Raw genomic sequence first — 50273 nt, 5'->3', positions numbered from 1 at the left:
ACGCTGATCATCGTGGACCAGTTCGAGGAGGTCTTCACGCTCTGCCGCGATCCCGGCGAGCGGGCGCGCTTCATCGACCTGCTGGTCGGCGCCGCCGACGGGCATCGGGTGGTGATCGGCGTGCGCGCCGACTTCTACGGTCACTGCCTGGCCGAGCCCCGGCTGCTGGAGGTGCTGCGCCGCGCGCACGTCCCGATCGGGCCGATGCTCGTGGAAGAACTGCGCCAGGCCGTCGTACGGCCGGCCGCCGACGCCGGCTGCCTGGTCGAGGGGGCGCTGGCCGCCCGGATCGTCGCCGACGCCGCCGGCCAGAACGGCGTGCTGCCCCTCGTCTCCCACGTGCTGCTGGAGACCTGGCGCCGGCGCAGAGGGCTCACGCTCACCCTGGCCGCCTACGAGGCCGCCGGTGGCATCGACGGCGCGATCGCCCAGAGCGCCGAGCGTGTCTACACCCAGCTTCCGCCCGACCGGCGCCGGCTGGCCCGCCGGCTGTTCCTGCGCCTGACGGTGCTCGGCGAGGGCGCCCAGGACACCAAACGCCGGGTGCGGCGGCGGCGCCTCGGCGAGGACGCGGCCACGGCCGAGGTGCTGGAGCAGCTGGTCGCCGCCCGCCTGCTGGTGCTCGACCACGACAGCGTCGAGATCGGGCACGAGGCGCTGCTGCGCTCCTGGCCGCGCCTGCGCGACTGGCTGGCCGCCGACCGCGAGGGCCTGCGCACCCACCAGCGGCTGAGCGAGGCGGCCGAGACCTGGCAGTCGCTGGGCCGCGACCCCGGCGCGCTCTACCGGGGCGTCCGGCTGGACGTGGCGCGCGAGTGGGCCGAGCGCCAGGCGCCCGCGCTGAGCCCGCCGGAGGAGGAGTTCCTGGCGGCCAGCCTGGCCGCGCGTGAGCGCGAGGAGCGCCAGGCCCGCCGCCGCGTGCTCGCCGCCCGCTCGCTCATCGCCGTTTTAACCGCCATGGTGGTGATCGCCGGGGCCGCCACCGGGTACGCGCGCAGCCAGCAGGAGGCCGCCACCGGCCAGCGCAACACGGCCCTGTCCCAACGTGTGGCCGAGCGCGCCATCCAGTTGCGTACGGCCAACGCGCCGCTGGCCGCCCAGCTCAGCCTCGCCGCCTTCCGGCTCACCCCGACGCTGGAGGCGCGCGGCAGCCTGCTGAGCGCGTTCACCACTCCGCTCGGCGACCGCCTTGCGCACGAGATGAACACGCTGGCCTTCAGCCCGGACGGCAGGGTCCTGGCGGGCGGCGGCGACGACCGTACGATCCGGCTCTGGCGCGTCCACGACGACGGCCCGCCGGACAAGCTCGCCGAGCTGACGGGGGTGAGCGACGACATCGAGTCGCTGCGCTTCACGCCCGACGGCCGCCTGCTGGTGGCGAGCCTGTATGACGGCACCGTCCAGGTGTGGTGGGCCGCGGCGGCGGGGCCGTCCAAGCCGCTGGCCGCCTTCACCGCCCACACCGGGCCCGTGTACGCCGTCGCGGTGAGCGGCGGCGGCACGATCTTGGCCACGGCGGGCGGCGACGGCCGGTTGCGGCTCTGGGACATCGCGAACGCGAGCGACCCCCGCCTGCTGTCCACGCGCGCCGCGCACCGCTCCACGATGACCGCCCTCGCCTTCCACCCCACGACCGCCACGCTCGTCACCGCCGGGGACGACGGCAACGCCGCCCTCTGGGACGTCGCCGACCCGCGCCGCCCGCGCCTGCTGCGCCGCCTGAGCGGCTACGGGGAGAAGGTCACCGCCGTCGCGTTCAGCCCGGACGGGCGCCTGCTGGCGACGGCGGGCTGGGACCACCGGGTCCGCCTGTGGGAGGTGGCCGAGCCGAGCCGGCCCGTCGTGCTGAGCGGGCACAGCGGGCCGTTGCAGGCGCTCGCGTTCAGCCCGGACGGGCGTCAGCTCGCCAGCGGCGGCTGGGACCACACGATCCGCCTGTGGAACGTCGCCGAGCCGCGCGCCCCCGCCACGGTGCTGACCGCGCACACCGACGTCGTCTGGGCGCTGGCCTACCGGCCCGGCGGCGGCATGCTCGCCTCGGCCGCCTTCGACGGCACCACGCTGCTGACCCGCCTGCCCGGCCCCCTCCTGGGCGGCAACCCGGCGGCGCTGTCGGCGGTGGCCTTCAGTCCCGACGGCCGCACCCTGCTGAGCGGCAGCGAGGACTTCACCGCGGGGTTGTGGGACGTCGCCGACCCCTACCGGCCCGCCCCGCTGCCGCGGCTGCGCGGCCACACCGGCCAGGTCGAGTCGGTCACCTTCCACCCGTCCGGCGCGCTGGCCGCGACCGGCGGTGTCGACGGGGCCGTGCGGCTGTGGCGGGTCGCCGATCGGGGCCGGCCGTCGCCGTCGGCGGTGATCGGCGCCGCCCACGATGGGGGTGTGCGCGTGGTGGCCTTCGCCCCCCGCGGCGACCTGCTGGCCAGCGCGGGTGCGGGCGACCCCGTCGTACGGCTGTGGGACCTGACCGAGCCGGCGCGCCCGCGCGCGGCGGGCTCGGTGCGCGAGGGCGGCAACGGCGGGACGGGTCTGGCCTTCAGCCCCGACGGCCATCTGCTGGCGACGCTGAACGGCGTCGTGATCGTCCTGTGGGACGTGAGCGACCCCCAGCGGCCGGTACGGCTGGCCACCAGCCCCCAGCAGCCGGAGACCATGCAGGCGATCGCCTTCTCGCCCGACGGCCGGATGCTGGCCACCGCCTCCCTGGATCGCACCGCCCGCCTGTGGGACGTGGCCGATCGCGCGGGGATTCGCCCGTTGTCGCAGCTCGTCGGTCATACCGACGCCCTGCAGGGCATCGCCTTCTCGCCCGACGGCCGCACGCTCGCCACCGCCTCGCTCGATCGCACCGTCGGCCTGTGGGACGTGCGCGACCCCCGGCGCCCGCGCCCCGCGGGCACGCTCACCGGGCACACCGACCGTGTCTACGCGGTGGCCTTCAGCCCCGACGGCCGGTACGTGGCCAGCGCGAGCGAGGACCACACCGTGCGGCTGTGGCCGGTCGACCCCGCGACGGCGGCGGCCCGCGTCTGCGCGCGGGCCAGGCCCGCGCTCACCCCGGCCGACTGGAGCCAGGCGTTTCCCGGCCTGCCTTTCCGCCGGACCTGCCCATGATCGCCGCCAGGTTTCCCAAGATTGCGGACACGCGCCGGCCGCGCCCGGCCCCGGGAGGTCAGGATGGGGGCATGGCAACCGAGAAGACCATCGCGTTCGTGCTCTACCCCGGATGTACCATCCTGGACCTGGTCGGCCCGCTGCAGGTGCTGTCCACTCTCGCGGCGATGCGCCCGGAGTTCCGGGTCGTCGTGGCCGGGGAACGGCTGGAGACCTGGGAGACCGACACGCCCTTGCTGGTGCGCGCGGGCCACACCTTCGAGGAGGTGCCCGGCCCCGACGTGATCGTGGTCCCCGGCGGCGGCGCGCCGACCCTGCGCGCGATGGCCGACGAGACCCTGCTCGCCTACGTGCGCGGCGCCACCGGGCTGACGACCTCGGTGTGCACCGGCTCGCTGATCCTGGGCGCGGCGGGGCTGCTCGACGGCCGCCGCGCCACCTCGCACTGGTCGATGCTCGACGTCCTGCCCGAGTTCGGGGCGATCCCGGTCCGTGAGCGCTGGGTGGCCGACGGCCCGGTGCTGACCGCCGCGGGCGTCTCGGCCGGGATCGACATGGCCCTGCACCTGACCGCCGAACTGGCCGGCCTCGACGTCGCGCGGGCCGTGCAGTACGCGCTGGAGTACGATCCGCGCCCGCCGCACGGCAGGCCGGACTGGGAGCGGGCGCCGAAGGAGCTGTACACCGCCGTCACCGAGCAGTGGGTGCGGGAGGGCCTCGGCGACCACCCCCTCGCCGGCCGTCTCAGCGCCCGGCTGAAGACCGTCAGCTGAACGGCTTCGCGGCCCAGACCACCTTTCCGCCCACCATGGTCAGCAGGACGTCGGTCCGGGAGATGTCGTCCGGCGCGACCTTGGTGATGTTCTGGTTCAGGACGATGAGGTCGGCCAGCTTGCCGGTCTCCAGCGAGCCGGTGACCTCGTCCTGGTGCATCTGGTAGGCGCCGTTGATCGTGACGGCCCTGATCGCCTCGCGTCTGGACAGTCCCGGCAGGGCGTTGACCTTCCCGGCGTACTGCGGGAAGTCCTTGCCCCAGTCGGCCTCACGCAGGATCGAGGCCTCCAGCCCGAACCACTGGTCGAACGGGTCCAGGCAGCAGTCGCTGCCCAGCGAGACCTTGCCGCCCGCGCGGGTGATCGGTTTGGTGGGCTCGTACAGGTCGAACCGCGCGCCCAGGTACGGCTTGACCGCGTCGGTCGAGTCGGGCGCCGGTTTGGCCCACTGCAGTCCCATCGACGCGGTCACGTCGAGGGTGCCGAAGCGCCGGTAGTCGGCGGGGTCGACCACCTCGGCGTGCGCGATGGTCTGGTGGGCCCTGATGCCGGGGTTGGCCTTGCGCGCCGCCTCGAAGGCGTCGAGGGCGGTCCTGACCGCGCGGTCGCCGATGGCGTGGATGTGGGACTGGTAGCCGAGCCGCTCCAGTTCGGCGACGACGGGGTTGAGGAGCTTGGCGCCGATGTAGAGCTCGCCGCGGGCCGACTTGTCCTTGCGCGGCTTGCCCTTGGCGTCCAGGTACGGCTTGAGCAGGGCCGCGGTCTGGCCCGGGTACTGCACGATGCCGTCGAGGAGGATCTTGACGCCGTCGACGGAGACCGCGGGCTCGGCCACCAGGCGCGGGCCCTCCTGCTTGCCAGGACGCCAGGCGCGGACCGGCAGGGAGATCTGGCCGGGGCGTTCCAGCTCCTTGCGGATCTTGGCGAGGGCGGCGTACAGCTTCTTGGGTTCACGCAGGTCGCCGATGCGGGTGGAGATGGCGAAGTGGGCGCGGGCGGTCAGGCCGCCGGCCGTACGCAGGTTCTGGAAGGTCGTGACAGTGGCGGCGTCGCTGCCGGGCACGAAGAAGCTGGTGATGCCCTCCTGGCTGAAGTCGCGCATCCGCAGGCCGGCCAGTTCGGCGGCGCGCTCGGGGGAGAGGGGAGGCGGGGGCGGGATGAGCTTGGTGACCAGGCGGGCGGCGGCGTCTTCGAGCAGGCCGTTCGGCTCGCCGTTCTTGTCGTGGTTGATCCGGCCGGCGTCGGGGTCGGGGGTGTTCTTCGTGATTCCGGCCAGGTCGAGGGCCTTCTGGTTGACCAGTGTGGTGTGGCCGGTGACCGCGGCGGAGACGATGATCGGGCGGGTGGTGCCGAGCCCGTCGAGCATCCGCTTGTGCGGGGTGGTCCCGGCGGGGCGCAGGAACTGCATGTAGAGGTTCGTCACGTTCAGGAAGTCGTCCGGCTCCGCGCCCAGTTCCGGATCGGCCAGGCAGGCCTTGACCCGGCCGCGGAACTGCGCGACCGTGAGCGGCTCCGCCTTGAGGTCGCAGGTCTTGCGGTCCTCGCGGGTGATGTCGTGGATGTGTCCCTCGTGCAGGCCGGGCATCACCATGCGGCCCTTGAGGTCGATGACCTTGGTCTTGGTGCCGATGTGACGTCGCGCGCCCGCGTCGCCGCCGACATAGATGATCTTCCCGTTGTCGATCGCCACCGCCTGGGCCACGCTGTCGCGAGCGTCGACCGTGTAGACGAACCCGTGCCTCAGCACCGTGTCCGCGCCCGCCTGCGCGGGAACCACCGCGCCGGCGGCCAGCGGAAGCAGCGCTGCCAGTAACCGCCTCATGGACTCCTCCGATCCTAAACTTGAATCAAATTTAAGTTGGTACGGCTGCGCGTCAAGGGGGAGGATCGACCTCATGTCAGAACTGACCGAACCGAGGGGCAGAACTCAGGAGCGCGGCAGGCTGGCCCGCAGGCGCGTCCTCGAAGCGGCGCTGGAGGTCATCGCCGAGCAGCCGGTCAGTGAGATCCAGGTCCAGCAGATCGCCGAGCGCGCCGGGATGAGCCCGGCGCGGGTCCTGTACTACTTCCAGTCACGCGACCAGATTCTGGCCGAGACGTTCCGGTGGAGCGAGCGCGACCTCGCCGAGCGGCGGGCGAGCGAACTGGCCGCCGTCACCGCCCCGGCCGCGCGGCTGGCCGCCTACATCCGGCTCTACCTGCCCGAGGGCCGCCACGACGCCTCCTGGAAGTTGTGGCTGGAGGCGTGGCTGCGCTCGACCTCGGCCAGCGAGATGAGCAGGACGGCCGACGCGATCGACAGCGGGTGGACCCGCGACCTGACCGCGATCATCGCCGACGGGGTGGCCGACGGCACCTTCCGCGCGGTGCGTGCGGAGGAGTTCCTGCCCGCGTTCAACGCGCTGCTCGACGGGCTGGCCGTGCACGTCCTGATCGGCCGGCTGGGCAAGGCGCAGGCCGTACGGGCGGCGCTGGCGGAGGCCGCCGAGAAACTCGGCGGCCTCGACCCCCGGTAACCGGCCCCGGACCCCGCAAAGCCCGATAGCCGCAGAGCCCGGCTCCCGGGAAAGCTCGGCTCCCGCAAGGCCCGGCTCCGGCAAAGCGCGGTGCCCGGTAGGCGCGGCGCCCGGTCCCGGTGCCCGGAAGGCTCGGCTCCCGGGAAAGCCCTGGGGGCTGCTCGTGGTCAGCGCTCGCGCTTGGCCGGGAGCATCATGGGCAGGCCCGTCAGCGGGTCGGGGAACACCGAGCAGTCCAGGGCGAAGACGTCGGAGATCAGCTGGGCGGTGACGATCTCCGACGGGTTTCCGCAGGCCACGACGCGGCCCTCGTGCATGACCACGAGGTCGGTGGCGTAGCGGATGGCCTGGTTGATGTCGTGCAGCACGGCGACCATCGTGCGGCCGGCGTGCTGCAGGTCGGTGAACAGTTCCATCAGCTCGACCTGGTGGGCCACGTCGAGGTAGGTCGTGGGCTCGTCGAGTAGCATGATCGGGGTCTGCTGGGCCAGCGCCACCGCCACCCACACGCGCTGCTGCTGCCCGCCGGACAGGGCGTTGACCCGCTGGGCGCTCAGGTCGAGGGTGCCGGTGGCGGTGAGGGCGTCGTGGATGGCCCGTTCGTCGGCCTCCGTCCACTGCTGGAAGAGCCCCTGGTGGGGGAAGCGGCCGCGGGCGACCAGGTTGGCGACGGTGATGCCGTCGGGGGCGATCGAGCTCTGCGCCAGCACGCTGATCTCGCGCGCCGCCTCCTTGGGCGCCAGCTTGTGCAGGTCGCGCCCGCCGAGCAGGACCCGGCCCGCGCGCGGGGGCAGCAGCCGGCCGAGCCCGCGCAGGAGCGTGGACTTGCCGCAGCCGTTGGGCCCGATGACGACCGTGAACGAGCCGGGCCTGATCTCCAGGTGGAGCCCGTCGATGATCAGGCCGGAGCCGTAGCCGAGTGACAGGCCCTCGGCGACGAGCGGCGCGGCGCTCCCGCTCACGTCCGGGCCCGTGGGAACGGCGGGGGTCTGCGGTGCGGTGGGTGCCGGGGTGGATTTCGGGTGGGCGATGGTCACAGGCGTCTCGCTTCGCGTACCAGGAGCCAGATCAGGTAGAGGCCGCCCAGGCTGGTGGTGACGACGCCCACCGGAAGCTGGACGGGCAGGAACGCCACCCGCGCGACCGTGTCGCCGAGCAGCAGCAGGAGGGCGCCGGTCAGCCCGGCGCCGATGGGGGACCAGCCGCCGCGGCCGGTCAGCCTGGCGGCGATCTGCGGCGCGACCAGCGCGATGAAGCTGATCGGCCCGGCCACCGCCGTGGCGATCGCGACCAGGCCGACGCCGGCGCCGGTCACGGCCACCTGGGTGTTCCGGGAGCGGACACCGAGGGCGTCGGCGGCGTTCTGGCCGAGTTCGAGTGCGCGGATGCGGGAGCCGTACAGGAGGGCGAGGGCGGAGAAGAGCGCGATGCCGCCGGCGGCGACCGGCAGCGCGTCGGGGGCGACGGAGTTGAGGCTGCCCGCCCCCCAGATCGCGGCCGACATCGCGACCTGGAGCTGCGCCTTGGCCATGATCCAGGTGTTGAGGGCGCTCAGGACGGCGCTGACGCCGATGCCGACCACGATCAGCCGGAATCCGCGGAAGCCGCCCCGGTAGGACAGCGCCAGCACGATCGCGGCCACCGCCAGGCCCGAGGCCAGCGCGCCGAAGGAGATGACGGCGGTGGGGGCGTGGAAGAGGGCGATGAGCACGATGGCGCCGGTGTAGGAGCCGGTGCTGAAGCCGATGACGTCGGGACTGCCCAGCGGGTTGCGGGTGAGCGACTGGAAGAGGGCGCCGCTGACGGCCAGGCCGAAGCCGAGCAGCAGCGCCAGCAGCACCCGGGTCAGGCGCCACTGCTGCACGACGACGGTGTCGGCCCGGGAGGCGCCGCCGTAGAAGGTGGCCAGGACGTCGGGCAGGGACACGAAGATGTCGCCGACGCCCAGCGAGACCAGCGCGGTCACGACGATGACGGCGGCCAGCGCGAGGTTCACCACGAGGGTGCGGCGGTCCAGGCGGGCCGAGAGCAGGCGGGTGCGGAGCGCCCACTCGGGCCGGCCGGTGTCGAGCTTGACGCGCGTGCTCACAGGCCGCTCGCCTCCTTGCGCCGGGCCAGCACGATGAGGAACGGCGCGCCCACGAACGCGGTGACGATTCCGGCGGGCAGTTCGCCCGGCCACAGCAGGAGGCGCCCGGCGACGTCGGCCACGAGCAGGAGCACCGCGCCCAGCACGGCGCTGTAGGCGGCGATCCACCGCTGGTCCACCCCGAACAGCCAGCGTACGACGTGCGGGATCATGAGCCCGGCGAAGCCGATGGGCCCGGCCAGCGCCGTCGTCGCGCCGCAGAGCAGGCTGACGGCGGCGACCACGCCGGTGCGCACCGGGCCGAGCCGTACCCCGAGGGCCTTGGCGGGCCCGTCGCCCAGGGCGACGGCGTTGAGCGAGGGGGCGACGACGAAGGCGATGGCGAGCCCGAGCAGGATCAGGGGCAGGACCTGCGCCACCATGGCCAGCGTGCGGTCGTTGAGCGCGCCGGTGTCCCAGTGGCGCATCAGCGTGAACGCCTTCGGGCGCACGAGCGTGATCGCCCCGGCCAGGCCCTGCAGGACGGCGCCGAAGGCGAGGCCGACCAGCACGAGCGTGACCGGGCCCGCGGTGCGGGCGCGGTTCATGGAGCCGATCAGGTAGACCACGGCGGCGGCGACGGCGGCTCCGGTGAGCGCGGCGCCGATACGGCCGGGCACCCCGGACACGCCGAAGAAGGCGACGGCGATCACGACCGCGAAGCCGGCGCCGGCGTTCACGCCGAGGATCCCGGGGTCGGCCAGGGGGTTGCGGGTGAGCGCCTGGATGAGCGCGCCGGCCACCGCGAGCGCGCCGCCCGCGACCACAGCGAGGACCGTGCGCGGCACCCGCAGCTCGATGACGGTGCGCGCCTCCACCGAGTGGGCCTCGCCGAGCAGCGCGGCCAGGACGGTCTGCGGCGAGATGGCGGCGGAGCCGACCATCAGGCTGAGCAGCACGGCCGCGAACAGGAGCACGACGCAGCCGAGCAGCCAGGCGAAGAGCGGGACGGGCGAGCGCGCGAGGCGCCCGCCGCCCGGCTCAGAGGCCGAGACGCTCAAGCTCGGCCTCGTAGTCGTCGCGCAGGTCCTCCTCGTCGCGGGCGGTGTCCTGCCAGATCGCGTCCAGCCGGCGCTGGTCGTCGGCGGGCAGCGTGCGGAAGCGCTCGGCCCAGGCCTCGCCGTTCGGCGTCCAGTAGCCGATGACCTTGTACCGCTCGGCGGGCAGGCCGCGTTCCTTGCGCAGGTAGCGGCGGACCGCGCGCAGCGTGTCCGTGGCTCCGGCGACCCAGACGTAGCCGCCGTCGAGCGGGCGGGACAGCGGTACGGCGGCGCGGACGGCCTCGTCGAGCCGGCTCGGCCCTGTGCCGTTGCCGCCGTGCAGCCAGGTGATCTCGACGTTGGGCCGCTGCGGCAGGTCGAGTCTGGAGTCGTCGCCGGGGATCTCGGCGATCACCTTGGTGGTGACGTTCGCGGGCACGCCGGTGATCAGGCGGGCCATTGCGGGCAGGCCGGTGAGGTCGCACGCGAGCACCTGCCAGCGCAGATCGGCGGGCGGGTCGTACAGGCCGGTGGGGGAGTTCAGGCCGAGGACGTCGCCCGGCCGCGCGTCCAGGGCCCAGCGGGCGGCGATCCCGCCGTCGTGCACGACGAAGTCGACGTCCAGTTCCCGGGGGCGGACCGCGCGGACGGTGTAGGTCCGCATCGGCGCCTCGGGGGCGCCCTCCGGGGTGCGCCAGTAGTCGCCGTGCGGCTCGGGCAGGGAGACCTCGCGCCGGTCGTCGCCGTGCGGGAAGAACAGGCGTACGTACTCGTCGCCGACGCCCGTGGTCGGGAAGTCCTCGGCCAGGGCCAGCGTGACCCGGATCATCGTGGCGCTCAGGCGGCTGACGGCGTTCACCTCGGCGCGGAAGATACGCATCGCCGCCTCACCCGGCCAGGTTCGGGTTGGCGGTGAGGTCTTTGCGTACCTGCTCCACGAAGGCCTGCTGGCCGCTCGGCGAGCCGTACGCGATCTCCATGTTGTAGGTGTAGATGCGCTTGTTCTTCACAAACGGCAGCGCCCGCCAGGCCGGGCTCTGGCCCAGGGTGCCGAGCATGGTGGCGAGTTCCTTCTTGCCCTCCTCGCCCACGCCGACCGAGACCCAGACGACGTCGATGCCGGCGAGCTTGCCCATCTGCTCGGGGCTGATGCTGAGCTTGTCGTCGTCGCTGAGCGGGGTGCGCTTCAGGCCGAGGTCGTCGAAGGCCTTGCAGGCCACGCCGGCGTAACAGGCGATGTTGCCGTTGCCCTCCCAGTAGCCGAAGGTCGCCACGGTGAGGTCGGAGTTGCCGGCCTTGGCGATGTCGGCCTTGGCCTGGGCGACCTGCTTGTCGTAGGCGCCCTTCCAGGCGTCGTACCGGTCGGTGCGCCCGAGGTCCTGCGCGGTGCGCTTGAAGTGGACCTCCCAGTTCTTGCCGTCGAAGGCGTCGACGGTGTAGGTCGGCGCGATCTGGCCGAGGCGGGGGTGCACCTTGTCGTCGTAGCCGAGGCCGTTGAGGATGAAGTCCGGTTCGGCCTTGAGGGTCTGCTCGTAGTTGTACTCGGGGTAGTTGGCGAACGGCTTGACGCCCTTGAGCGGTTCCTGCGGGAAGTAGTCGGGGAAGGTGGTGAAGCCGCTGTCGCCGCGGATGGGCTGGCTCTTGGCGAGCGGGATGCCGAGCGTGATCAGGATGTCGACGTCGGTGGTGTAGAAGCCGAGGGCGGCCTTCGGCTGTGCGGGCATGGCCACGGCGTGGCCCTTGGGGTCCTTGATCGTGGTGACCGCGGCGGCGGCGGATTCGCCGGAGCCCGATCCGCATCCGGTGGCGAGGAGGGCGAGGACGGCCAGGGGGACGAGACGCTTGTACGGCATGGGGTCTCCGGTGGTGAGACGATATCGCCCCGGGAACTTAGCATAGGCTTACCTAACTTACACCGGACACCCCGCCCTCGATCAAGCTCCCGTGTTCAGGTTAGCCTTGCCTAATCTTTGTCGAGACTTGCGGGAGTGCCAGGTGCAGTCAGGTCGGGACGTCCTCTCGGGGGCGATCAGAGGTCAGCGGAGCAGGCTGATCGCGGGTTCGTTGCTGGGAGCGGGGCATCAGGCGGGCGAAGCCCTGGTGCCGGTGCTCGTCGGACTGGCCATCGACCAGGCCGTGGCGGGGGCGAGCTGGAGCCGCCTGCTGGTGTGGCTGGCCGTCCTGGCCGTGGTCTACGTCGGGTTGTCGTTCAGCTACCGCTTCGGCGCCCGCGCCGGCGAGCGGGCCGCCACCGAGGCGGCACACGACCTGCGCTCGGCCATCGTCGCCCGCGTGCTGCACCCCGGCGGAGGCGCCGACCGGGACCGGCTGCCGGGCGAGCTGACCGGGATCGCCACCGAGGACGCGCGCCGGGTCGGCATGGTGCTGCTGGCGGTCCTGACCGGCGTCGCCGGGTTCACCGGCCTGGCCGTGGCCAGCGTGGTGCTGCTCACCACGTCCGTGCAGCTCGGGCTGATCGTCTTGGTGGGCACGCCGGCGCTGCTGTGGCTGGGCCACCTGCTCAGCAAGCCGCTGGAGCGCCGCAGCGCGGTCGAGCAGGAAAGCGCCGCGCACGCCTCGGGCGTGGCCGCCGACCTGGTGAGCGGGCTGAGGGTGCTGAAAGGCCTCGGGGCCGAGCAGGCCGCGGTCGAGCGCTACCGGCACACCAGCCGGACCTCGCTGGCCGCCACCCTGCGCGCCGCCCGCGCCGAAGCGCTGCAGAACGGCGTCGTGATCGCGCTCACCGGCGCGTTCATCGCGCTGCTCGCCCTGGCCGGCGGCACACTCGCCGCCAACGGCACGATCACCCTGGGACAGCTCGTCTCCGCGGTCGGGCTCGCGCTGTTCCTGCAGGGCCCGTTGTACATGCTCGCCTGGGTCAACGCCGAGCTCGCCCAGGGCCGCGCCTCCGCCACCCGCGTGGCGGCGCTGCTGTCGGCGCCGCCCGCCGTCACGGGCACGGGCACCGAGCTGCCCGCGCAGATCAAGGGCGCGCTCCGGCTGCGCGGTGTCACCCACGGCGGCCTGCGCGAGCTGGACCTGGACATCGTCGCCGGCGAACTGGTCGGCGTGGCCGCCACCGACCCGGCCGCCGCCACCGCCCTGCTGCACTGCCTCGGCCGCCACGGCGACCCCGAATCGGGCACGATCGAGCTCGACGGCGTACCCCTGCGCGAGGTCGACCCCGCCCTGCTGCGCCAGGCGGTGCTCGTCGCCGAGCACGACGCCGTCCTGTTCGAGGGAACCGTCGCCGACAACGGCGGCACCCCGGAGGCCCTGGCCGCCGCCGGCGCGGCCGATGTGCCGCCCGGCACCCCGGTCGGCGAGCGCGGCGGCGCCCTGTCCGGCGGCCAGCGCCAGCGCGTCGCCCTGGCCAGGGCGCTGGACGCCCGTCGCCCCGTCCTCGTCCTGCACGACCCCACCAGCGCCGTCGACGCCGTCACCGAGGCGCAGATCGCCGAATCCGTCCGGCGGCTGCGCCACGGGCAGACCACCGTCGTGGTGACCACCAGCCCCGCCCTGCTGGCCGCCGCCGACCGCGTCCTGCTGCTGGACGGCGGCCGCGTCGCCGACGACGCCTCCCACGCCGACCTGCTGCAGCGCAACGCCGGCTACCGCAAGGCGGTGCTGGCGTGAAGGACCTGCTGCCCACCGCCACCCCGGCCCGCACCCGCGCCGCCGTCCGGGCGATCGTCCGCCCGCACCGCGCCGTCGCCGCCGCGGGCTTCGGCCTGCTCATCGTCGCCACCTCCGTCGGCCTGCTCGTCCAGCCCCTTCTCGGGTACGTCGTGGACCTCGTGGCCGGGCGCCAGCCCGCCACCCTCCTGACCACCCCGGTGGCCCTGCTGGTGCTGGTCGGCGTGGTCCAGGGCCTGCTGACCTCCTGGGGACTCGTCCTGGTGGCCAGGTTCGGCGAGACCGCGCTGGCCGAACTGCGCGAACGTTTCGTCGAACGCGCCCTGGCCCTGCCGCTGGAACGGGTCGAACGGGCCGGCTCCGGTGACCTCACCTCCCGCGTGACCGGCGACGTCGCCCGCGTCGCCGAGGCCGTGCGCTCCGCGCTGCCCGCGCTGGCCCGCTCGCTGCTGTCGATCGTCCTGACCCTGGGGGCGATGGCGCTGCTGGACTGGCGGTTCATGGTCGCCGCCCTGCTGGCCATCCCGGTCCAGCTGCACACCGGCCGCTGGTACGTGCGCAACGCCGTACCCCTTTATGCCGCGCAGCGCGTCGCGACCGGCGAGCAGCAGCAGCAACTCCTCGACACGCTCGCCGGCGCCTCCACCGTGCGGTCGCTGCGCGCCGAGGCCGACCACCTGGCGCGCGTCGACGGCCGCTCGCGCGCCGCGGTGGAGCTGACGATGCGCGGCGTGCACCTGATGCTGCGCTTCTACAGCCGCCTGCACATCGGCGAGTACATCGGGCTGGCCGCGGTGCTGGCCGCGGGCGTGCTGCTGGTGGGCGAGGGCGCGGTCACCGTCGGTACGGCCACCGCCGCCGCCCTGTACTTCCTCAACCTGTTCGGGCCGATCAACACCGCGCTGGCCCTGCTGGACGACGCGCAGGCGGCGACCGCGAGCCTCGCCCGGCTGATCGGCGTGGCCGACGTCGCCGCCGAGGCCCCGAGGCAGGCCCACGGCGAGGGCGTCAGCGTGCGCGGCCTGGGCCACGCCTACGAGCCGGGCCGCCCGGTGCTGCACGGCGTCGACCTGGACATCGAGCCGGGCAGGCGGGTCGCCCTGGTCGGGCCGAGCGGCGCGGGCAAGACCACGCTGGCCAAGATCGTCGCCGGGGTGCACGAGCCGACCACCGGCACGGTACGCGCCCCGGCCGGGATCGCCATGGTCACCCAGGAGGTCCACGTCTTCGCCGGACCCCTCGCCGACGACCTGCGCCTGGCCCGCCCGCACGCCACCGACGACGACCTGCGCGCCGCGCTGGCCACGGTCGAGGCGCTGGAGTGGGCCGAGGCGCTGCCCGACGGCCTGGCGACCGTCGTCGGCCAGGGCGGGCACCGGCTCACCGGGGCCCAGCGCCAGCAGCTCGCCCTGGCCCGCCTGGTCCTGACCGACCCCGCCCTGGCCGTGCTCGACGAGGCCACGGCGGAGGCCGGCAGCACCGGCGCGCGTACCCTGGAGCGGGCCGTCGAGCAGGCGATCGACGGCAGGACCGCGCTCATCGTGGCGCACCGCCTCACCCAGGCCGCCGGCGCCGACCGCGTCGTGGTCATGGACGGCGGGCGGGTCGTGGAGGACGGCTCGCACGACGACCTCAGGCAGGCGGGCGGCCGCTACGCCGGCCACTGGGCCGCGTGGACCCGCCACCACGCCCACGACGGCGATCAGTGATGCCGGCGGGCTTCCTGGTGGCCGCCAGGTAGACGACCGCGGCCGTGAAGACCAGCAGGGCCGTCCAGTCGTTGAGCCGCAGCCCGGCGAGGTGGTAGCTACGGTCGATGCGCAACCACTCGATCCAGGCGCGGCCGGCGGCGTAGGCCGCGGCGTAGAGGGCGAACGTCCGGCCGCGGTCCAGGCGGAAGCGCCGCTCGGCCCAGATGACGAAGCCGGCCACGCCCAGGTTCCACAGCGACTCGTAGAGGAACGCCGGATGGTAGGTGGGCGTGGACTCCAGGCCGGGCGGCCGGTGGGCGGGGTCGATCTCCAGAGCCCAGGGCAGGGTGGTCGGCCCGCCGTACAGCTCCTGGTTGAACCAGTTGCCCCAGCGGGCGATCGCCTGCCCGATCGCGATCCCCGGAGCGAGGGCGTCGGCGAAGTCGCGCAACGGGATGCCGCGCCGGCGGCAGGCCAGCCACACGCCCAGAGCGCCGCCGGCGAGGGCGCCGAAGATGCTGATGCCGCCCTCCCAGATCGCGAAGACCCGCAGCGGATCCCGGCCGGGGCCGAAGTACGGCTGCCAGTCGGTGGCCACGTGGTAGATCCGGGCGCCGACCAGGCCGAACGGCACCGCCCACGTGGCGATGTCGCCCACCGCGCCGGGATCGCCGCCGCGCGCGGCCCAGCGGCGCCGGGTCACCCAGGCGCCGGCGAGGATGGCGAGCACCATCAGGAGGGCGTAGGCGCGGATCGGGATCGGGCCCAGATGCCAGACGGCCTGGGACGGGCTGGGGATGGCTGTCACGCCGTCGAGTCTGGTTCCGGCACGGCCGCGCCCGCATCGAGCGGTACGCCGATTGTGCGATCAGTCGACTGGTTGATGCGCATCCGGCGGACGACTGAATATCGTCGGCGGTGTGGAGTCCTGGGAGCGGTCGCGGCGCCGGTGGCAGCACGCCTTTTTCGTCTCGTGGCTGGTGCTGACCTCCGCGGGACCCGTGATCGAGGGAGGACAGGTCCTCCCGGTGGTGCTGGTGGCCGGGCTGGCCGCCTGGTACGCGGTGTGGTTCGTGCTGCGCACGCCGCACACGGGTGACGTGCCGCTGCCGTACGTGCTGGGCGGCGGGCTGATCTGGCTGGGGCTGTTCGCCGTCGACTCCTCCTTCCTGGTGGTCGGGCTGAGCGTGCTCGCGCCGTACTGCATGGACGCCGTGCGGGTCGGGCTGGTCGCGGTGGTGTCGTGCGCCGGGGGCTGGCTGTGGCACCGCTATCACGCGACCGGGTCGATCACCTGGACCGAGATCGTCATCAGCGCGCTGGTCGCGATCAGCACGGGCGCCGCGGTCGGATACTTCCATTCCGTGGCCCAGCAGAGCGCCGAGCGCAAGCGGCTCATCGACGAGCTGCAGGCGGCGCAGGAGGCGCGGGCGGCGGCGGAACGGCAGGCGGGCGTGGCGGCCGAGCGGCAGCGGCTGGCCAGGGACATCCACGACAGCCTCACCCAGGGGTTCGCCAGCGTGGTGATGTTGCTGGAGGCGGCGCAGGCGACCCTCCCCGACAACAAACACCTCACCCAGGCCTTGCGGGTGACCAGGGAGAACCTCGCGGAGAGCCGCCGCGTGGTGGGGGCGCTGCGGCCCGGCGACCTCGACGAGTGCGGCCTGCCGGAGGCCCTGCGGCGGCTGTCGGCCCGGCTGTGCGACGAGACCGGCGTCCGGGCGCACACCGTGATCACCGGAATGCTCCGGCCGCTGGAGGCCCACGTCCAGGCCGAACTGCTGCGCGTGGCCCAGGAGGCGGTCGCCAACGCACGCCGCCACGCCGGCGCCGGACAGGTCACGCTGACCCTGTCGTACATGGAGGACCTGGTGGTGCTGGACGTCCACGACGACGGCGGCGGGTTCGATCCCGAGCGGGCCGCCTCGGGACACGGCCTGTCGATCATGCGGGAGCGGATGGAGCAGCTCGGCGGCACCCTGCTCGTCGAAAGTGCTCCCGGCGCGGGCGCCACGGTCGTGGCCGGCGTCCCGGTCGCGGTGCTGAGCGGGGCGCGATGACCGTCCGCGTCCTGATCGCCGACGACCACCCGGTGGTACGCGACGGCATCCGGGCCATGCTCGGCACCCAACACGACCTGGAGGTCGTCGGCGAGGCCGTGTCGGGCGCCGACGCGGTACGGCTGGCAGGCGACCTGCGCCCCGACGTGACCCTGATGGATCTGCAGATGCCCGAGATCGACGGCGCGACGGCGATCACCCGGATCCGCGAGCACGACCCCGGCGCCAAGGTGATCGTCCTGACCACCTACGACACCGACAGCGACATCTCGCGCGCCATCGACGCGGGAGCCATCGGCTACCTGCTCAAGGACACCCGCCGCGAGCAGCTGTTCGACGCGATCCGGGCGGCGGCGCGCGGAGAGAGCGCGCTGTCGCCGGCGATCGCCACCCGGGTGCTGTCGTGGGCGCGCGCCGACGCGCCCGGCGCCCTCAGCGGCCGCGAGATCGAGGTCCTGGGCGCCGTCGCCCGGGGGATGAGCAACAAGGCCATCGCCGCCCACCTGTGCATCAGCGAGGCCACGGTCAAGACCCACCTCCTGCACATCTTCGCCAAGCTCGGCGTCGGCGACCGCACCGCCGCCGTGACCGTCGCCGCCTCGCGCGGGATCATCCGCCTCAGCGGCCGGACCTCATGACCGCGTCGATCGCCTCCTCCCGCCGCAGGCCCGCGCCCCGCTCGTAGGCGCTGGCATAGCCGGTACGGCCGAGCCGGTCCGCCAGCCCGGCCACGAGCGCGCCCAGTTCCCGGTCACCGCGGTCGAAGGTGCCCCGGATGACCTCGCTCATCCCGAGCGCGGTGGCCGCGCCCGCCGGATCGCCCTCCAGCGACAGCAGCCGGGCCAGAAGCTCGGCGGCCGGCGCGAGGTCCATGTTCGCCTTCGCCGCCCGGACCGCCGATGGCAGCATCGCGCGCGCCCGCACGGTGTCACCCGCGGTGAGCAGGTTCGCCATTCTGGCGGGCAGCAGCAGGCTCTGGCTCGCCTCGGCGGGCAGCGACCACTCGCGGGCGACCCGCTCCAGCCGGTCGAGTTCCCGATCGGCCCGGCCGGGCTCGCCCCGGCGGCGGTACAACTCCGCCGCGCAGGCGTGAACCTGGATCTCCAGCATCGGCCGGCCCCGGTCCCCGGCCGCCTGCCACGCGGAGTCGAGGTCCTCGCCGGCGCCCTTCAGATCCCCGGCGCGCATCCGCTGCGTGGCGAGCCCGAGCCGGGAGGAGATCTCCTCCTGCCACGCGAAGCCGCCGCTGATCGAGATGCCCCGCTCGAAGTCGGCGACCGCGTCGGCGTGCCGGCCCTCGATCCCGTGGATCTGGGCCGTGCCGTTCAGCATCATCGCGGTCCACCACCGGTCGCCCGCCCGTTCGAACGCGCGCAACGCCCGCGCCGCCGCGCTCGCGCCGCCCGCCCAGTCCCCGCGGGTACGGCCGCGCAGCGCCTCGACCAGGTGGGTGTGCGCGACGGCCCAGTCGTCGGAGCCCTCCCTGACCCGGGCCGTCTCCCGATCGACCAGGTCGTCGAGCCCGGCCATGAAGGCCGCCGTCAGCGTCATCGTCAGCAGCATCGGATAGCGTCGCAGCGCGCCCGTCCTGGCGCAGTCCTCGACCGCGGCCCGCACCTGACCGGCGTCCGCTTCACCGGCCAGCAGGTGGATCGTGGCGAACGCGGCCCTGGCCGCCCGGGGCAGCGCGTCGCCGAACTCCAGCACCCTGGCCACGTAGACGTCGGCCCGGCCGTCATAGCGCTGCAGGTCCCAGTACCAGTACAGCGGGCCGAGGATCCGGGCCGCGGCCTCGGCGTCGCCGTCCTCGATGGCGCTCTGGAGGGCGTAGACGAGGTTGTCGTGCTCGAACTCGAACAACCGCAGCGACTCCGCCTGCCCGTGCGCGCGCAGCAGCGGCTCGTGCCGCCCGGCCAGGCCGGCGTAGTGGTGCGTGAGCCTTCGCCGTACGGCTTCGCGCTCCTCGGCGCAGCGCAGTTCCCCGGCGGCGTAGGCCCGGATGGTCTCCAGCATCCGGTAGCCGTCACCGGCCCGCTCCACGATCGACTTGTCGACCAGCGAGTCCAGCAGATACGCCGCGTCTCCCCCGCACACCGCCTCGATCTGCCCGAGACCGGCCTTGGCCGGAAATATCGACATCCGGCGGGCGAGGGTCCGCTCGTCGTCGGTGAGCAGGTCCCAGCTCCAGTCGATGACCGCGCGCAGCGTGCGCTGCCGCGGCTGCGCCGTCCTGTTGCCGGTGCCGAGCAGCCGGAAACGATCATCCAGGCGGCGGGCGAGCTCGCCGGCGTCCATCGTGCGCAGCCGCGCCGCGGCCAGTTCCAGGGCGAGCGGCAGGCCGTCCAGCCGGCGCACGATGTCCACGACCGGGCCCGCCGTCGCCTCCTCCAGCGCGAAGCCGGGCCGTACCGCGGCCGCCCGATCGAGGAACAGCCGCACCGCGCTCGCCCGCGCGGCGCGGACCGGATCGGCGTGGGCCGGGGGCAGGGCGAGCGGGGCCAGCCGGCACAGCGCCTCACCCATGACCTCCAGCGGTTCGCGGCTCGTGGCCAGGATGGTCAGGTTCGGCAGGCGTTCGAGCAGCTGCCCGGCGAAGCCGGCCACCGCCTCGGAGATCTGCTCGCAGTTGTCCAGCACCAGCACGCCCTCGCCGCCGGACAGCAGGGTGACCGATCGATCCAGCGGCGTGCCCGGCGGCAGCGCCTCCGCCGCGGTCACCGCGCCCAGCACCGCCTCGGGCAGCCCGGCCGGCGTGTCCACCCCGGCCAGGGGGACGAGCCAGACGCGGCCGCGCCGATGGGCCCGATGCCGGCTCACCGCCTCCACCGCCAGCCGGGTCTTGCCCACCCCTCCGGGACCGACGACCGTGACCAGCCGCGAGCCGTCCAGCAGCCCGGCCAGCAGCTTCAGCTCCTCGTCGCGGCCGACGAAGCCGGTCAGCGGTGCCGGCAGCCGGCCCGGCGTCGCCCGCGAGCGGCGCGCCGGTCCGCTCTCGCCGCGCAACACCGCCAGATGCGCCGCGCGCAGCTCCTCGGAGGGGTCGACGCCCAGTTCGTCCGCGAGCGTGCGGCGCACCTCCTCATACAGTGCCAGCGCCTCGAACTGGCGGCCCGCCGCGTGCAAAGCCCGCATGCGCAGGACGGCCAGCCGTTCGCGCAGCGGATACGCCGCGGCCGCCGCCTCCATCTCGGCCAGGACGTCGCCGTGGTTGCCCAGCAGCAGCTCCGCCTCGAACCGGTCCTCGGTGGCCGTGGCACGCAGTTCCTCCAGGCGGGCGGCTGCCGTACCGGCGAAAGGGAGGTCGAGCACGTCGGCCAGCGCGTCGCCCCGCCACAGCGCCAGCGCCGCACCCAGCAGCGCGGCGGCCCTGCCCCCGGCGCCGGCGGCCAGCTCGCCGCGGCCCTGCCTGGCCAGCTCCTCGAACCGGCTGGCGTCGACGTCCTCGGCGCGTACGCGCAGACGGTACCCGCCGGAGGCCAGCTCGACGGCGTCACCGTCGCCCAGCGCCCGCCGCAGCCGGTACACCAGCGCGTGCAGCGCCCTGACGCTCTCGCGCGGCGGGAGATCGCCCCACAACCCGTCGATGAGCGAATCGACCGGCACCACCTCGCCACCCGCCAGCGTCAGCCTGGCCAGCAGCGCCCGCACCCTGGTCCCGCCGACGTCGATCGGCGCCCCGCCGTCGCCGTAGGCCCGGACCGGCCCCAGCACCTCAATCCGCATGGTCACCAGCCTAGGAGGACCCTCGCGTACCGCGACCGCGCTCATCGAGAGAGCCACGGCATAGGGGCGGGCCCGGTGGGGAAGGTGCGGGGAAGGACGCTTGACCTTGACACAGTGACAAGGTCTTCACTGGTGCCGAGGAGGTGGTCCCGATGACCATGCAGAACCAGGACACGGATGCGATGCGCGCCTTCCACGCTCTGGACGACGGCAGCTCGTCCGTGCGGCTGCGGGCGGCGATGGCGGTCGGTACGACCCCCGACCCGCGCTTCGTCGGCAAGCTCATCGAAAGGTCCGCGGTCGAGCCCGAGTTCTACGTGCGCGACATGCTGACATGGGCGCTCACCCGCCACCCGGCGTCCCTGACGGTCCCGGAGCTGGTCGGCGAACTCCGCTCGGAGCGTACGCAGGCACGCAGCCAGGCGCTGCACACCCTGTCCAAGATCGGGGACCGGCGGGCGTGGCCGGCGATCACCCGGGCGCTGTTGACCGACGCCGACGACGAGGTGGCGCGCAGCGCGTGGCGGGCCGCGGTCGTGCTCGTGCCGGCGGGTGAGGAGCCCGAGCTGGCCGCGGTGCTGGCGACCCAGCTCGGCCGCGGCGAACGGGAGACGCAGCTCAGCCTCAGCCGGGCCCTCGTCGCGCTCGGCGAGGCGATGCTGCCCACGCTGCGCGCCGCCTCGACCGACCCCGACCCGCGTGTACGCGCGCACGCGATCGCCACGGAACGGCTGCTGCGCGACCCGGACGCCGGGTTCGTGTTCGCGATCGAGGAGGCCAAGCGCGTCGTGGCCCTCGGCGGCGCCGGCAGGCAGGAGTGACGGGCCGTGCTGATCGGTGACGTGGCACGACGGTCCGGGGTCAGCGCCCGCATGCTCAGGCACTACGACGCGCTGGGCCTGGTACGGCCGACCGGCCGTAGCGGCGCGGGCTACCGGGAGTACTCCAGCCGGGACATCCAGCGGATCTTCCACATCGAGAGCCTGCGCTCCCTGGGGCTGTCGCTGCGCGAGGTCAGGCGGGCGCTCGAAGATCCCGGCTTCACGCCCGCCGAACTCGTCGCCGACCTCATCCGCCAGACGCGCGAACGCATCGCGGCCGAGACGGAACTGCTCACGCGCCTGCGCCGGATCGACGCCGTGGAACCCAGCGCCTGGGAGGACGTCTTCCAGATCGTCGCGCTCCTGCAGGCGCTGGGCTCGAAGAGCGCGGGCAAGCGCCAGAGCGCGGCCCTGTCCTCGGTCGAAGAGGTCGCGCTGCCGGTGGAAGCCCTGGTCGAGGCGGCGCTGAGCGAGACGGACCCGAACGTCGCCGGTGCCCTTCGCTGGGCTCTGGCGCAGTCGGGCGAGGACGGGCTGGCCCTGCTGGCGGAGGGCCTCGGCTCACCGGCGGCCGAGGTGCGCGAACGCGCCGTCCAGTCGATCGCCGAGCTGACGAACGACGCGGCGACCACGCTGCTGAGGCAGGCCCTCACCAACCCCGACCTCGTGGTACGCAGGCACGCGGCCCTGGCGCTCGGCGCACGGGGTGTGGCCGACGCCGTCCCGACGCTCGTCGACATGGTCGTCGAGGGGACGAACGACGTCGGCGCCGCCGACGCCCTGAGCGCGCTGGCGAGCCGTCCGGCGTCGGCGAAACGGATCGCCACCAGGCTCGTGGACCGCCTCGCCCACGAGGGCGCAGAACCGGCGGCCCGCCGGCGGCTGACGCAGGCGCTCGCCGACATCCCGGGAACCACCGCGTCACAGGCCCTCGCGGAGCTGTCCCACGACGAGGACCGTGCCGTCGCGCTGACCGCGACCTACATCCTCGGGATACGCGACGAGCGATGACCGGTGCCTTGCGCGCGGAGCAGTGCGGTCAGGGAGCGGAGCCGGAGCCGGCGGGAGGGTGCCGGAGGCCCGCGAGCGCGCCGGTTCGAGCGCGTCGCAGGGTGACGGCGAGTGCGGTGATCCAGGCCCACGCGGTGATGATCGCCGCCCGCTGGAACAGGCCCGCCAGGTCGGCCAGCGACGGGTTCTGGTCGAAGCCCAGCCCGGCCAGGATCCAGAGGGCGGGGAACGCCACCGCCGTGACGAGCGAGTAGATCGTCCACGCGGGCCCGAAGCGGCGGGCCAGGACGAGGCAGGCGGGCGGCAGGGCCAGGAGGGTGGGGACGGCGAACAGGTCGTGCAGCAGGCCGGTGGTGGTGTACTCGGTCAGCGGGGGAGTGCCGGGCGGGTAGCCGCCGACCGGGTCGGTGACGAAGACCCCGGCGCCGACCAGGCTGAGCCCCCAGACGCCGATCAGCAGGCGCCCCCACAGGCCGTGCAGCGCGACGGCGAAGGCGACCACGAGCAGGCCGCACCCGATGAAGGTGGCGGACTGCACCCATCCGGCCGGCCCCAGCGCGAGCGAGCTGACCGGGTGCCGGAGCGGGTCGTAGCCGGCCAGTAACGCGCCCCGGAGCAGGAACGAGACGACGAACACCGGGCCCGCCACGATGCCGCAGCCCAGCAGCGCCCTGGTGGTCACGCCGTCTCGCCGGCGCCGCGCCGTACCCCGTCATAGGTCACCCCGTGCCCGGCCAGCACGGCCGCCAGCGGCGGGGACACCCCCAGCCGGAGGAGCGCGAGCAGCAGGTGCGGGGTGCCGATCTCGCGCGCGCCCAGCGCCCTGGCCTCGCGCAGGCTGACCTCCAGGACCTTCTTGGCCTGCGGGCTGTACGGCCCGCCGACGCGGCCGGGCTTGCGCGAGGGCGGCGAGTCCGGCTGGTCGAGGGAGCCCGGCCCGAAGGTCTCCTCGATGCGGCGGAAGACCTGTTCGACGTCGATGCCGACCGCGGCGAGGGCGTCGGCCTCGTCGTCGGTGAGCCCGGCGCGCAGCCGGGGGCCACGGGCGGCCGTGGCCAGGTCGTCGGCGGTGACGCCGTGGCCGCTCAGTATGTCGGCGCCCGCCCCGCCCGCCCGGGACAGGGCGAGCAGCAGGTGGTCGGGCTCGGCCTTGGCGGCGCCCGACTCGGCGGCCATGCTCGCCGCGGCCAGCACGCTCTGGCGCGCGTCGGGAGTGAACCTTTCGAACATCGTGCGGCTCCTAGTCCTGTGTCCGCTGGGCGAGCTTCTGGTGTACGGCCTGCCGGGTGACGCCCAGCGCGTCGGCGATCGCCTGCCAGGACCATCCGCGCTGCCTGGCGTTGCGCACGTGGAGCGCTTCCAGATGGTCGGCGAGCTTGCGCAGGGCCACCACGGCCTTCAGCCCCACCGCGGGATCGTCGTTCATGCTGTCAAGATATATTGACACTGCGACACTGTCAATATGTCTTGACAGTGTGATCCTTAACGGTGCCTCAACGGACGCTCATGGCGCGATGAAGGGGCCCCTTGGGAGCCCGCGCAGCCGCTAGCTTGACACCACCCCCAAAAAGGAGTGGATATGTCGAGTAAAACCATGCTCGCCAGTACCACCGTCGCGGCGCTCTGCTTAGCGGGCCTGGCCACCGCCGCCCACGCGGATCCGCCGTCCCCCGCCCCCGAGCAGGCGCCCCCGGCCATGGTCGACGCCATGGAGCGGGACCTCAGTCTCACCGAACAGCAGGTGCACACCCGCCTCGCCAACGAGCGGCGCGCCGCCGCCGCCGAGGCCAGGCTCTCCGCCCAGCTCGGCGCCTCGTACGCGGGCGCCTGGCTGAACGCCGACGCCTCCAAGCTCAACGTCGCCACCACCGACCAGGCCGCCACCGCGTCGATCGAGGCCCAGGGCGCCCAGCCCGTCGTCGTCTCCCGCACCCTGGCCCAGCTGAACGCCGCCAAGGACCAGCTCGACCGCGCCGCCTCCGGACGGGCGAGCCTCTGGTACGTCGACGTCACCACCAACACCGTCGTCGTCGCCGCCCCCACCCGCCGGGCCGCCGACGCGTTCGTCACCAGCGCCGGCATCGACAGGAACGCCGTCCAGATCACCACCTCGGCGGAAACCCCCCGGCCGTTCATCAACATCGTCGGCGGCGCCGCGTACTACATCGGCTCCGGCACCCGCTGCTCGATCGGCTTCTCCGTCACCCGCGGCTCCACCCCCGGCTTCGTGACCGCCGGCCACTGCGGCCGTACCGGCGCGCGGACCACCCAGCCGACCGGCACCTTCCAGGGCTCCTCGTTCCCCGGCAACGACTACGCCTGGGTCGCCGCCCCCGGCAACACCGTCCGTCCGTGGGTACGCGGCTCCGGCGGCCAGAACGTCATCGTCCGCGGCTCCATCCAGGCCTCCGTCGGAGCCTCGATCTGCCGCTCCGGCTCCACCACCGGGTGGCGCTGTGGCACCATCCAGCAGCACAACGCCTCCGTCCGCTACCCCGAAGGCACCATCACCGGCCTGACCCGTACCAGCGCGTGCGCCCAGCCCGGTGACTCCGGCGGCTCGTTCATCTCCGGCAGCCAGGCCCAGGGCGTCACCTCCGGCGGCTCGGGCAACTGCTCCAGCGGAGGGACGACGTACCACCAGCCCGTCAACGAGATCCTGCAGACCTACGGCCTGACGCTCGTCACCGGATAGGCCACCTCCCGGCCTGGGCAGTCTCACCCCCCACTGACCCGGGCCACCCGCGTGCCCGGCGCCGCACTGCGCCGGGCACGCCCGGGTGATCAGGGAAGGTCGCGCAGCGCGGCCCGGGCGGCGGCCATGGCCTGCTCGTCGCTCGCGCCGGCCCGGCGGGCGGTGGCGGCGAACTCCCGCGCGGCGGCCTCCAGCCGCAGGCGCAGCTGGTCGGTGGTGCCCGAGATGACCGCGGTTCGGCCCCGGCGCAGCTCCACCAGCCCTTCGTCGCGGAGTTGCTGGTAACCGCGCAGCACGGTGTGCAGGTTGATGCCGAGGCTGGCGGCGACGTTCCTGGCCGAGGGCAGCCGGTCGCCCGGCGCCGCCGTACCGTCGGCCAGGGCGGTACGCACCGCGCCCGCGACCTGGTCCGACAGCGGCTGGGCCGAGGCGAAGTCCACGGTGATCAGCACGAGCCCGCCCGGAGCCGGTGCAGCCAGCCGTTGACCAGCGCGGCCGCGGTGCCGGCCTGGCTCGTGGAGTAGACGAGGTGGCGGTCGTCGGACAGCGACACCACCAGCACCGGGCCCTTCCCGGCCAGCGCGCCCCATCCCCAGCTGCCGTCGTCCAGCCTGTAGCGGCCGATGGGCGGCTCGCTCATCACGTCGGCGTGCCGGACGCGGGTCCACGGCACCGTGCGCCGCAGTCCGAGCCACGGCAGCGTCACGCTGAGGCCGCCGGCGTCGATCTGCAGCCGGGTACGCGCCTGCGCGGCCTCGAACACCGCCCACGCCAGCAGCGGCCAGAAGCCGGCCCACACCGTCAGGCCCACGAGCATCGCACCGCTCAGGAGCCTGCGCGCCGACCATTCCCAGGTCACGAACATCACCCGCTGCGCCGCCCCGATCGGCATGGCCCGCAACCCCGGCGGCGGAACGACGTCCGTCTCCGGATGGCGCGGCAGCGGCCCCGCCACCACCCAGCCCAGCGCGAAGGCGGCCACCATGCCCGCGACCTGCGCGGCCATCGGCCAGCCCGGCCGCACCTCGCCGCCCAGCGACGAGGTCAGCCCCAGGACCCACAGCCCGTACGCCACCGGGATGAGCAGGCCGACCGTCCAGCCGAGCGCCACCACGAGGCGCTGGCCCAGCGGCACGTACCAGTACGACAGGAACGCCACGGCCAGCAGTGCCTGCGCCCACAGCATCATCCCGAAGACCGGCTGCGCCGACCACTCCTGCCAGGTGAAGCCGATCCGGGTGCCGAACGACCAGGAGTGCACGGTGACCCGCTCGGGCAGGCGCTCGCCCAGCGTGGCGACCAGCAGCATCGGCACGAGCACCACCAGCGGCGGGCCGAGAGCGGCGAGAACCAGGCGGCGCCGGCGTCCCTGGGCGGCATAGTCGGACATGGCCACCTCCAACTGTTTGCCTGTGACTATAACACTTGTAACAGTTCGCGAGAAGGGAGCATGCTGGTGCCTACCAGGAAGCTCACCGTCGAAGGAGCACGCTGATGTCTGAGCTACGCGTTCACAACCTCTCGATCTCGATCGACGGCTTCGCCACCGGCGCGGGACAGGCCCCGGACGCTCCCTTCGGACACGCCGGCGAGCGCCTGCACGAGTGGATGTTCGCCACCCGGTTCTGGACCGAGCGGGCCGGCGGCCCGGCCGGGAGCGCCGGCGCCGACAACGTGTTCGCCGCGATGCACGCTCCCGGCATCGGCGCCGAGATCATGGGCGCCGGCAAGTTCGGCCCGCCCGGCTGGCAGGACGACCCCGGCTACCAGGGCGCGTGGGGCGCCAATCCGCCGTTCCGCACGCCGGTCTTCGTCCTGACCCACCGGCCGCGGCCATCGGTCGAGATGGAGGGCGGCACCACGTTCCACTTCCTGAACACCTCACCCGCCGAGGCGCTCAGGACGGCCCGCGAGGCGGCCGGCGGCCTGGACGTGCGCCTGGGCGGCGGCCCCTCGGTGGTACGCGACTTCCTGGCCGAGGGCCTGGTCGATCGCATGCACGTGGTCCAGGTCCCGATCCTGCTCGGCCGCGGTGTCCGGCTCTGGGACGGCCTGGAGGCGCTGGAGGAGACGTATGACATCGAGGCGGTCTCCACGCCCTCCGGCGTCACCCACCTGACGTTCACCGCCAGGAACCGGTGAACCCCGCCCGGATCACCGGCGGCCAGGAAGGCGTCGCGGGCCGGTGAGCCGCCGTTCCCGCCCGGGAAGACACGCGGGAATGAAGCATCTCGCGGGAACCCCGCTCGTCGACGTCGAGCCGTACAGTGCCCGGTGCGCCCGGATACTGGCCGGGCAGCAGCACATCACGTTGCTGGTCAGCCCGGGAAACCCCTACTTCTCCGCCGCCCGGCTCGCGGCGACGTTCCGGTGGGCGGTCCGGGCGGTCCAACGGGTCGACGTCCTGGTCTCCGACCTGGAGATGACCGCCGCCACCTATCTCGCCCGGGGCCGCCCGGACCATCACGCCTACCGCAGAGCCCGCGCCGACATCAGCCAGATGGCGGCCAGGATCCGGCGCGCCCGCGACAGCGCGGGCCACCCGGACCTGCGCGTCAGCGAGTTCGCCGAGTGGGCGGGCACCGCCGAGTACCGTCGCGGGCTGGCCTACGCCCGTCAGGCCATCGCCGACCCCGAGTACGGGCCGCTCCTGCGGGCCGGTACGCGGGACGCGCTCATGGCCAGGATGCCCCAGGACTGGGAGCCGACCCCACAGCAGATCGACATCGGCCTGGTGCACAGCGAGAAGACCCTGCCGTTCATCGTCAACGCGGTCGGAATCCTCGGCGTGGGCGAGACGGTCACCGCCTACAGCCGCCCCACACCCTGCACCCGGTACTTCTTCACCGACGGCGCGAAGTACCGCGCCTTCCCCGGCCAGGGATACATCGCGCTGCGCGTCCGGGAACCGGATGGACCTACGACCAACGACGGAGCGCACCCGGGCACAAGGACTGATCCGCCCGGCGCGTGATCTGGTGAGACTGGCCGGCATGCCTGTCACGTCTGCCACACGTGTCCGGGGCGAGCGGGCGTTCCTGACGGGGATGTTCGTCGACGCGCTGGGCAGCGGCCTCTACGTTCCGCTCACCCTGCTGTTCATCCACGAGGTCACCGGGCTGTCCATGGCCGTGGTCGGCGCTGGGGTGACGGTGGCGGCCGCGGCCGGGCTGGCCGCCAATCCGGTCGCGGGCATCCTGATCGACCGCTTCGACGCACGCGGTGTGCTGGTGGGAACCTACGTGCTGCGCGCGCTGGCGTTCGCCGCCTACCCGCTCGTGGACGGATTCGCCGCGCTGATCATCGTCGCGGCGCTGGTCGCGGTGGGGGACCGGGCCTACTATCCGGCCTCGGCCAGTTATGTCGCGGTCCTGGCCGGCGGGGCGCGGCGCGACCGGCTCTACGCGCTCATGGCAACGGCCCGCAACGTCGCCTTCGGCCTGGGCGGGCTGCTGTCGGCGGGGGCGGTCTCGCTGGCCGGCGGCGCCGGGTTCACGGTCATCGCCGTGGTGAACGCGGCCAGCTTCGTGGTGGCCGCGACCTGCCTGATCCTCTCGGGGCCACGGGTCCGGACCGCCAGAGACGCCGGTCCGCGCGGCGGCTACCGGCAGGTGCTGGGCGATCGGCCGTTCATCGCGCTGGTGGGGGCCGAGCAGGCGTTCACGCTGGCGCACATGATCCTTCCTGTCGCGCTGCCGATCTACGCGGTCACCGTGCTCGGGGCTCCCGCCGCCGTTCTCGGCGTGCTCTACGCGCTCAACACCTTCCTGGTGGCCTCCGGTCAATTGCTGGTCCGGCGGTTGCAGCGGGCGGCCCGCCGTACACACTCCCTGGCTTTGGGCGGGGCGGTGCTCATCGCGGCGTGCGGCGCCTACGCCGCGACGGCGCTGCTGCCGCCGGGGCCCGTGCGGATCGGCGGGCTCGTCGCGGCCACGCTCATCCTCACCGCGGGCGAACTCCTGCATACCGTCCCTTCCTGGGGACTGGCCGCGGGCGCCGCGCCGCCCGCCATGCGCGGGCGCTACCTGGCGATCTACCAGCTGACCTGGGCGGTCGCCGCCGTCGTCGCGCCGGCCGGGTTCTCCGCCCTGCTCACCTCGGTCCCGGTCCTGTTGTGGGCGACGCTCGGCGTGCTGCTGGCGGCGGCCGCGCTCACGGTCATCCGGCTCGCGCGCCGCCTGCCCGCCGAAGCGGTCATGGCCGCGTGATCACGGTACGGCCCGCGCCCTTCCGGCGGGTTGACGGCCGGTCAGGCGGATCTTAACCTCCAGACGCCACAAGCCCCTGGAAGGAGCATCGTGAAGCTTCCTGTCTATGCGGCGACAGCGTTCTCGGCGGCCATAAGCCTCGCCCTGACCTTCGTCCCGGCCTCCGGACTCGGCTACCACAACGGCGCAGTCCAGATCGACGTCACCGAATCCGGCGGGTACTACATCCTGAGCGACCCGTTACGTCCAGGCATCTCCTGCGGTATCAACGGCACCACCCCCGCCAAAGGGCCGGTCGGCACCACGATCGGCACCGGACGGCGCCATGACACGGTCACCGCCTGCGTCGACGTCCTGTACGGCGTGCAGCGCATGTGGGACATGCTGCGCGACTGGCTGGGCCGCAACGGCATCAACGGCAGCGGCCGCGGCGCCCCCGCCCGGATCGTGACGGGCACGTCCGTCCCCGGCTCCACCGTCGACTTCCCCGGCAGCCAGAGCTTCCCGACCCAGCTGGACCTGGTGGGCCACCAGTACGGCCACGTCGTCTACCAGACCACGCCCGGCGGTGCCGGCGCGGGCAACGAGAACGGCGGCATCAACGAGGGCTCCGCCGACATCTTCGGCACCCTCACCGAGTGGTACGCGAACAGCCACGTCGACCGGCCCGACTACGTGATCGGCGAAGGATCCGACCTGATCGGCGGCGGCCCGCTCCGCCACACCTACAACCCGGGCCTGGACGGCCACCCCAACTGCTACAGCGCCCAGATCCCGGCCACCGAGGTCCACGCCGCCTCCGGCCCGATGCGCCACTGGTTCTACCTGCTGGCCGAGGGCAGCGTGCCCGGCGGAGGGAAGCCGTCCAGCCCGATCTGCGCCGGCGGCCCGGCCTCGGTGACCGGGATCGGCCTGGTCAAGGCGGGACGGGTCTTCATGCAGTCCCTCCTGCGCAAGACGTCCGGCTGGCGCTACGTGCACGTCCGTACCGCCTCCGTCATGTCGGCCATCGAGCTGTACGGCCCGGCCGACCCGGCCTGCGTCACGGTCAAGGCCGCGTGGGACGCGGTGAGCGTACCGGCCCAGCCGGCCGAGCCCGCCTGCGCGCCACCTCCGGCCCGCTAGGCCTGGTCGCAGGTCACCACCAGGCGGGCCCCGGTTCCGGCGCCCGAGCCGGAACCGGGCCAGAGATTCGCGCCGGCCGCGACCACGGCCCCGAGCGGCGCGAGCCCAGCCAGCAGCCCGGCGACCCGCCAGAACGGTTCGGCCGGCGCGGTACCCCTGATGATCGGCCCGTACCGGTTCACCGCCACGACCATGCTCCAGGCGCCGCGCCGGTCGTGCTCGGCCAGGTGCGGAAACCTCAGAACGCCGCCCGCGGCCGGCGGGATCGCCCACCAGTACACGATCGACGGGTCCGCCGGCCACAGTAGCGCGTGGACGGCGGCGCCGAGCCCGAGAAAGCTCAGCCCGGCGACGCCGAGGGCGAGCCCCAGGGCGGCGATGAGCACGATCCCCGCCGTGCCCAGGTTCTCGACCCGGGCGCGAGCAGGAAGGTGACCCCGGCCCCCAGGGCCCCGAGGAGCGCGACCAGGCCCGGACTGTACGTGCGGTGAACCGGTCGCGCGATCTCCCTGGCCGGCTGGGCCGACAGCCACCGGCGCTTGAACTCCTGGACGTTCACCAGGGTCACCACCGCCGCCACGACGACCACCGCCGGCGTGACCACCGACGCGGCTGTCACCACGGTCGCCCCCTCCCAGCCTGGCCGGCTTTATCCGGATTTCCGCGGACGGGATGGCCGTGGCCGAAACCGGCCATCCCGTTCTCTGGAACGGTTCAGATGGTGAAGGGCCGGGAGTGCCAGAACTCGTGCGCGTTGTTGCTGGCGAATGCCATAAAGGCGAAGGACCCGACCGGAGGTGTGTCGCCGATACCGGAAGCGACGAACTTCAGCACGCGGCCTTGCCCGGGGACGACATTGTCGGCCACGTCCGACGCTCTGTTGGAGACCCGGAATCCGCCGCTGCCATTTCCTTGCTGAATGAACGCCCACTGCTGGCGGGTGGAACTGCCGCACGGCTGCTGGATCGCGAAACGGACGCTGGAATTGGACTCCCACGCCAGGCACATGCCGCTGAACCTGTTCTTCCACTGGTAGTAGCTGACGCCCGCCGCGGTGCCGAACTTGAAGGTCAGCGTCCAGGAGTTGGGCAGGGATCCGGGCGAGCGCCACCAGACGCCGGCCGTGACACCGGCCCGCCCGTCGCCATTGCTGCCACCGATATTGAGCGCCCAGTTCTGGTTGGCGTTGGGCACGATTTCATAGGCTAATTGCGCGGTTCTCGCGTGCGCTGAAACGCCGGGAAGGAGTCCCAGGCCGATCGCGACGATGAGTGTGACCATGGCGGTGCGCATGTGCGTTGACCCTCTCGCTGATGATTTCCCCGTGATGGAGGAATTTATAGGCGGCGAGGGTCCGGGGTGTCTGCGTCGAAGTGCACACGGGCGATCGGCGTGGTCCGGGTGCCGTTATTCTGCCTCGCGTTCTGCCGCCTGGAGCCGCCACCACTTCGCCATCGACTGGTCGATCTCCTCGCGGACGAACGCGAAGAACCGGCGGGTCTCCTCCAGGCGCCGCCCGGCGGGGCTGTCGGGACCCAGCAGCGCGAGGCCCTCCTCGGCGCCGGCCTGGACCCGGGCCAGCATCGGGTCGGACTGGCTGACGAAGTGGCTCCAGGTGTGCTCGTGGATCCGGCAGAAGTCGTGCCGGCTCCCGGGTTCGCGGCCGCGTTCGACCAGCCGCACCCGCACCAGGTACTTGACCGCCCCCGAGATCGCCGGCGCGCCGACCTCCAGCCGCTCGGCGAGTTCGGCGGCCGACAGCTTGCCGGAGTCGCTGACCAGCAGCGCGGCGTAGACCCGCGAGGCCATCCGGGGCATGCCGTACTCGACCATGATCTGCGCGAACCGTTCCCGGAAGCCGGCGAGGTCGCCCTTCTCCGCTCTCGTCACCCAAGCTCCCTTATATTCTCAAAGTTCACGAATTTCATGAAATGAGCGTAGCATCGTGGTGGTGAAGGACACTGAACTCATCGGAGTGCAGAAGACCCTCAGCCCCGTCCTCAGGGCCAAGGCGCTGGACAACCGGCTGCCGGACCCGATCCTCGGCGACGCGTACGCCGAGCGGGCGATGCGCCGCCTCGACCCCGACTACGACAAGCGCCGATTCGGCAGCAGCCAGATGGGCCTGGCCGCCGTGGTGCGGGCCAAGGCCCACGACGACTGGGCCCGGAGCTTCCTGGCCGGCCATCCCGACGCGGTGGTGCTGCACCTGGGCTGCGGCCTCGACGCCCGGGTGTACCGGATCGACCCGCCCGCCACCGTCGACTGGTACGACCTGGACTACCCGTCCGTCATCGAACTGCGGAAACGGTTCCTGCCAGCGCGCGAGCACTACACCCTGATCGCCTCCAGCGTCACCGACCTGACCTGGCTGGAACGGACACCCCGCGGCCGGCCCGTGCTGATGATCGCCGAGGGGCTGGTGCCGTACCTGACCGAGAGCGCCGTCCGGCACCTGCTGACCAGCGTCGTCGACGCCTTCCCCACCGGCCAGATACAGTTCGACACGGTGCCGGTCTGGGCGTGGCGGACCTCGAAATGGGACCCCACCCTGCGTAAATACGGCACCCGGTTCCGCTGCGGCTTCAACGACCCGGCCGCGCTGGCCGGCTGGCACCCGCGGCTCGCATACGTCGACGAGGCGCCGATGTACGACGCACCCGTGCTGATGGCCAAGGCGCCCGCGAACATCCGCCGCATGTACCGCCTCATGACCCTGCTTCCGGGTATGAGGCGCTCCACTCGCATCGTCCGCTTCCGGTTCTCCTAGGGCACGGCATACCGCGGCTATACCGCCGGTGCCTAGCATCATCCGCGGTGCTCTGACCACAGGCGGAGCATGGCGACGTGCTCGTTCACCGACAAGGATCGAATTCCATGCGGAAGCCCTCCCCTTCGAAGATGCTCGCCACTGCTGTCGCTGTCTCTGCGGCCTTCGCCGTGCTGACGCCGGCCACGGGGGCCACGGCTTCCTCGGCCGGATGCAAGGAGAAGTGGAGCAAGCTGAACACGAAGGACGGCTTCGTCAGCTACGTCCTGAAGCTCTGCAGCAACGGTTACGGCCAGGCGCGCGGCAGCGTGACGGACACCAAGAAGGACGTCTGGACGAGCGTGGTCGAGGTCTCCTTCAAGAAGAGCAACGGCGACGAGATCTATGGCGGGTACAAGGAGGCCGGCCGGAACAAGGGCCACAAGAGCTTCAAATGGTCCACGACCCGCACCAACCTCGACCGGATCACGATCAGGGCCAAGCGCTGCCTCCCGGGCACGATCGTGTGCAACAACACCAAGACCTACACGATCTACCCCTGACCTCTGGAGTGGTGTACGGGCTGGTTGCGGGCTCTCTTTCGCGGCCCGTCCGCGGTGCGCCGCCAGTGGTTGACCGAGCGGACGAGGTCGTCGTTGATGTGGCCGAGGAACCGGCTCACGTCCCGCAGGCGGGCGCCGCCGGGTGTGGCGGCGCCGAGGATCGCGGCTCCCTGCTCGGCGATGTCGGCCAGTTCGGCGTTCACCCGGGCGCTGGCCAGCAGCGCCCGGTGCCAGACGTCCTCGTCGATGACGTAGTGGTCGCGCCGTCGCCGAGGGTCGCGTTCACGGCGGATCAGTTCCTGCCTTTCGAGGTAGTTGACGGCCTTGGAGATCGAGGCCGGGCTGACCCGCAACTGCCGGACCAGTTCGGCAGAGGTCAGGCTGCCGGTGTCGGTGGCGTACAGGCAGGCCAGCACCCTGCTCATCATCGGCGGGAGCCCGGTCGCGCCCACCCGTCCGGCGAACCGCTCCCGGAAGTCCCGCAGGGCTTCGGCGGCCCGTCCCGGCGCGGCGGCGGCCGGGGGAACCGGGGACTGCGCCGATCGGGCTGACGCACGCCGCCGGGCACGCTGCTTGGTGGCCTGATGTGCCTGCTCGGCCTGGTAGCCGGCGGGCCCTCCGTTGCGGAGAATCTCGCGGGTGACGGTCGAGGCCGGGCGTCGCAGGCCCTTGGCGATCGTGGAGTAGGTGAGTCCCGCGGCCAGGCCGGCGGCGATGTTCTGGCGGTCCTGGCGGGTCAGCCTGTCTCCGGGCATACCTGTGACTCCCCTTCGCTGCCGTGGCGTGGCTGCTCAGTATGCATTAACCCGCAGCTCATTGCAAACAGCATCGGATTGTGCATTAACTTCAGTCTCATTGCAAAGATTTACGAGCTTTGAGCTGCTACTTCTCTTGCGATCATGACTTCTTACATTGAGTGAATCGCGAACGAGATATAGCGTGTCTGCGACCCCAAACGAGGAGTTGAGATGCGTACCTTTGCCGGAAAGAGATCCCATTCGCGTATGACCCGAGCGGGCCTGGGCCTGCTCGTCGCCACCACGGTCGCCGCCATGGCCACACCCGCGACCGCGGCCGGCGCTGACCAGGTCCCCGACCGCCCCGGAGTTCAGCGGGCGCTTGAGCGGGCCATTGCCGAAACCGGCCTTCCGGGCATCCTCGCGACGGTACGCGAGGGCGACGACACCTGGTTCGGCACGGCGGGCGTGGCCGACACCCGGACCGGCCGCAAGCGCCTGCCGCAGGAGCGGTTCCGCATCGGCAGCATCACCAAGACCTTCACCGCCACCGTCGTGCTGCAACTGGCGGCCGAAGGCAAGCTCAGCCTGGACGACAAGGTGGAGAAGTGGCTGCCCGGCCTGCTACGCGGCAACGGCCACGACGGCCGCCTGACCACCATCAGGCAACTGCTCAACATGACCAGCGGCATCTTCAACCACCTCATCGACAAAGAGATGCTGACCCGTATGTACACCCCGGCCTTCCTCAAGCACCGCTTTGACCGATACCAGCCGGAGCAGCTGATCAGGATCGCCACGTCCAACCCGTCCGACTTCCGGCCAGGCAAGGGCTGGACCTACACCAACACCGGCTTCGTCCTCGCCGCCATGATCGCCGAGAAGGCGACCGGCGAGACCTACGCCGAACTGGTCCACCGGCGCATCGCCCGTCCCCTCGGCCTGACCGGCACGTACGTGCCGGCGGGCAAGGAGGTGCGGATCCGCGGCCCGCACGCCCGGCACTACTCGATGCTGTCCGCCGAGGAGTCCGCGACCAAGACCTACGACGTGACCGAGCTGAACCCCTCCGCCGGCTGGGCCGCGGGCGACATCGTCTCCACCGCCGCCGATCTCGACCGGTTCTTCACCGCGCTGCTCAAGGGCCGGCTCCTGCCCCCTGCCCAGCATCGCCAGATGTTCGCCACCAACGTGGTCCCCGACGGAAAGTGGATCCCCAACACCACCTACGGCTTCGGCGTGGCCTCGGTGAAACTGTCCTGCGGCACCACGGTCTGGGGCATGGGCGGCGCGCTCCCCGGCTCGTGGTCATACGCCTACGGCACCCGCGACGCCGCCCGCATGCTCGTGCAGAACGTCAACGGCGACTGGAAGTACCCCGTGGCCTCCTTCACCAACGTCCTCGAAGCCGAGTTCTGCCCCACCGGATCGTCCTGACCCTCGGCGATCGCCTCCAGGTGGTCAGGCTGCGACGGCCTGACCACCCGCACCCGCCGGGGTGGACCGCACCTCGCGAACACTCATCCTTCTCGCCGGCCGGTGGCCGTGCTCTCGCGGACGATCAGGCGGTGCGGGGCGCAGAGGTCCTGCGGGGGTTCGGCGCCGGCCGCTGACAGGCGGGTGGCCAGGAGGTTGACCGCGGTTTCCGCGATGTGGGCCTTGTCCGGTGCGATGGTGGTCAGGGTGGGGGTGGAGAAGCGGCCGTCCTCGATGTCGTCGAAGCCGATCAGGGCGACGTCCCGCGGGACCCGCAGGCCGCGCGAGAGCAGGGTGCGCAACGCGCCCAGGGCAAGGGTGTCGTTGAAGCAGAAGACGGCGTCCGGCGGGTCGCCGGCGAGCAGGCGGGCCATGGCCTCCGCGCCGTCGGCGCGGTGGTAGTCGGAGACGTCGGCGACGGCGTGCTCGGACAGGCCCGCGTCGGACAGGGCGCCGCGGAAGCCGCGCAGGCGCTGTTCCGCCGTGACCGCGCGGGCGGCGCGCTGGGCGCCGATGGCGGCGATGCGGCGGCGGCCGAGGGCGACCAGGTGCGAGGTGGCCAGGTGGGCGGCGGCGACGTTGTCCACGGCGATGTGGTCGAGCGTGCCGCCGCCGATGCGCTCGCCCAGCAGGACCATCGGGGTCTGGTCGGTCCGCGCGCGCAGGTCCTCGGGGGTGAGGGCGAGGGGGCTGAACAGCATGCCGTCGATGAGCTGCGCCCGGATGCCGGACATGACGAGTTGTTCCTTACGGCGCTCGCCCTGGGTCTGGTCGATGAGGACGGTCCAGCCCCGCAGGTCGGCCACCTCGATCACCTTGGTCGCCAGCTCGGAGAAGTAGGGGATCGACAGATCCGGTACGGCCAGCGCGATCACCCCTGAACGGCCGCTGCGCAGGTTACGCGCGGAGAGGTTGGGCTGGTAGCGCAGCTCGGCGATGGCCGCCTCGACCCGGGTCCGGGTGTCCGGGCTGACGTGGGGGTAGCCGTTGACCACGTTGGAGACGGTCTTGATGGACACGCCCGCGTGTTCGGCGACGTCTTTCAGCCTGGGCCGCATGCCGAGCACTCTATCGCGATTTACAACGATGAAATAGGCCGTTTACAACGTTGCAGACAACGATGTAGAAAGGCTGCCATGGAAGACGCACACCTCAGCCTGGATCCGGCCTTCGAGATCGCCCCCGTCAACCGGCGCCTGTTCGGCTCCTTCGTGGAGCACATGGGCAGGTGCGTCTACACGGGGATCTTCGAGCCCGGCCACCCCAGCGCCACGCCCGAGGGCTTCCGCGGCGACGTGCTGGACCTGACCCGCGAGATGGGCGTCAGCGTGGTGCGCTATCCGGGCGGCAACTTCGTCTCCGGCTACCGCTGGGAGGACGGCGTCGGCCCCGACCGCCCGACCAGGCTCGACCTGGCCTGGCGGCAGATCGAGACCAACCGGTTCGGGCTCCACGAGTTCATGTCCTGGACCGACCGGGCGGGCGTCGAGCCGATGATGGCCGTCAACCTGGGCACCCGGGGCATCCAGGAGGCCTGCGACCTGCTGGAGTACGCCAACCTGCCGGGCGGCACCCACCTGTCCGACCTGCGGATCAAGCACGGGGCGGCGGAGCCGTACGGGATCAGGCTGTGGTGCCTGGGCAACGAGATGGACGGCCCGTGGCAGATCGGGCACAAGACGGCCACCGAGTACGGCCGGCTGGCCAACGAGACCGCCAAGGCCATGCGGCTGGTCGATCCGGGGGTCGAGCTGGTGCTGTGCGGCAGTTCCAACTCCCAGATGCCCACGTTCGGGGCGTGGGAGTCGACGGTGCTGGAGCACGCCTACGACGCGGTCGACTACATCTCGCTGCACGCCTACTACGAGGAGGACGGTGACCTCGGCAGCTTCCTCGCCGCGGCGGTCGACATGGACCGGTTCATCTCCTCCGTGGTCGCGACCGCCGACCACGTGCGGGCGCGGCTGCGCCGTACCAAGAAGATGATGTTGTCCTTCGACGAGTGGAACGTCTGGAACCAGGCCCGCTACGAGGGCCGTGAGCAGGGCGACTTCGAGGAGGCGCCCGTGCTCATCGAGGACACCTTCACCGCGGCCGACGCGGTCGTGGTCGGCGACTTCCTCATCACGCTGCTGCGCCACTCCGACCGTGTGAGCGTGGCCTGCCAGGCGCAACTGGCCAACATCATCGCGCCCATCCGCACCACGCCGGGCGGACCCGCCTGGCGTCAGACGATCTTCCACCCGTTCGCGCTGACCGCCCGCCACGCGCGGGGGACCGTGCTGCGGGTGGAGCCGCGCTCGCCGCTGCTCGACACGGCGAGGTACGGCGAAGCCGCGCAGTTGTCCGCCGTGGCCACCCTCGACGACGAGGGCGTCACGGTGATCGCGGTCAACAGGAGCGCCCACGAGGCCCTGGACCTGACCGCCGACCTGCGCACCCTAGGACGGCTGAGACTCGCGCACACCCACCTGCTGGAAGCCGGGGCCGACCCGCACGCCACCGAAGCGGCCGTCGTGCCGCTCGCCAACGCGCAGCTCGACGGGGCACAGTTGCGCGCCCTGCTCCCGGCTGCGTCCTGGAGCCTGATCCGTCTCACCTTCACCGGAGCTGACCCCGCATGAAACGCCTGCTCGCTCTCGCCGTCGTCACCGCACTCACGCTGACCGCCTGCGGATCCACCGACAAATCCGGCGCACCCGGCGCCCCGGTCACGCTCACCTTCTGGAACGGCTACACCGGCCCCGACCGCCCCGCGCTGGAAGGGCTGGTCAAGAAGTTCAACGACACGCATCCCGGCATCCGCGTCGAGATGAACATCATGACCTGGGATGTGTTGTTCCAGAAGCTGCTGCCCGCCTACACCAGTGGCAACGGCCCCGACCTCGTCGCCTTCGACGACGCCCACATCGGCCGGTTCGCGGCCAAGGGCGTGCTGGCCCCGCTCGACGACTGGTTCACCGCCGAGCGGACGGCCAGCCTGGTCAAGCCCGCCGTCGAGGCCACGCTGTTCAAGGGCAAGCACTACGCGGTGCCCATGACGTTCACGCCGATCCTCATGTACTACAACAAGAAGCTCTTCAAGGACGCCGGGCTCGACCCCGCCAAGCCTCCGGCCACGTGGCAGGAGTGGCAGTCCGCGCTGAAGAAGCTGACCAAGGACACCAACGGCGACGGCCGCCCCGAGCAGTACGGCACCGCGCTGCCCGACCACCAGACGATCCAGGTCTGGCCGATCCTGCTGTGGGGCAACGGCGGCGACCTGCTCTCGCTCAGCAGCCCCCAGTCGGTGCAGGCGGTCCAGCAGTGGAGCGACCTCGTCGCCAAGGACCGGATCTCGCCCACCGGCCTCGGCGGCGCGGACGCCGACAAGCTCTTCCAGACCGGCAAGGCGGCCACCAACATCACCGGGCCGTGGATGACCACCGGGTTCAAGGAGGCCGGGGTGGACTTCGGCGTCGCCATGGTCCCGGCGGGACCCGCCGGAGCGGTGACGCTGGCCGGAGCCTCCTCCTTCGTGCTCAACGCGAAGTCCGACGCGGCCAAGCAGAAGGCGGCCAAGGAGTGGTTCACGTTCTGGAACTCCAAGGAGTCGCAGATCGCGTGGTCCAACGGCTCCGGCTTCCCCGGCGTCAGAACCGACGTCACCCCCGAGGACACCAAGGCCAACCCGTACGTGGCGCAGTTCGCGGCCCATTCGGAGAAGGCCCGCGTGCTGCTGCCCGGCCAGGCCGAGTTCCGCAAGATCTACGAGGAGATCTTCGAACCGGCCGTCCAGCGGGTGACCACGGGCAAGGCCCAGGTCCAGCCGGCGCTTGACGAGGCGGCCAAGGCGATCGCGCCGCTTTCCGGCCCATGAGGGCCCGCCGTACGGCGACCGCGTACGCCTTTCTCGCACCGACCCTGATCGTGGTCGGGGTGTTCATGGTCTGGCCCATGCTCCAGTCGCTGGCCGACTCCTTCTACGACAAGTCCATCGGCCCCGGGATCTTCGTGGGGCTCGGCAACTACACCAAGCTGCTCGCCGACCCGGCCTTCCTGGTCGCGCTGCGCAACACGGTGTTCTACGCGGTCGCCGCGACACCCGTCGCGGTCGCGCTGGCCCTGGGCCTGGCGCTGCTGCTCAACGGGCACGTCCGGGGGCGCGGGTTCTTCCGCTCCGCGCTGTTCCTGCCGTCCGTGGTCTCGTTGGGCGTGGTGGCGATCGCGTGGAAGTTTCTGCTCGATCCGGACATCGGGCTGGTCACGTACTGGCTGCGCGGCCTCGGCGTCGACGTGGGCGACGGCGTACGGGACGCGGACGTGGCCATGTGGTACCTGATCGGCGTCGGCGTCTGGAAGAACGCCGGCTTCTACATGGTCATGTACCTGGCGGGGCTGCAGACGATCCCGCGCATGTACTACGAGGCCGCCACCATCGACGGCGCCGGGCCGTGGCAGCGCTTCCGCAAGGTGACCTGGCCACTGCTCGGGCACACCACGATGTTCGTCTTCATCATCGCCGCGATCGCCGCGCTCCAGGTGTTCGACCAGATCTTCGTCATGACCCGCGGCGGGCCGCACTTCGCCACCGAGTCGCTGGTCTACCTCGTCTACCGCAAGGGCCTGCAGGACTTCGAGTTCGGCTACGCCTCGGCCATCGCCTGGGTGCTGGTGCTGATCGTGTTCGTGCTGTCGCTGGCGCAGAACGTCTTCTTCAGCCGCCGGGCGGTGAGGTACTAGTGCGAGTCCTGAAATATGGGGCTTTGTTGGTCGGGGCGGGGCTGGTCCTGCTGCCGCTGGTCTGGATGGTCGTGGCGTCGATCACGCCGGAGGCGGCGATCGTCCGCTATCCGCCCTCGCTGCTGCCCGGCGGCTTCACCACCGACCACTACACCCAGATCTGGGAGCGGATCCCCTTCGGCCGGCAGTTCCTCAACACCGTCGTGTTCGCGGGCGGCGTGACGGCGGTGTCGCTGCTGCTGGACTCCCTGGCCGCCTACGCCCTGGCCAGGATGGACTTCCCCGGCAAGAACGCGGTGTTCGTCCTGATCCTGCTCCTGCTGATGATCCCGCCGCAGGTCACGCTGGTGCCGTTGTTCCAGCTGCTCAGCTCCATGGACTGGATCAACACCTACCAGGGGCTGATCGTGCCGCGGGCGACGAACGCGTTCGGCATCTTCTTCCTGCGCCAGTACTTCCTGACGATCCCGCGCGAGCTCGACGAGGCCGCCCGCATCGACGGCTCGTCCGAGTTCGGCATCTACCGGAGGGTGATTCTGCCGCTGTCCGGGCCCGCGCTGCTCACGCTGGGCCTGTTCCACTTCATGTACAACTGGAACGACCTGCTCTGGCCGCTGGTGTTCACCACCGAGACCGACATGCAGACGCTGCCCGCGGGGCTGGCGCTGTTCATGGGCGAGCACGTCATCGAGTACGGGCTGCTGATGGCCGGCGCCGTGCTCACCCTCCTGCCGATGGTCGCCGCGTTCCTGCTCGTCCAGCGGCGCTTCATCGAAGGCATCGCAACCACCGGAATGAAGTAGGTACCACGCATGGTGAAGCACGTCCTTGCCTGCCTAGCCCTTTTATGCGGAAATATCGCCCTCACCGGCGCCCCCGCCGAAGCCGCCACTGCCACTGTCAACGTCAACGCCAATGTCATCTCCGTCGACGCGAGCAAGCCGATCGGCGTGGTCCAGCCGTCGGTCACCGGCCAGATGATGGAGTGGGCCTCCGACTCCATGAACAACGCCTGGGCCGAGAAGGTCGCCAACCGCTCCCTGGAGACCGAACCCGCCCGCAGTACCCTCTATGACGGCTTCGACACCGCCGACCGCTCGAAGTGGACCCCCACCAGCCTGGACGGCGCGCCGGCCGGGACGTTCACCGTCTCCGGCGGCGCCGCGGCCGTCACCGCAGCCCAGCCCGGCCGCTTCGGCATCATGTCCAACCCGGTCCCCGGCAGCCGGTACGCCACGGTCAGCGTGGAGACGAGGATCGTCTCCGCGACGGGCACCAACGCGATCCTCAGCGTCTACGGCGGCTCCGGCGCGTTCACGAACTTCGCCGAGTTCGCCATCGAGGGCGGCGTGCTGAAGGTCCACGCCGACGGCCGCCCCACCTGGACGGGCGGCGCGGCCACCACGCCGTCGGTCCTGCGCGTCGACGTCTCCGGCCGCGACGGCACCGCGCGGACGTTGCGCTTCTTCCACAACGGCACGCTGGTGCACACCCTGACGGGCTTCACCGGCCTGCCCGGCGACTACCGGGCCTTCCTGTACGGCTGGAGCGGCACGGTCACCGCCGACTACCTGGCCCTCACCCCGGACGGCACCTACGACTCCTTCTCCGGAAGCGCCCTGTCACCCCGCTGGACCCCCTCCCGCCTGGAGGGCACGAACAACGGCAGCGTGAGCGTGAGCGGCGGCCGCGCCACCGTGACCGGCGGCGCGCAGTCCCGCTACGGCCTGCTGTCCGACCCCATCGCCAACAGCTCCGTGGACTGGACGACGATCGAGACCAGGCTCGACGGCGTCACGGGCACGAACGGCCTCATCAACGTCTACGGCGGCGCCGGCGGCTTCGAGCGCTTCATGGAGTTCGGCGTCGAGGGCGGCGTGGCCAGGGTCTTCACCAGCGACGGCACCGGCAACTGGACCGGCGGCGCGGTGACTCTGCCGGCGACACTGAGCGTGCAGGTCAGCCCGTACTGGTCCAACGGCAGACTGTTCAGGTTCTTCGTCAACGGCGTGCGCGTGCACGAGCTGGCCACCCGCACCGACGTCCCCCACCCGGACTTCCGTCTCTTCCTGTACGGCTTCGGCGCCTCCACCACCGTCTGGGACGAGGTCAAGGTCAGCCAGGTGCACATGCTCGACCGCTGGGACAACCACTTCGAGGGCGGCGGCGTCTCGGGAGCCTGGACGCCGACCACGCTCGAAGGCGGCTGGGGCAGCGCGGGAGCGGCCAACAGCCAGATGACGATCAACGGGGCGGCCGGAAGCCGCTACGGCCTCATGTCCCAGCCGCTCATGGAGAGCGACGTCCAGGACTACGCGGTCGAGGCCAAGCTCGACTCCTACACCGGAGTGAACGGCCTGCTCAACCTGTACGCGGGCACCGGCCGCGGTGATTTCTCGAAATATCTGGAATTCGGGGTCGAAGCGGGCACCCTGCGCGTCTTCGGCGACGGCGTCACCCCGTGGACCGGCCCGGCCATCTCGCTGCCCGTCACTCTGCGCATCGAGGTCGGCGACACGGTCTCCTTCTTCGCCAACGGCCGTCTCGTCCACAGCCTCCCCAAACCCGCCGTCCTGCAGAACACCGAGTACCACGCCTTCCTCTACGGCTACGGCACCAGCGTGACGAAGTGGGACTACCTGACCTGGTGGCGCACCGACAACGCCTGGCGTCCCGACGGCCACACCGACGTGGCCACCTACGAGCGCGAGCGCACCGCCGCCAACGGCAGCTACGCCCAGCGCGTCGACGTCCAGCACACCAGCGGGCGCAGAGGGATCAGCCAGGGCGGCATCGCCCTCACCGCCGGCCGCGCCCACGAGGTCAGCGTCTACCTCAAGCAGACCGGGCTGAGCGCGCCCGTCACTCTCGCGCTCGGCCCCGACACCGGAGACTCGCCGGGCTACACCCCCTACGCCACCGCCAACGTCACCGGCGTCGGAAGTACGTGGTCCAAGCACACGGTCACGCTCACCCCGTCGGCCACCGACCGTTACGCCAAGCTCTTCATCGGTACGGCCGGCACCGGCACCCTCTGGATCGACATGGCCGGAGTCATGCCCAAGGACCCGGCCGAGGTCGTGCACGGCGGCTGGCGCAAGGACTTCGTCGACCGGGTGGCCGCGCTCAACCCGGGCTCGATCCGGTGGCCCGGCGGGATCATCGCCGACAGCTACACCTTCAGCGACGGCATCGGCCCCCGCGACCAGCGCCCGCCCATGTACTACGGGCAGTGGGAGGCCGGGTGGATGACCAACGACGTCGGCACCGACGAGGTGCTCGGCCTGGCCGAGGCGCTGAACATCCCCGTGGTGCTCAACGTCAACTGGGGCCAGGGGAGCGCGGCGACGGCGGCCAACTGGGTCGAGTACACCAACGGCGCCGCCGGAACCACCTGGGGCGCCAAACGGGGGCGCGCGCCGTACAACGTGAAGACGTGGGAGATCGGGAACGAGGTGTGGGGCTCCTGGACGCCCGGTCACACCAGCGCGGCGGCCTTCGCCGCCAGCTACGTGACCTTCCGCGACGCGATGGCCGCCAAGGACGCCACGATCACCTTCATCGGCGAGGGCGGTGACGGCACCAACAACGACCAGAGCTGGAACACCACGATGATCGCCAACGCGGGATCCAAGCTCGACCACCTGTCGATCCACTACTACAGCCCGCAGCCCCTGCCGCAGGCCTACGACAGCGCGGCCGTCTACGCCGCCTCCGTCGGCGCGCCCGCGGTGATCGGCGACCGCATGGCGACGGTCACCAACACGATCCTCAACGGCACCAGCCGCGACATCAAGATCGCGGTGACCGAGCACAACGCCATGTACTTCAACGAGGAGCACCGCAGGTCCAGAAGCCTGGAGGGCGCGCTGCAGGAGGCCGGGCTGCTCAACCTGTTCATGCGCAGAAGCGACGTCAACGAGGTGAACGCGGCCTCGACCCTCATGGAGTTCTGGGACGGCAGCGCCATCCGGCTGGGCAACAGGGGCAGCTTCGTCACCCCGACGTACCTGGTGCAGAAGCTGATCGCCGACCGCCACGGGCCGCTGCTGCTGCCCACCACGGTCACCGGTCCCACGTACAACGCCCCCGCCATGGGCAACCTGCCCGCCCGCAACGGCGTGCCGATGCTCGACGTCACCTCCACCCGGTCGGCGGACGGCGCCAAGCTCTACGTGTCGGTCGTCAACCGCGATCCGTCGGCCGCGCAGGCGGCGACGATCAACCTCGCGGGCGCGGGAACGGTCGGCTCGACCGCCACCGTCTCGACGGTCGGCTCGCCCGGCTACCTCGACCGCAACACCTGGCAGCAGCCGACCGCCATCCAGACCACGACCACCACGACGACCAGCGTGAACGCCCACACCTTCCCGGCGCACTCGTTCACCGTGCTGACGTTCGACATCGCGGCGCCCGCCGTCGCGGCGCCGGTGATCGTCGGCAGGGTGACCAAGACCGACGGCACCCCGATCGCCGGCGCGACGGTCACCGCGGGCGGCCCCGGCGTGGTCACCGACGCCTCGGGCCACTACCGGCTGCCCGCCGCCGCGGGCGTCCGCGACCTGACGGTGTCGGCGTCCGGCTACAGCACCTACGTCCGCACGGCGGTGGAGGTGTCGGCGCTGGGCGCGAGCCCCTTGCCCGTCCGCCTCACGCCCTAGCCGCCGGCGCCCCTCGCGGTTTCCCGCGGGGGGCGCCTACCATTCGCTGGTGATCTTAGGCATCCTCCTCTTGACGGCACCGGGTGTTTTCGTGGGACTGCTGTGCGGGTCGGTCTTCCTCGCCTCGGAAGCGGCCCGGCGAGAACATCTCAGGTCACGCTTCCTGCTCTGGGGGGCGGCCATGACGGTCGCCGGCCTCGTGCCGGTGGCCGTCATCGCCTGGTCGACGCACGCGGACGACACGTACTACGACAGCTTCTGGTCGTTTCTGCGGGTTGTCGCGGCCATCTTGGGCGGGGCGTTGGTGCTCGCCGGCCTGGGAGCGTTCATCCCGTGGCTGCTGGACGTCCTGCGGCGGCGCACCGCCCGGCTGTCGCCGGTGGTCCGGCTGGCCGCCCGCGACGTGGCGCTCGGCAGGCACCGGACGGCCGCCCCGATCGCGCTCACGATGGTGCTGACGGCCTGCGCGGTCGTGGTGACGAGTGTGGCGATCGCCCAGTCGGCACAGGGCCGGGCCTGGTACGTGCCCCAGGCCCGGCACGGCGCTCTCCTCGTGAACCTCCAGAACGCGGACGCGGCGGTCATGCGGGCGGCCCTTCAGCGAGAAGTGCCCGCGGACTCCGTCGTGCGGAGAGACCACACCACCCATCAGGGGCACTTCAGCCTCGACGTGGAAGGTGTGGACCTGCCGGATGTGGAGGGTGTGATTCCGCCCGGTTTCATCGGCGACCAGGCGCTCCTGCGCTACCTCACCGGGAACGCGGCCACGCCCTACGACGAGGGAACGGCTGTGGTCGTCACGCCCCACGACCTGGACGTCGACACGGTGACCGTCTTCTACTCCCTGCCCACCGATGACGACGATGCCGCGTTTCGCACCAAGGCCCTTCCCACGACCGTGGTCAAGTCTCCCGATCGGCAGGTTAACGAGGTCTTCATCCCGACGACGGTCATCCGGGACCTGGGGCTCGCCCCGGAGGCGGAGTCGCTGATCGTCGACCCCTCCCGACACCGGACGACGGCCGCCGAACTAGAGCGCATCCATGGGCGCTTGGTCGACGGCGCGTACACCTATCTTGAGCTTGGGTATCAGGCGCCGGTCGCATGGATGGGCGTCGTCGCGGGGGCGGTTGTCGTCGCGCTCGGCGGGGCGCTGGTCGCGGGTGGCCGGGCGGGCACCGGAACCCGGTCCGGGCGGACGCTGCTGAGAGCCGGCGGCGGCTCGGCCGCCCCGCTGCGGCGGCTCGCCGCGGGGCGCGCGGGATGGAGCGCGCTCTGCGGAGCGGTGCCGGGTGCCGTCGCCGGGTGTGGCATCGGATGGTTGCTGGCCTGGCCGATGACCACATCCAACGACGAGTACGACATCCTGCTACGGGTGTCCTTCGGGACTCCCTGGTGGGCGATCGCCGCTCTGGCCGTCGGGCTGCCGGTGCTCGCCGGGGCGATCGCGGCGTTGCCCACGCCTGCGGCCCCTCACTCCCGGGGCTCGATGACGTAGCGGCGGGGGGCTACGGCGTCCGGGTGGCTCGGCAGCAGGTCCAGACAGGCACGGTGCGCCTGGCCCGGGGTGATGGCCGTGCCGGTGACGAGGTGGCAGGTGAACGTGCCGTCCCCGTCGAGCGTGACGCTCGCCGTAGCGCCGGGCACCGCGCGCTCGACCAGCAGCCGGACGGCCTCCGGTCGCACCCACGAGGTGCCGGAACGCACCCACTCCGGCCCGTACGGCATGGCCGCCACCCCGGTGACCGCCCCGATCTCGGCGACGTCCACCACCCGATCGCCCGCCGCCGTCAGCAGCCTGACCAGCCCCGCCCCGAACACCTCGGCCTCCTCCCCGGACAGCGCCGCGGGGTTGACCCACAGGGTCAGGTCGAGCACGGTGTCGAGCCGGTTGATCCAGAGCGAGAGGTTGGCCGGCAGCGCCGCCTCGGGCAGCCAGGTCAGCTCGGGCTCGTCGACCGGGTCCTCGTCGTCGCCGGGCGGCACCTGGGCGCTCATGTCGTTGAAGACGCAGTCCCTGGCGTACCGGGTGCCGCGTTCGGCGTCCATGGCGTGGATCGCCTCCCACAGCGCCTCGGAGTCGAAGCGGCTGCGCTGGTACCCGGCGAGCGCGGCCACCCGGAAGCGGGCGATCAGCTCGTCGAAGGTCGCGGCGCGCAGATCGGTCACGACCAGGGCGTCCTGGGCCAGCGGGCCGATGTGCGTACGCAGCCTGGGATGGGCGCGGTTGCTCGACAGGGAGGCCAGCAGGCAGGTCGGCTGGGCCGTACGGTGGCCGACGAGGGTGCCGAGCGCGGCCATCACGATCATCGAGGGGCTGGCCCCGGTCCTGACGGCGGCACGTTCCAGGCAGGCCATGACGGCGGCCGAGCGGACGCGCAGCCGCGCCACCATGGCGTGCTCGGTGTCGAAGGCGATCGGGAACATCGTCTGCGGCGACCTGGCCAGGCCGGTACGCCAGTGTTCGAGTGCCGCCTCGGCGCGGCGCAGCGCCGCCGGGGTGCGTTCACTGTCGGCCAGGTCGATGGGCTGGGTCGGTTCGGGGCCGGGCAACGGCCGGCCGTGCAGGAGCGTCTCCCATTCGCGCAGCAGGTGGGCGAGGCTGATGGCGTCCACGGCGGTGTGCGGGAGCACGAAGACCGCCAGGCGTGGCTCGGCCTCCGTGCAGATCACCGCCATGCGCAGCGGGAACTCGCCTTCGAGGTCGAAGCGCGGGGCGCGCAGGAGGGCGCCGGTCTCCTCGGCGGCCCGCATCGGCGGACCGCCGTGGTCGGGGACGACCACGACCTCCAGCGCGCCCTTGCCGTGCACGTGCTGCGTGCCGGCGGTGAAGGTCGTGCGCAGGCCCTCGTGCCGGGACAGCAGCGCGAGGGTGGCCTCGGCGATCCGGTCGAGACCGGTCCGCCGTGGCACGCGCTTGATCATCAGGAAGTTCATGTGCTCGGGAGGATCCCGGAGCACGCAGCGCGCCATGTTCGCTTGGCCCATGGTCAGCGCGCCCTGCCGGTCCGGCAGGCCATCGAAGTGCACGATCAGATTCAACGGAGCCCGTCCATTGTCCACGTCCACTGGAGCTGTGTAGCATCACGCTAACAAACAAATAGGAAACTTTCCTATAAGAAAATTTGTCAGGTCCGGGGTCAGAACGCAGCACCCGCAAAGGGAGTATCGGCCACGATGTTCGCCACCCTGTCACCCGCGCAAGAGCGGATGTGGTTCCTGGACCGCCTGGCCGGCGGCGACTCCAGCTACACGATGGTGGTCGCGGCCCGGTTAAGGGGCCCGCTCGACGTCACCGCCCTCACCCGCGCCCTCGGCGAACTCGCCGCCCGGCACGAGTCGCTGCGCACCGTCTTCCCGGAGGTGGGCGAGACCCCTATGGCGGAGGTACGGCTGGCCGTACCGGTTGACCTGGAGGTCGTCGAGACGGACGAGGCCGGGCTCGCCGGACTGATCTCCGCCCGAGCCGACGCCTCCTTCGACCTCGCCCGGGGGCCCTTGTTCCGGGCTTCGCTCCTGCGGCTGGCTCCCGCCGACCAGGTGCTGGTCATGACCATGCACCACCTCATCGGCGACGCCTGGTCGGTGGAACGTGTCATGTTCCCGCAGCTCGACGAGCTCTACACCGCCTTCGCCGCGGGTCGCGAGGCGCCGCCGGCCCGGGAGGCTCCGCCGTACCGGGACTACGCCGCGACGCGGCGGGGGCAGGAGCACGAGGAGCAGCGCGCGTTCTGGCGGGCCGAGCTCGACGGGGCGCCCGTGCTGGAACTGGCGGCCGACCGGCCGCGGGCGGCGGTCAGGAGCACCGCGGGCGCCAAGCTCGTCCACACGATGCCGGTCGAGGTCTGGAACGGCGTCGCCGAACTGGCCAGGGCCCGGCGGTGCACGCCGTTCATGGTGGTGATGGCCGCCTACCAGACCCTGCTCATGCGCCACACCGGCCAGGAGGACTTCTGCGTCGGCACGCCGGTCGCCGGACGGGACCGCGAGGAGTTCGAGAACGTCTTCGGCCTGTTCATCAACACTCTGGCCGTCCGCGCCACGCTGGACGGCGACCCGACCGTCGGCGAGCTGCTCAAGCGGGTGCGCGGGCGGCTGCTGCGCGGGTTCTCCAACGCCGCGGTGCCCTTCGAGCAGGTCGTCGGTGATCTCGGCGTGGGCCGCGATCCCGCACGGACGCCGATCTTCCAGACCATGCTCATGCTCGGGCTCGTCGGCGAGCAGCCGCTGCGGCTGGGCGAGCTGGTCGGCGAGATGGTGGGGACGGGGCCGGAGCGGGCCACGTTCGACCTGGCCCTGGACGTGGTCGCCGGCCCGGACGCGCTCAAACTGGTGATCACCTACAGCACGGAGCGCTTCGACGCCGGGTCCGTCGCCCGCCTGGCCGCGCATCTGGAACGGCTGCTGCGGGAGATGCCCGCCCGGCCGGAGGCCCGGCTGAGCGAGCTGGACATGCTCCCGGCGCAGGAGCAGGCGGTGCTGCTGGGCTCCGGCGCGCCCGTGGCCGGGCCGACGCCCCGGCTGGAGGAGCTGATCGCCGCGCAGGCCCGCCGTACACCCCGGGCGCCCGCGGTGATCACGCCCGGCGACGTGCTCACCTACGCGGAGCTGGACGCGCGCGCGGGCGAACTGGCCGGGGAACTGCGCGAGCGAGGCGTACGGCCCGGCGCGCGGGTGGCCGTGTGCCTCAAGGCGAGCCCGGAGGCGATCGTCGCGCTGCTCGGCACCCTCAAAGCCGGCGCTACCTACGTGCCCCTCGACCCCGGCCAGCCCGCCGACCGGCTGGCCGCGCTCATGGCCGACTGCGGCGCCGCGGTCGCGATCGGCACGTCGGTGCGCGACCTGCCCGCACCCCAGGGCGAGCCGTCCGGCGGGCCCGCCTAC

Annotated in this window: 44 protein-coding genes (1 of these 44 only partly in view); 24 read left to right on the top strand and 20 right to left on the bottom strand. The window is 72.2% G+C overall.

The features are described 5' to 3' along the window. A partial coding sequence (locus tag ACFWY5_RS34660; protein WP_379636929.1) for a WD40 repeat domain-containing protein occupies window positions 1–3114 on the top strand: 3114 nt, incomplete at its 5' end. A 71-nt stretch (window positions 3115–3185) separates the two neighbouring features. Further along, window positions 3186–3887 (top strand): DJ-1/PfpI family protein, encoded by a 702-nt coding sequence (locus ACFWY5_RS34655; RefSeq protein WP_379623755.1) that lies wholly within the window; start codon window positions 3186–3188, stop codon window positions 3885–3887. Here ACFWY5_RS34655 and ACFWY5_RS34650 read toward each other — a convergent pair. Continuing rightward, window positions 3880–5709 (bottom strand): amidohydrolase, encoded by a 1830-nt coding sequence (locus tag ACFWY5_RS34650; protein ID WP_379636927.1) that lies wholly within the window; start codon window positions 5707–5709, stop codon window positions 3880–3882. The genes ACFWY5_RS34655 and ACFWY5_RS34650 overlap by 8 nt on opposite strands. A 73-nt stretch (window positions 5710–5782) precedes the next feature. Between ACFWY5_RS34650 and ACFWY5_RS34645 the strand changes: the two genes are divergently transcribed. Beyond that, window positions 5783–6403 (top strand): TetR/AcrR family transcriptional regulator, encoded by a 621-nt coding sequence (locus ACFWY5_RS34645; protein ID WP_379636925.1) that lies wholly within the window; start codon window positions 5783–5785, stop codon window positions 6401–6403. A 167-nt stretch (window positions 6404–6570) separates the two neighbouring features. Here the strand turns inward: ACFWY5_RS34645 and ACFWY5_RS34640 are convergent, their stop codons facing one another. Genes ACFWY5_RS34640 through ACFWY5_RS34620 form a run of 5 tightly spaced genes read right to left on the bottom strand, consistent with a single transcriptional unit; the run spans window position 6571 to window position 11364 of the window. Beyond that, the gene (locus ACFWY5_RS34640) at window positions 6571–7440 is read right to left on the bottom strand and encodes an ABC transporter ATP-binding protein (protein WP_379623761.1); all 870 of its coding nucleotides are present in this window, start codon (window positions 7438–7440) and stop codon (window positions 6571–6573) included. Continuing rightward, on the bottom strand, window positions 7437–8492 hold the full coding sequence (locus ACFWY5_RS34635) for a FecCD family ABC transporter permease (protein WP_379636923.1): 1056 nt from the start codon (window positions 8490–8492) through the stop codon (window positions 7437–7439). The genes ACFWY5_RS34640 and ACFWY5_RS34635 overlap by 4 nt, the downstream gene beginning before the upstream one ends. Continuing rightward, the gene (locus ACFWY5_RS34630) at window positions 8489–9532 is read right to left on the bottom strand and encodes an iron chelate uptake ABC transporter family permease subunit (RefSeq protein ID WP_379623765.1); all 1044 of its coding nucleotides are present in this window, start codon (window positions 9530–9532) and stop codon (window positions 8489–8491) included. The genes ACFWY5_RS34635 and ACFWY5_RS34630 overlap by 4 nt, the downstream gene beginning before the upstream one ends. Further along, window positions 9513–10391 (bottom strand): siderophore-interacting protein, encoded by an 879-nt coding sequence (locus ACFWY5_RS34625; RefSeq protein ID WP_379623767.1) that lies wholly within the window; start codon window positions 10389–10391, stop codon window positions 9513–9515. The genes ACFWY5_RS34630 and ACFWY5_RS34625 overlap by 20 nt, the downstream gene beginning before the upstream one ends. A gap of 7 nt (window positions 10392–10398) precedes the next feature. Beyond that, window positions 10399–11364: an ABC transporter substrate-binding protein gene (locus tag ACFWY5_RS34620; protein ID WP_379636921.1), complete on the bottom strand. Its 966-nt coding sequence runs from the start codon at window positions 11362–11364 to the stop codon at window positions 10399–10401. A gap of 142 nt (window positions 11365–11506) precedes the next feature. Here ACFWY5_RS34620 and ACFWY5_RS34615 point away from each other — a divergent pair, with 142 nt between their 5' ends. Both ACFWY5_RS34615 and ACFWY5_RS34610 read left to right on the top strand, forming a co-directional pair. Then, a complete protein-coding gene (locus ACFWY5_RS34615) occupies window positions 11507–13147 on the top strand; it encodes an ABC transporter ATP-binding protein (RefSeq protein ID WP_379623771.1) in 1641 nt (546 codons plus the stop codon). Beyond that, complete coding sequence (locus tag ACFWY5_RS34610) at window positions 13144–14856, top strand: ABC transporter ATP-binding protein (protein WP_379623773.1); 1713 nt, start codon at window positions 13144–13146, stop codon at window positions 14854–14856. Before ACFWY5_RS34615 ends, ACFWY5_RS34610 begins: the two co-directional genes overlap by 4 nt. Here the strand turns inward: ACFWY5_RS34610 and lgt are convergent. Continuing rightward, the gene (lgt, locus tag ACFWY5_RS34605; RefSeq protein ID WP_379636919.1) at window positions 14780–15646 is read right to left on the bottom strand and encodes a prolipoprotein diacylglyceryl transferase; all 867 of its coding nucleotides are present in this window, start codon (window positions 15644–15646) and stop codon (window positions 14780–14782) included. The genes ACFWY5_RS34610 and lgt overlap by 77 nt on opposite strands. A gap of 112 nt (window positions 15647–15758) precedes the next feature. Between lgt and ACFWY5_RS34600 the strand changes: the two genes are divergently transcribed. Then, window positions 15759–16898, top strand: coding sequence for a sensor histidine kinase (locus ACFWY5_RS34600; RefSeq protein WP_379623777.1), 1140 nt, complete (start codon window positions 15759–15761; stop codon window positions 16896–16898). Next, the gene (locus tag ACFWY5_RS34595; RefSeq protein WP_379623779.1) at window positions 16895–17536 is read left to right on the top strand and encodes a response regulator; all 642 of its coding nucleotides are present in this window, start codon (window positions 16895–16897) and stop codon (window positions 17534–17536) included. Before ACFWY5_RS34600 ends, ACFWY5_RS34595 begins: the two co-directional genes overlap by 4 nt. Here ACFWY5_RS34595 and ACFWY5_RS34590 read toward each other — a convergent pair. After that, window positions 17517–20621 (bottom strand): BTAD domain-containing putative transcriptional regulator, encoded by a 3105-nt coding sequence (locus ACFWY5_RS34590; protein WP_379623781.1) that lies wholly within the window; start codon window positions 20619–20621, stop codon window positions 17517–17519. The two genes, ACFWY5_RS34595 and ACFWY5_RS34590, sit on opposite strands and share 20 nt — an antisense overlap. A gap of 152 nt (window positions 20622–20773) precedes the next feature. Here ACFWY5_RS34590 and ACFWY5_RS34585 point away from each other — a divergent pair, with 152 nt between their 5' ends. Together ACFWY5_RS34585 and ACFWY5_RS34580 are read left to right on the top strand one after the other, a co-directional pair. Then, entirely contained in the window at window positions 20774–21442 is a 669-nt protein-coding gene (locus tag ACFWY5_RS34585) for a HEAT repeat domain-containing protein (RefSeq protein ID WP_379623783.1), read from the top strand. Between the two features lie 6 nt (window positions 21443–21448). Continuing rightward, window positions 21449–22453 carry a HEAT repeat domain-containing protein gene (locus ACFWY5_RS34580; protein WP_379623785.1) on the top strand — a complete coding sequence of 335 codons (1005 nt, stop codon included), beginning with the start codon at window positions 21449–21451 and terminating at the stop codon, window positions 22451–22453. 28 nt (window positions 22454–22481) lie between these two features. Here the strand turns inward: ACFWY5_RS34580 and ACFWY5_RS34575 are convergent, their stop codons facing one another. Genes ACFWY5_RS34575 through ACFWY5_RS34565 form a run of 3 tightly spaced genes read right to left on the bottom strand, consistent with a single transcriptional unit; the run spans window position 22482 to window position 23879 of the window. Then, the gene (locus tag ACFWY5_RS34575; RefSeq protein WP_379623787.1) at window positions 22482–23135 is read right to left on the bottom strand and encodes a DUF998 domain-containing protein; all 654 of its coding nucleotides are present in this window, start codon (window positions 23133–23135) and stop codon (window positions 22482–22484) included. After that, on the bottom strand, window positions 23132–23683 hold the full coding sequence (locus ACFWY5_RS34570; RefSeq protein ID WP_379623789.1) for a Clp protease N-terminal domain-containing protein: 552 nt from the start codon (window positions 23681–23683) through the stop codon (window positions 23132–23134). Before ACFWY5_RS34570 ends, ACFWY5_RS34575 begins: the two co-directional genes overlap by 4 nt. A 10-nt stretch (window positions 23684–23693) precedes the next feature. After that, window positions 23694–23879 (bottom strand): hypothetical protein, encoded by a 186-nt coding sequence (locus tag ACFWY5_RS34565; RefSeq protein WP_221340737.1) that lies wholly within the window; start codon window positions 23877–23879, stop codon window positions 23694–23696. Between the two features lie 153 nt (window positions 23880–24032). Here ACFWY5_RS34565 and ACFWY5_RS34560 point away from each other — a divergent pair, with 153 nt between their 5' ends. Then, complete coding sequence (locus ACFWY5_RS34560; RefSeq protein ID WP_379623791.1) at window positions 24033–25148, top strand: S1 family peptidase; 1116 nt, start codon at window positions 24033–24035, stop codon at window positions 25146–25148. Between the two features lie 89 nt (window positions 25149–25237). On the opposite strand, the gene ACFWY5_RS34555 is transcribed toward ACFWY5_RS34560, so the two are convergent. After that, the gene (locus tag ACFWY5_RS34555) at window positions 25238–25600 is read right to left on the bottom strand and encodes a GntR family transcriptional regulator (RefSeq protein WP_379623793.1); all 363 of its coding nucleotides are present in this window, start codon (window positions 25598–25600) and stop codon (window positions 25238–25240) included. Then, on the bottom strand, window positions 25594–26538 hold the full coding sequence (locus ACFWY5_RS34550; RefSeq protein WP_379623795.1) for a hypothetical protein: 945 nt from the start codon (window positions 26536–26538) through the stop codon (window positions 25594–25596). Before ACFWY5_RS34550 ends, ACFWY5_RS34555 begins: the two co-directional genes overlap by 7 nt. Before the next feature lie 104 nt (window positions 26539–26642). Between ACFWY5_RS34550 and ACFWY5_RS34545 the strand changes: the two genes are divergently transcribed. The 4 genes from ACFWY5_RS34545 (at window position 26643) to ACFWY5_RS34530 (ending at window position 30481) form a co-directional block, all read left to right on the top strand. After that, window positions 26643–27290 carry a dihydrofolate reductase family protein gene (locus tag ACFWY5_RS34545; RefSeq protein WP_379623797.1) on the top strand — a complete coding sequence of 216 codons (648 nt, stop codon included), beginning with the start codon at window positions 26643–26645 and terminating at the stop codon, window positions 27288–27290. A 79-nt stretch (window positions 27291–27369) separates the two neighbouring features. After that, entirely contained in the window at window positions 27370–28122 is a 753-nt protein-coding gene (locus tag ACFWY5_RS34540; RefSeq protein WP_379623799.1) for a tRNA-dependent cyclodipeptide synthase, read from the top strand. 19 nt (window positions 28123–28141) lie between these two features. Continuing rightward, entirely contained in the window at window positions 28142–29356 is a 1215-nt protein-coding gene (locus ACFWY5_RS34535; RefSeq protein WP_379623801.1) for an MFS transporter, read from the top strand. A 90-nt stretch (window positions 29357–29446) separates the two neighbouring features. After that, a complete protein-coding gene (locus tag ACFWY5_RS34530) occupies window positions 29447–30481 on the top strand; it encodes a M4 family metallopeptidase (protein ID WP_379636917.1) in 1035 nt (344 codons plus the stop codon). Here ACFWY5_RS34530 and ACFWY5_RS34525 read toward each other — a convergent pair. From ACFWY5_RS34525 to ACFWY5_RS34510, 4 genes are all read right to left on the bottom strand, one after another. Continuing rightward, window positions 30478–30867 (bottom strand): hypothetical protein, encoded by a 390-nt coding sequence (locus ACFWY5_RS34525; protein WP_379636915.1) that lies wholly within the window; start codon window positions 30865–30867, stop codon window positions 30478–30480. The two genes, ACFWY5_RS34530 and ACFWY5_RS34525, sit on opposite strands and share 4 nt — an antisense overlap. Next, the gene (locus tag ACFWY5_RS34520) at window positions 30822–31103 is read right to left on the bottom strand and encodes a hypothetical protein (RefSeq protein WP_379636913.1); all 282 of its coding nucleotides are present in this window, start codon (window positions 31101–31103) and stop codon (window positions 30822–30824) included. The genes ACFWY5_RS34525 and ACFWY5_RS34520 overlap by 46 nt, the downstream gene beginning before the upstream one ends. A gap of 92 nt (window positions 31104–31195) precedes the next feature. Continuing rightward, window positions 31196–31774, bottom strand: a complete 579-nt coding sequence (locus ACFWY5_RS34515) for an RICIN domain-containing protein (RefSeq protein WP_379636911.1) — start codon at window positions 31772–31774, stop codon at window positions 31196–31198. A gap of 114 nt (window positions 31775–31888) precedes the next feature. Beyond that, the gene (locus ACFWY5_RS34510; RefSeq protein WP_379623809.1) at window positions 31889–32371 is read right to left on the bottom strand and encodes a GbsR/MarR family transcriptional regulator; all 483 of its coding nucleotides are present in this window, start codon (window positions 32369–32371) and stop codon (window positions 31889–31891) included. A gap of 61 nt (window positions 32372–32432) precedes the next feature. Between ACFWY5_RS34510 and ACFWY5_RS34505 the strand changes: the two genes are divergently transcribed. Both ACFWY5_RS34505 and ACFWY5_RS34500 read left to right on the top strand, forming a co-directional pair. Next, on the top strand, window positions 32433–33251 hold the full coding sequence (locus tag ACFWY5_RS34505; RefSeq protein ID WP_379636909.1) for a class I SAM-dependent methyltransferase: 819 nt from the start codon (window positions 32433–32435) through the stop codon (window positions 33249–33251). Between the two features lie 107 nt (window positions 33252–33358). Further along, complete coding sequence (locus tag ACFWY5_RS34500; RefSeq protein ID WP_379636908.1) at window positions 33359–33793, top strand: hypothetical protein; 435 nt, start codon at window positions 33359–33361, stop codon at window positions 33791–33793. On the opposite strand, the gene ACFWY5_RS34495 is transcribed toward ACFWY5_RS34500, so the two are convergent. Further along, the gene (locus tag ACFWY5_RS34495) at window positions 33784–34548 is read right to left on the bottom strand and encodes a MarR family transcriptional regulator (RefSeq protein WP_379636906.1); all 765 of its coding nucleotides are present in this window, start codon (window positions 34546–34548) and stop codon (window positions 33784–33786) included. The two genes, ACFWY5_RS34500 and ACFWY5_RS34495, sit on opposite strands and share 10 nt — an antisense overlap. Window positions 34549–34797: 249 nt before the next feature. Between ACFWY5_RS34495 and ACFWY5_RS34490 the strand changes: the two genes are divergently transcribed. Next, window positions 34798–35967: a serine hydrolase domain-containing protein gene (locus ACFWY5_RS34490; protein WP_379636904.1), complete on the top strand. Its 1170-nt coding sequence runs from the start codon at window positions 34798–34800 to the stop codon at window positions 35965–35967. An 83-nt stretch (window positions 35968–36050) separates the two neighbouring features. Here the strand turns inward: ACFWY5_RS34490 and ACFWY5_RS34485 are convergent, their stop codons facing one another. After that, window positions 36051–37064 carry a LacI family DNA-binding transcriptional regulator gene (locus ACFWY5_RS34485; protein ID WP_379636902.1) on the bottom strand — a complete coding sequence of 338 codons (1014 nt, stop codon included), beginning with the start codon at window positions 37062–37064 and terminating at the stop codon, window positions 36051–36053. A gap of 78 nt (window positions 37065–37142) precedes the next feature. On the opposite strand from ACFWY5_RS34485, the gene ACFWY5_RS34480 reads away from it, so the two are divergent. From ACFWY5_RS34480 to ACFWY5_RS34455, 6 genes are read left to right on the top strand one after another with little or no spacing between them, the layout of a single operon-like run. Next, window positions 37143–38630, top strand: coding sequence for an alpha-N-arabinofuranosidase (locus tag ACFWY5_RS34480; protein ID WP_379636900.1), 1488 nt, complete (start codon window positions 37143–37145; stop codon window positions 38628–38630). Then, complete coding sequence (locus ACFWY5_RS34475; protein ID WP_379623822.1) at window positions 38627–39865, top strand: ABC transporter substrate-binding protein; 1239 nt, start codon at window positions 38627–38629, stop codon at window positions 39863–39865. Before ACFWY5_RS34480 ends, ACFWY5_RS34475 begins: the two co-directional genes overlap by 4 nt. Next, window positions 39862–40728 carry a carbohydrate ABC transporter permease gene (locus ACFWY5_RS34470; protein WP_379636898.1) on the top strand — a complete coding sequence of 289 codons (867 nt, stop codon included), beginning with the start codon at window positions 39862–39864 and terminating at the stop codon, window positions 40726–40728. Before ACFWY5_RS34475 ends, ACFWY5_RS34470 begins: the two co-directional genes overlap by 4 nt. A gap of 23 nt (window positions 40729–40751) precedes the next feature. Then, on the top strand, window positions 40752–41531 hold the full coding sequence (locus ACFWY5_RS34465; protein ID WP_379623825.1) for a carbohydrate ABC transporter permease: 780 nt from the start codon (window positions 40752–40754) through the stop codon (window positions 41529–41531). 9 nt (window positions 41532–41540) lie between these two features. After that, complete coding sequence (locus tag ACFWY5_RS34460; protein ID WP_379636896.1) at window positions 41541–45389, top strand: alpha-L-arabinofuranosidase C-terminal domain-containing protein; 3849 nt, start codon at window positions 41541–41543, stop codon at window positions 45387–45389. Window positions 45390–45438: 49 nt separating this feature from the next. After that, window positions 45439–46887, top strand: a complete 1449-nt coding sequence (locus tag ACFWY5_RS34455; protein WP_379636894.1) for a hypothetical protein — start codon at window positions 45439–45441, stop codon at window positions 46885–46887. Here ACFWY5_RS34455 and ACFWY5_RS34450 read toward each other — a convergent pair. Further along, window positions 46863–48419, bottom strand: a complete 1557-nt coding sequence (locus tag ACFWY5_RS34450; RefSeq protein ID WP_379636892.1) for a condensation domain-containing protein — start codon at window positions 48417–48419, stop codon at window positions 46863–46865. The genes ACFWY5_RS34455 and ACFWY5_RS34450 overlap by 25 nt on opposite strands. A 147-nt stretch (window positions 48420–48566) precedes the next feature. On the opposite strand from ACFWY5_RS34450, the gene ACFWY5_RS34445 reads away from it, so the two are divergent. Beyond that, window positions 48567–50273, top strand: the beginning of a protein-coding gene (locus ACFWY5_RS34445) for an amino acid adenylation domain-containing protein (RefSeq protein ID WP_379636890.1). 2427 nt of this gene lie beyond the right edge of the window; 1707 of the gene's 4134 nt are visible here — the first part of the coding sequence; the start codon lies at window positions 48567–48569; its stop codon lies off the right edge, out of view.

The organism is Nonomuraea sp. NPDC059007, assembly GCF_042740555.1.
In the GTDB taxonomy this organism is placed as follows: domain Bacteria; phylum Actinomycetota; class Actinomycetes; order Streptosporangiales; family Streptosporangiaceae; genus Nonomuraea.
This window is presented reverse-complemented; position numbering and strand designations above follow the sequence as displayed.

What these genes read in the sequence shown, in the direction of transcription:
- ACFWY5_RS34655 (WP_379623755.1), top strand. Translation starts at nt 3,186, where the DNA reads ATGGCAACCGAGAAGACCATCGCGTTCGTGCTCTACCCCGGATGTACC.
- ACFWY5_RS34650 (WP_379636927.1), bottom strand. Translation starts at nt 5,709, where the DNA reads ATGAGGCGGTTACTGGCAGCGCTGCTTCCGCTGGCCGCCGGCGCGGTG.
- ACFWY5_RS34645 (WP_379636925.1), top strand. Translation starts at nt 5,783, where the DNA reads ATGTCAGAACTGACCGAACCGAGGGGCAGAACTCAGGAGCGCGGCAGG.
- ACFWY5_RS34625 (WP_379623767.1), bottom strand. Translation starts at nt 10,391, where the DNA reads ATGCGTATCTTCCGCGCCGAGGTGAACGCCGTCAGCCGCCTGAGCGCC.
- ACFWY5_RS34620 (WP_379636921.1), bottom strand. Translation starts at nt 11,364, where the DNA reads ATGCCGTACAAGCGTCTCGTCCCCCTGGCCGTCCTCGCCCTCCTCGCC.
- ACFWY5_RS34595 (WP_379623779.1), top strand. Translation starts at nt 16,895, where the DNA reads ATGACCGTCCGCGTCCTGATCGCCGACGACCACCCGGTGGTACGCGAC.
- ACFWY5_RS34590 (WP_379623781.1), bottom strand. Translation starts at nt 20,621, where the DNA reads ATGCGGATTGAGGTGCTGGGGCCGGTCCGGGCCTACGGCGACGGCGGG.
- ACFWY5_RS34585 (WP_379623783.1), top strand. Translation starts at nt 20,774, where the DNA reads ATGACCATGCAGAACCAGGACACGGATGCGATGCGCGCCTTCCACGCT.
- ACFWY5_RS34570 (WP_379623789.1), bottom strand. Translation starts at nt 23,683, where the DNA reads ATGTTCGAAAGGTTCACTCCCGACGCGCGCCAGAGCGTGCTGGCCGCG.
- ACFWY5_RS34565 (WP_221340737.1), bottom strand. Translation starts at nt 23,879, where the DNA reads ATGAACGACGATCCCGCGGTGGGGCTGAAGGCCGTGGTGGCCCTGCGC.
- ACFWY5_RS34560 (WP_379623791.1), top strand. Translation starts at nt 24,033, where the DNA reads ATGTCGAGTAAAACCATGCTCGCCAGTACCACCGTCGCGGCGCTCTGC.
- ACFWY5_RS34550 (WP_379623795.1), bottom strand. Translation starts at nt 26,538, where the DNA reads ATGTCCGACTATGCCGCCCAGGGACGCCGGCGCCGCCTGGTTCTCGCC.
- ACFWY5_RS34545 (WP_379623797.1), top strand. Translation starts at nt 26,643, where the DNA reads ATGTCTGAGCTACGCGTTCACAACCTCTCGATCTCGATCGACGGCTTC.
- ACFWY5_RS34540 (WP_379623799.1), top strand. Translation starts at nt 27,370, where the DNA reads ATGAAGCATCTCGCGGGAACCCCGCTCGTCGACGTCGAGCCGTACAGT.
- ACFWY5_RS34535 (WP_379623801.1), top strand. Translation starts at nt 28,142, where the DNA reads ATGCCTGTCACGTCTGCCACACGTGTCCGGGGCGAGCGGGCGTTCCTG.
- ACFWY5_RS34515 (WP_379636911.1), bottom strand. Translation starts at nt 31,774, where the DNA reads ATGCGCACCGCCATGGTCACACTCATCGTCGCGATCGGCCTGGGACTC.
- ACFWY5_RS34500 (WP_379636908.1), top strand. Translation starts at nt 33,359, where the DNA reads ATGCGGAAGCCCTCCCCTTCGAAGATGCTCGCCACTGCTGTCGCTGTC.
- ACFWY5_RS34495 (WP_379636906.1), bottom strand. Translation starts at nt 34,548, where the DNA reads ATGCCCGGAGACAGGCTGACCCGCCAGGACCGCCAGAACATCGCCGCC.
- ACFWY5_RS34490 (WP_379636904.1), top strand. Translation starts at nt 34,798, where the DNA reads ATGACCCGAGCGGGCCTGGGCCTGCTCGTCGCCACCACGGTCGCCGCC.
- ACFWY5_RS34485 (WP_379636902.1), bottom strand. Translation starts at nt 37,064, where the DNA reads ATGCGGCCCAGGCTGAAAGACGTCGCCGAACACGCGGGCGTGTCCATC.
- ACFWY5_RS34480 (WP_379636900.1), top strand. Translation starts at nt 37,143, where the DNA reads ATGGAAGACGCACACCTCAGCCTGGATCCGGCCTTCGAGATCGCCCCC.
- ACFWY5_RS34475 (WP_379623822.1), top strand. Translation starts at nt 38,627, where the DNA reads ATGAAACGCCTGCTCGCTCTCGCCGTCGTCACCGCACTCACGCTGACC.
- ACFWY5_RS34470 (WP_379636898.1), top strand. Translation starts at nt 39,862, where the DNA reads ATGAGGGCCCGCCGTACGGCGACCGCGTACGCCTTTCTCGCACCGACC.
- ACFWY5_RS34460 (WP_379636896.1), top strand. Translation starts at nt 41,541, where the DNA reads ATGGTGAAGCACGTCCTTGCCTGCCTAGCCCTTTTATGCGGAAATATC.